Consider the following 57671-nt stretch of genomic DNA (forward strand, 5'->3'; position numbering starts at 1 on the left):
GGGGCACTTTGTCAGCGCCTTTAAGACAGAAAATATGGTCTTAAGAATCCTCGTCGCTTTAGCGCGAGGAGTGTCAACAGTTGTGAACCACGCTGCTAGATTGCACCTACCGACTGAGCGGGCAGGTGGCTTTTGTGTCTGCGGGCGCTAACGAAAGCAACTCAACAGCGCAGTCAGCAAAATAACGCTAAAGTTACTATCTACCTGATTCCGCTGCAAGGCTACCCTTGCGGACTCAGGGAAAAAACACCCAAAAAACCCGCGCTAGCGCAGCTATCCGGTAGGGAATTGCCTGCAATGTCTGTAGTTGCAGGGCGGCGATCGCCCAAAGAATCACTGCTTTTTCACAGCAGGGTATTCTAGGAGACATCTCCGAGGCGATGCGAGCGACATAATTTAAAATTGGCAAACAGGGTTTCAGTCCTCAGTGCAGGCAGCATCGACGTAAATTTTTATCTAAATCAGCTTGCTATGTGCTGTTTCAAGATTTACTAAGATCCCACCACTCGGCAGCATTCTCTCTCCGAGCTATAAAAACAAATCAACCACACAATCACCGAAATAACTTTCAATCAACATGGGTAATACGATCGATCCAAACAGCAACGTGCATCAGACTCAACGAGGAACTCCCTATGCCGGCCAAAGCTGGTTAGTGGAAGAAAGAGATGCCTGCGGTGTAGGCTTTATTGCCAACCAAAACGGTAAAGCTACTCACTCGCTGATTCAAAAAGCTCTGCCAGCCTTAACTTGTCTGGAACACCGCGGCGGTTGCAGCGCCGACCAAGATTCCGGCGACGGTGCGGGTTTGATGACCGCGATTCCTTGGGAATTGCTGGATGCTTGGTTTGCCGAACAGGGAATTGTGCCCCCAGCACGGGAAAACTGCGGCGTGGGAATGCTGTTTTTGTCTCAAGATAAATTTCAAGCGACTATAGCGCGGCAGGTGGTTGAGCAAGTTCTGACCGATCGCGGGCTGATACTTTTGGGATGGCGCAAAGTTCCCATTGTACCCTCGGTTTTGGGCCCGCAAGCGCTAGAAAATCAGCCTCAAATCGAACAAGTAATTGTCAGTTCACCGGACTTAACCGGAGACGAACTCGACAGACAGCTATTTCTGGCCCGCCGCACGATCGGACACGCCCTATCAAATCGCCCCAACTTCACCCGCCGAGAATTTTATACTTGCTCTTTTTCCTGCCGCACGATCGTCTATAAAGGCATGGTGCGATCGGCCGTACTAGCAGAATTTTACCCAGATCTGAAAAATCCCGCTTATAAAAGCTCCTTCGCCGTCTATCACCGCCGCTTCAGCACCAACACCATGCCCCGCTGGCACTTAGCCCAGCCGATGCGCTTGCTGGGACACAACGGCGAAATTAACACGCTGTTGGGCAATATTACCTGGATGAAGGCGCGACAAGCCAATTTGTCTCACCCGAATTGGAGTCAAGCCGACATCGACACGTTCAACCCAATCGTCAATCCCGAAAGCAGCGATTCGGCCAACTTGGACAACGTGATGGAATTGTTGGTGCACTCCGGCCGCACTCCCCTAGAATCCCTGACAATTCTGGTGCCGGAAGCTTACAAAAATCAGCCGGATTTGGCCACCTATCCCGAAATTGTAGATTTTTACGAATATTACAGCGGCATTCAAGAACCTTGGGACGGCCCGGCCTTGCTGGTGTTCAGCGACGGCAAACAAGTAGGTGCTACGCTCGATCGCAACGGTTTGCGTCCGGCCCGCTACTGCATTACTAAAGACGGTTTGGTAATTGTCGCCTCCGAAGCCGGAGTTGTCGATATTCCCGAAGCAGATATTGTCGAAAAAGGCCGTTTGGGGCCAGGACAAATGATTGCAGTTGACCTGCAAACCCACGAAATTCTCAAAAATTGGCAGCTAAAACAGCGAATTGCTAAGCGCCACCCCTACGGCGAATGGCTGAAACAAAACCGCGAAACCTTGGAACCGCAGCCTTTTGCGGAAACGGCAACCCTGGAACCGCAAACACTCTTAGCAACCCAAACTGCTTTTGGCTACACCGCCGAAGATTTGGATATGGTGATTGTGGAGATGGCGAGTTCTGGGAAGGAACCGACTTTCTGCATGGGCGATGACGCTCCTTTGGCCGTACTCTCAGAAAAGCCTCAGTTGCTGTACAACTATTTCAAACAGCGGTTCGCTCAAGTGACAAATCCGCCGATCGACCCCCTGCGCGAAGGGATGGTGATGTCACTCACAATGAATGTAGGCTTGCGGGGCAATTTATTGCAAACAATCCCGGAAAATGCCAAGCTGCTAAAAATTGATTCCCCGGTACTCAACGACGCTGAACTGTGTTTCTTGAAAGACCAAAAGTCTTTCCCCGCCACCGAATTGTCCACTCTTTACAAAATCGCTGCAGGGCCCGGAGGTTTGAAAACCGCAGTCGAGCAACTTTGTCAAGAGGCGGCTGAAGCGGTGCGCGAGGGTTCGAGAATTCTGATTTTGAGCGATCGACTTTTGAAGAAAGAAGGCAATGTATCTTCGGGTGGATTGAGTGCTGAATGTACTTACATTCCTCCGTTGCTGGCAGTTGGTGCGATTCACCACCACTTAATTAGCGTTGGGCTGCGGATGCAAACTTCGCTAGTTGTCGATACCGCCCAATGTTGGAGCACTCACCACTTCGCTTGTTTGATGGGTTACGGTGCGGTGGCTATTTGCCCTTACTTGGCATTGGAAAGCGTGCGCGGCTGGTGGTTTGACACCAAAACTCAAAATTTGATGCAGCACGGCAAAGTTCCCAAAATTACCGTCACTGAAGCTCAAGCTAAATACCGCACAGCGGTGGAAAATGGCTTGCTGAAGATTTTGTCGAAAATGGGGATTTCGCTGCTGTCTAGCTATCAGGGGGCGCAAATCTTTGAGGCGATCGGCATTGGCGGTGATTTGCTCGATTTGGGCTTCAAAGGCACTGTTTCTCGCATCGGCGGTTTGAGTGTGGCGGAACTGGCTAACGAGGTAATGTCTTTCCACAGTCAGGCTTTCCCAGAATTGATTCTGAAAAAGCTGGAAAACTTCGGCTTCGTGCAGTACCGCCGGGGCGGTGAATATCACATGAACAGCCCGGAAATGGCTAAGGCTTTGCACAGGGCTGTGACTACTTTTAAGGCTCAAACTAACAGTAATGGCAATGGGGCCGAACCAAAAATGACACCAAGTGGTGACAAAAATGGTGCAAGTGCCTACGACCATTACGAGGTTTACAAGCAACAGCTAGAAAACAGGCCGGTAACGGCTTTGCGAGATTTGCTGGATTTTGCGAGCGATCGCCCTGCCATCCCCATCGAAGAAGTCGAATCTGTAGCAGATGTTGTCAAGCGCTTCGCCACCGGCGGAATGTCCCTCGGCGCTTTGTCCCCGGAAGCCCACGAAACTCTCGCCATTGCGATGAACCGCATCGGTGGCAAATCCAACTCCGGCGAAGGCGGGGAAGATCCGGTGCGCTACAAAATGCTAAACGATGTCAGCGAGGCTGGTTTCTCACAAACTCTACCTCACTTGAAAGGTTTGCAAAACGGCGATACAGCTTCTTCATCGATCAAACAAGTAGCTTCCGGGCGTTTCGGGGTAACTCCTGAGTACCTGATGAACGCCAAACAAATCGAAATCAAAATCGCACAAGGTGCGAAACCGGGTGAAGGCGGTCAATTGCCGGGGCCGAAAGTGAGCGAGTATATTGCTTATTTGCGCCGATCGAAACCGGGTGTCACTTTGATTTCGCCTCCTCCTCACCACGACATTTATTCGATCGAGGATTTGGCGCAGTTGATTTTTGACTTGCACCAAATCAATCCGAAAGCAGGAGTTTCGGTGAAGTTGGTGTCGGAAGTCGGCATCGGGACTGTAGCCGCCGGTGTGGCCAAGGCAAATGCTGATGTGATTCAAATTTCCGGTCACGATGGCGGCACCGGTGCTTCGCCATTGAGTTCGATTAAGCACGCAGGTTCTCCGTGGGAACTCGGATTGACAGAAGTTCACCGGGTGCTGATGGAAAATAAATTGCGCGATCGAGTTTTGCTCCGCGTTGACGGTGGCTTCAAAAGCGGCTGGGACGTGATTGTAGGCGCTTTGATGGGCGGCGAAGAGTACGGTTTTGGCACGGTGGCAATGATTGCTGAAGGCTGTATTATGGCTCGCGTTTGTCACATGAATAGTTGTCCGGTGGGCGTAACAACTCAACAGGAACACTTGCGGAAACGGTTCCCCGGAACGCCGGAGCACGTTGTTAATTTCTTCTATTTCGTAGCAGAAGAAGTGCGGAGTTTGTTGGCGAAATTGGGTTATAAGTCGATCGCAGATATCATCGGCCGCGCGGATTTGCTGACAATGCGCGAAGGGGTGCAACTAACTAAAACTCAAGCGATTAATTTGGATTGTTTGACTAAGTTGCCGGATACTAAGGGCGATCGATCTTTCTTGATTCACGGCGATATTCACACCAACGGGCCAGTGTTGGATGATGATTTGTTGGCGGATGCTGAAATTAAAAGTGCGATCGCCAATCAAACCAGTGTTAGCAAGAGTGTAAAATTGCTGAATACCGATCGCACTGTGGGCGCAAGAATCAGTGGTGCGATCGCCAAGCAATACGGTAACACCGGCTTTAGCGGTGAGATCGTCCTCAACTGCACGGGTAGCGCGGGCCAAAGCTTCGGCGCGTTCAATTTGCCGGGAATGACGCTGCGACTGTCAGGCCAAGCCAACGACTATGTTGGTAAGGGAATGCACGGTGGCGAAATTGCGATCGCACCGCCGGCTGGTGCGACGTATGATGCTTCCGAAAATGCGATCGTCGGTAACACTTGTTTGTATGGTGCGACGGGAGGAACTCTGTTGGCTGCGGGTAAAGCTGGCGAACGGTTTGCGGTGCGAAACTCGATGGCGAAAGCTGTGATCGAGGGTGCGGGCGATCACTGCTGCGAGTACATGACTGGCGGCGCGATCGTCGTGTTAGGAAAAGTCGGCCGCAACGTCGGCGCTGGAATGACTGGCGGCTTGGCTTATTTCCTCGATGAAGATGGGACTTTCCCAGCTCACGTCAACGGGGAGATTGTGAAGATGCAGCGCGTTTGTACGGCGGCTGGGGAGGCGCAATTGAAGGAGTTGATTGAGGCTCAGCGCGATCGAACTGGCAGCAAGAAAGCTGAAAAGATTTTGGCAAATTGGGCTGAATATTTGCCTAAGTTCTGGCAAGTTGTGCCGCCAAGTGAAGCGAATTCGCCGGAGGCTTCGGAACAAAAGATTGCTGTGGAAGTTTAATTTTCCAGTTGATTAAATAGATGAGGGGCGACGCGAGTTGCCCCTTTTTTGCATCTACCGGACTTACACGGATAGTTCACAAAACCTCAAAAAACCCTCTTGCTCCTCCTTAGCAACGGGGTAAAAAAAGTCAAGCAACAACGAAAAACCCTCTTGCTCCTCCTTAGCAACGGGGGTAAAAAAGCCAAGCAACAACGAAAAACCCTCTTGCTCCCCCCCTTAGCAAGGGGGGGCTGGGGGGGGGTAAAAAAAGCCAAGCAACCTCAAAAAACCCTCTTGCTCCCCCTTAGCAAGGGGGGCTGGGGGGGTAAGAAAAGCCAAGCAAGCAACGAAAAAACCCAAATAAAAAATGACAAAACTTTACAACAAAACCTCAGAAAAACTCAAGCGACAGCGGCTTCGCAGAGAAATGACAAAAGCTGAAAAACGTCTCTGGGAGAAAATCAAAAACAGACAGCTTGAGAATTGTAAATTTCGCAGACAGTACAGCGTAGCAGAATTTGTGATCGATTTCTACTCGCCGGAAATCAAGTTAGCACTAGAAGTTGACGGTGATAGTCATTTTCAAGAAGATGCTGTAGAATATGATGCGGAAAGGCAAGAATTTATTGAATCAGCAAGAATTAATTTTTTGAGGTTTACAAATGATAATGTTTATCATAATTTGGATGGGGTTCTAGATGTGATTGTAGATGGGATTAAATCGCTGAGAACATTAGGTGTTTTACCCCCCCCCAGCCCCCCCTTGCTAAGGGGGGGAGCAAGATGGGATAACAGGGGATTAAATCGCTGAGAGCATTAGGTGTTTTACCCCCCTTAGCAAGGGGGGAGCAAGACAACAGGAGATTAAAAATTACCTCAAAGGTCAAGAATTAACCTTTAAATCCCGCACAAATTGCATAATTGGTCGGCAAAAATTGTTATCCCAACATTCCAGACGAAGACAAACACCGATCTAATATTATATCAAATCTGTCTGGCGATCGGCATTCGCGGAGGTGCTGTTTTCCACATCAAATCTATTTCTTCCGGTGTCAATCCGTAAGCTTGATTCACTAAGTCAGATAAACGGTGTTCGAGTCTCAACGCCTCAGCTTTGCGAGATTGAATGGCCGGTGCATATTCATTATAAGTTTCGCGGACTGCTTTTAGTCCAGCAACACCGAGAGGATCGGAGGATTTAGTTTTTGGCATTCGCTTTCTGATTTCTGATACGAATTCTGCAAAGGAAAGGGCAGAAAAGTCTTCGAGTTTTTGTCCGAGTTTATCAATTAAATAAGTGATTTCCAGCCATTGCAAGACATCTCGGTGAGTCTCTTGATTAGTTTTGGCAATTTCAATTAAACGGCTGACAATTAATTCGACTTCGGCACGAATTTGGTCAGTTGGTGGTGCGATCGGAAGCTTTTCCATCAATTCGCCGACGGGACTCAGTGCGTCATCTTTCATGTGCGGCAAATACCGCCAATTGTGCCACCAGATGAGTGCTGAATTAAGCACTCCCAAGATATACAATTCAGAAGTCGGAATAATGAAAGCTTTATTATTTGTTAAATAACCCCTATTATCATAGCTATATGCTGGATGAAATTGAATTTCTTGATAGCTCAGTTTAGGCTGTTGAAATAGGTTGCAAAAAGATGGTGAGGCTTGCCACTGCCACCATAATTGTTTGCCTGCTCTTGCTTCTAACTTAGTTCTATATTTTTCCAGATGAGATTTTATCGTAGGATAGTTTTCTATCTCAATCTCTCTATGAGCAAAGATTATCCAAACTTCATCCCATTGAGGACACCAGCGTTTTATATCCTGACCTCGCAATAATGGCTTGATAATTTCAGCGGACTTAGGGTCAGCTTTAACTAGACTATTTTTAGTAGCTTCATCAATTAAAAAAGCTTCATTAAATCCTGTTTTTATGCCATATAAAGGCTTAACCCCTGCAAAATCTTTGAGCGGAACTCCAACTTGTTTTATTTTCTGCATCAACTCATCAACAGCCGGAGGTTCCAGACTCCAAGCAGTCGCAGTGAAACGATCTCGCGAAATTTGATAACCGTGTTCTTGAACGTATTGTGTAAGATTGATATTAGCAAGTTCCTCGCGCGGCACAGGACAAACCATCGCCGACGAATTAGGTTCAGATTTACCTCGATCAATCTCGGTTTCAGTTTCAGAGATAGATGGAGATGGGTGAGGTTTCCTGACTGCGACAATACAGGGAAAAGTATCAGCATCCTCAAAAATGGGCGCGTGTCCGAAATCAATAATTTGCTCTAGTAAACCTTGACTGGCAAAGAACTTGCGTAGAGGTTCGCCGTATCCAGACCTCAGCCATTTATTCGTGACAATATACGAAAGCACTCCCCCCGGTTTCAGAATCTTTAATCCGAGTTCATAAAAGTAAGTATAGAGGTCTGCTACGCCGTGATATGATTCATAATTTGCTTGCAAATATGGTTTAATTGGAGACAGCAACTCCTGCCGCACGTAAGGCGGATTGCCAATGACAACATCAAAACCGCCATCAGCAAAAATCTGGGGAAATTCAGCTTGCCAATCAAACGCTGTATCTGCTACATTACTGTCAGCGACGATCGAGTTTCCCGCTTTAATATTATCATCCAAATAAGTCAGCGTTTTCCCCGCTTGGGCTGTCTTCAACCAGAGAGAAAGTTTGGTAATTTCCGCCGATTCCGGCAGCAAATCTACGCCGTACAGGTTGTTGCTTAAAATGCTTCTGTCAAATTCCAGCGAGTTGCCGTCTTTTGGCTTACATCCCAAAGCATTCAATTCGCGATCGACTCTTTCGTACTGCTGCATCAAATAATCGAAAGCCGCAATCAAAAAAGCACCCGAACCGCACGCCGGATCGATAACTCGCGTTTTTTGCAGCACCTCATCTCGATAGGCTTTCCAAAACTTAATGGCAGTTTTCTTTGGGGGCTGAACCGACTCTTCAGCAACTTCGCCCATTAGGAAGAAATCGCGCAACTCTTGCTCTCGCCGATGCAAATAGCCGCCCAGAGAAACCTCGACAATATATTGAGTAATATAAGCTGGCGTGTAAAACACACCTTGAGTTTTCCGCTTGCCTTTTTTCGGATTGTATTCCTGTCCGGTAGTTTCAGCATTTAACTCTTCCAAATCCGTAACAGACTGCTCGAAAATATGCCCCAAAATATCAACAGAAACTTCGGTATCAAAATCAAATCTGGTCAGCTTATTAAGCAGACTGCATAAGGGATTTGGCACAGTCAATTGTACGTCTAAAACCGGATCGAATTTAAATAAACCGCCGTTGTATCCCGGTACGGGAGGGTCGTCATTTCCCACATCAACCCAGCGGAATACAGATTGATAATTTTCCCAAATTAATCGAGGATTGTATTGGTCTTTGTGGTCGTGAGCGTTCTTGAGGGTGTTGCGCGGCAGCAATCCTTTATCTTCACAAAAAGCAATGAATAAAACGCGGTCTAAAGTTTTTTGAGCTTTTTCGATCAGTATTCGATCGCGATTGGGAATGTCCTGCGGCCCGGTAAAGCGAAAATGCTTGACGAGAGCGAGTCGAATTGCTTTGTATTCTTGATATAATTTATTGGTAATTTCCTCTTGAGCTTCGTCAGAGTCTTTTAACAGTCTGTCGATCGCAGAAACTGTTTGAGCTTGATTTGAAGAAGGCAAAAAATTGCGCCTGCATAGCAGAAAGTAAAACCGCTTAAAAGCTTCAAAATCCGCCAAGTCAGTCAGAAAAAATTGTTCATAATAAGCGGGAGTTTTATTGGTATGATAAAGTCGCAATTCTCGATAATTCGAGACGATAATCCAGCGACAATCGGGTGTATAATTAGCGTAGCGCCAACCTTGGTCAACGGCTGACTCGGCTCGCCCGGATGCGGGACGGTCTAAATCATTTTTTGCTCCCTTGAGTTCTATCGGAGCCACCACTTTACCTTGCAGGGAAACGGCTTTGCCTTGAGGATTGTCAGCAGCAGTAAAAAAGCCGATCGCCCCATCAGCAGAACCGCCGCCATCAGATATCGTTTGTTCCGCGTTAATTTCCCAAGCTTTCCCCGCACCTTGAATTACCGATCTATATCCCAAAACATCCTGAAAAATATCATTAATAAAACTGCCGTGCAGGGAAATTTCTTTGATTTCGTCTAAGGTACCCGTTTTCAGTGCAGCAATCCACTTTTCCAATTTTTGGCGGCGCACTTCCATATCTTGCGGAAAGCTAAAAGCGCGCAAAGCGGTGTTGAGTGTTTTGCCGTGAAAAAGGGCGCGAGTAGAGCGATTTGTCATCGTTTAAAAGCAGATTAATCAAGTTAATTTTACCGCATCTAAGTGCAACAACGGCTGAGATTTTGCCATTCTCCCATCCAGCTACACTCAAAACGGGCGATCGCTCTTCGTTGATGAGCCTCCCGCAGGCGCCGGCTTCCCTAACGCACCTACCCTCAAAAAAGGCGATCGCGCCCGCCACGATCGCGCCCGCCGCCCCTCAATAGCTCAGCCCGATCTCATTTACTTTGCATATCGTAATTATTAGGTAGAGCTATCATTTTTTCTCAGTGCCTTTCCGCTGCTCCCTGCGGGTTTTACAGCAATAATTAAATGCGCGTAAGCTAATCTGCACTGAGCCAAAAGTTTTGTTACAATAGGTACGCTGTTACAAATCGTAACTTATGCTGATTTCTATTTTAATAATTGACGTAGCCCTAGTAGCCTGGTCTTTGCACCTAATGCAAGAGGCGATCGCACAACGCGAATTTTCACTAATGCTAGCCGGGATCCTAGTTGCGGCCTCAGCCGCAGCCCTGGTAGTCGTCTACTTCCTCATGGGCTCTTGCTTGAGCCATTTAACCGCAATATCCCAACACACTTATTAAATAATAGTAGGGATTCGTTCATTGAAAAGCAGCCAGGAGATTTAAAAAAAAGTCCAAAGCCTTGCCAGTTCAAGGCTCCAAACTATTTTTTCAAAAAGGCTTGACAAACATTACTCCATTAAGGCATGATTGAGAGCGCGAAAAGAAAGGGGAATTAGCTCAGTTGGTAGAGCACTACAATGGCATTGTAGGGGTCAGCGGTTCGAGCCCGCTATTCTCCATAAACAAGATTAGATCAACAAAATTAGATCGGACGGCGGTTGAAAGTGCCAGCGTCTTCTTAAATTCGATCGCACTTTCCCGTAAAATTAAAACAATCTACCCGCAAAAAAAGCAATTATCCCGTGGCAAAGTCAACTGAACCCAAAAATCCAGAGAGGCCGAGCCAGCTTGCGCGATCGCCTCTGTACGACCTATCATTACAGCTCAAAGGTCGGATGGTACCATTTTCCGGGTGGGAGATGGCAGTGCAGTACGCAGGCATCAGCAGCGAACACCAAGCAGTACGCCAACAAGCTGGAATGTTCGACATTTCCCACATGGGAAAATTCTGCTTGAGAGGGAAACAACTAATCGAAAAATTTCAGCCCCTAGTACCCTCAGACTTAAGCCGCTTGCAACCAGGTCAAGCTCAATATACAGTCTTATTAAATAACCAAGGCTGCATCATAGACGACATTATTTTCTACTGCCAAGAACCAGACGCTATCACTGGCGAAGAACGTGCAGCAATCATTGTCAACGCCGCCACTCGCATCACAGACAAAGCCTGGATAGAAGCCCACTTAGCCTCTAGCGAAATTAGTTTTACCGACATCTCCAAAAACCAAGTTTTAATCGCGATTCAAGGCCCGGAAGCTGTCAACTATCTCCAGCCTTTTGTGGAAGAAAACCTAGCACAAATTAAGGCATTCGGACACTTAGAAACAAACCTGTTGGGACAGCCGAGTTTTATCGCCAGAACAGGTTACACCGGCGAAGATGGATTTGAAATCATGGTGGATATAGAAACAGGCAAAAAACTCTGGCAAAAATTCCTCAATGCTGGCGTTGTTCCCTGCGGATTGGGGGCCAGAGATACCTTGCGTTTAGAAGCAGGAATGGCACTTTACGGCCAAGATATCGACGACAGTACCACACTTTTAGAAGCTGGATTGGGTTGGGTAGTTCACCTCGACAGCAAAGGCGATTTTATTGGGCGCGAGGTTTTGGAACAGCAGAAAGCCAATGGAGTATCGAAGCGGTTGGTAGGGTTAGAAATGGAAGGGCGGCACATTGCGCGCCACGGCTATCCGGTAATATTTGAAAGCGAAACAGTAGGAGAAGTTACTAGCGGTACATTGTCGCCTACCTTGAATCGGGCAGTAGCCCTCGCGATGCTTCCGGTAAAATTAGCGAAAATCGGCCAGCGGTTAGAAGTCGAGATTCGCGGGAAAAATTACCCGGCGACGGTGGTTAAAAAACCATTTTATCGCTCTCCCAACCGCCCAAATTAAATGTAGGGTGCGTCAGCTCAAATTATCTGCGCTGCAAATCGAAAAAATCGCGGGCTGACGCACCCTAGGAGTTGCTATTGCGAAAGCATTTTAGCAAAATCCCGCAAAGTTGTAGCATAGCGATCGCCCGCCACGTCCATCAAATCATTGTGTCCGGCGCGATCGACCCAAAAATTGAATTTAGGCTGCTTAGCGGCCGCAAAAAGCTGCTCTCCATGCCAAAAATGTACCACCTCATCAGCCTTACCATGAATCACCAAAACAGGCGATCGAACTTTGCCAATCTTATCAATATTCACAAACTTGTCAAAGGGTAAAATCGGAATCCGCGTCAACACCCGAAAAACCGAAACAAAGGAACTTTCAACGACCAAACCACCAACTTTTTGCCGCGATGCCAAATCAATTGCCGGCCCACCGCCCACAGAACGCCCATAAAGAATAATGTGCTTTGCAGATACTCCCAACTGTTGGGTTAAATAATTATAAACAGCATCAATGTCACGATAAGTATTATCCTCAGAAGGATTTCCCTGACTCGTGCCGTAACCTTGATAATCATAGGCAAACACCGCAAACCCGCTATCTCGAATTTCTCCGACTAGCCACAAAATGTCGCCCAAGTCTTCCGCATTCCCGTGACTGTAAAGTATAGTATATTTAGCTTGCGGGTTAGGAAAATGAACAGCAGAAATTTTCATACCATTAGCTGAGCTAACTTTGATAAATTCCCTGCTATCACTCTGGCTAGATGGCGGAGGTTGAAAAATTAGCCGTTCTGAAAAAAAGAAACCATAAAAACATAGAAATGCGTAAATAAAAATTATAGATCGCATCAGTCTTTTGACAGAAAATTCTCCAAAAAGCAAGCGTTTAATATTTTTTTTGTTCCACTTATTCATCAATCAATGCCCATAGTTCACTAAGATTTACTGAATACTTTGTTTATTGCGAGAAAAGACATGGCACTAACATACCCCGATGACCTGAAATACCTAGACACCCACGAATACATCCGACTCGAAGGCGAAATTGCCACGATAGGCATCAGTGCCTTTGCAGTTGACCAACTCGGCGATATCGTGTTTCTAGACTTGCCAGAAGTCGGTGCAGGCTTGGAAAAGGGCGAAGCTTTCGGTACAGTCGAGTCTGTGAAAGCAGTTGAAGATTTGAAAGCGCCTGTTACGGGTACAGTCGTAGAACGCAACGATGACATTATAGAGTCTCCCGAAAACTTGGCTGAAGACCCCTATGGGGCTGGCTGGCTGCTGAAAGTGCGCGTTGACAGTCTCAGCGACACCAGTGATGCTTTGTCTGTCGAAGAGTACCGCAAAATGGTTGAAGGGGAATAGGGGAGAGGGGGAGAGTGGGAGAGTGGGAGAGTGGGAGAGGGGGAGAGGGAGAGTGGGAGAGGGGGAGAGTGGGAGAGTGGGAGAGGGGGAGAGTGGGAGAGGGGGAGAGGGGGAAATCGTTTCTCTTCCATCTTCCCTCTTCCCTCTTCCTTCTTCCATCTTCCCTCTTCCATCTTCCCTCTTCCATCTTCCCTCTTCCATCTTCCCTCTTCCTTCTTCCTTCTTTTGTGACTAAATGTTACAAACAAAGAAGCAAAAGTTAACTCAGGAGAATCCGCCTTGGTACTCTACAGCCCGAAAGTTGAACCCAGCCAGCAGCAAAACCTTTCCCCCATCGGTGGTTTTGCGGGGCGGCACATTGGTCCGACACCCAGCGAAATCCAGCAAATGCTGGATGTTTTGGGTATTTCCAGCCTTGATGAGTTGATTGACAAAACTGTTCCAGCGGCGATTCGCATGAATCAACCCCTGCAACTTCCCGCAGCGCAAAGCGAGTACGCTGCTTTGGCAGAATTGAAAGAAATTGCTGCAAAAAATCAGATATTTCGATCGTACATTGGGACGGGATATCACGACTGCATCACACCGCCGGTCATCCAGCGGAATATCCTGGAAAATCCCGGCTGGTATACAGCTTACACTCCCTACCAAGCCGAAATTGCCCAAGGACGATTGGAAGCTTTGCTGAACTTCCAAACGATGATAATCGAGCTCACGGGTTTGGAAATTGCTAACGCTTCTTTGCTGGATGAGGGGACTGCGGCGGCGGAAGCGATGGCGGTAAGTTACGGCGCTAGCAAAAAGGGGGCAAAAGCGTTTTTTGTTTCCCGAGATTGCCACCCTCAAACTATTGAAGTGGTGCAAACTCGCGCTAAACCGCTGGGAATTGAAGTTATTGTGGGCGACCATCAAAGCTTTGAGTTCGATCGTACAATCTTCGGCGCGCTCCTGCAATACCCAGCAACAGACGGCACAATTTACGACTATAGGGATTTTATTCGATCGGCACACGAAGTCGGCGCATTAGTCACAGTAGCCGCCGACATTTTAAGCCTTTGCTTGCTTACGCCCCCCGGCGAATTCGGCGCTGACATAGCCGTAGGAAGCACCCAGCGCTTCGGAGTGCCGATGGGATTCGGAGGGCCCCACGCAGCCTATTTCGCCACAAAAGAAGAGTTTAAACGGCAAGTTCCGGGGCGAATTGTCGGCGTTTCCAAAGATGCCAACGGCAAGTCTGCGTTACGCTTGGCTTTGCAAACTCGCGAACAGCACATCCGCCGCGAAAAAGCAACTAGCAATATTTGTACTGCTCAAGTTTTGCTGGCAGTGATGGCGAGTATGTATGCTGTTTATCACGGCCCGTCTGGACTCAGAGACATTGCAGAAAAAGTATGGAGTTTAACTGCACTTTTGGCATCCGGTTTAAGAAGCTTCGGATACAAAATTGGTTCTCAACCTTTCTTCGACACTCTGCGAGTAGAATTGGGAGACAAACCGCTGTCAGAACTTCTAGCAACTGCCCAACTTCGCAACATTAATCTTCGAGTTTTTGATGAGGCGACAGTCGGAATAACTTTAGATGAAACTGTTACTGTTGAAGACGTGCAAGATTTATGGGAAATTTTCGGACAGCATAAGGATTATATCAGGGTCGAGGGGCAGAACGCTCTCAACATTCCGCTGGATGCAGACGCATTAAATTCCTATTTGACTTTACCAGATTTTTGCGATCGCACAACCAGCTATCTCACCCATCCAGTTTTCAACAGCTACCATTCCGAAACCGAACTGTTGCGGTACTTGCACCGTTTAGAAACCAAGGATTTATCGCTGAATACATCGATGATTCCCTTGGGTTCCTGCACGATGAAATTGAACGCAACAGCCGAGATGCTGCCGGTAACTTGGGCCGAATTTGGGAATATACATCCCTTTGCACCCCGCAATCAAACTCGCGGCTATCAAATGATGTTCGTGCAACTCGAACAGTGGCTGGCAGAAATCACCGGTTTTGCGGGAATTTCTTTGCAGCCAAACGCCGGTTCCCAGGGAGAATACGCGGGATTGTTAGTCCTTCGCCAATACCACGAACACCGAGGCGAATCTCACCGCAATATCTGTTTAATTCCCCAGTCAGCCCACGGGACAAATCCGGCTAGCGCAGTCATGGCGGGGATGAAAGTAGTTGCTGTCGAGTGCGATAGTCAGGGTAATATTGATGTCGCCGATTTACAGAAAAAAGCCGAGAAACACAAAAATGAACTCGCTGCTTTGATGGTGACATATCCATCTACCCACGGCGTGTTTGAGTCAGAAATTAAAGAAATTTGCGAGATTGTTCACAACTGCGGCGGACAAGTTTATATGGACGGCGCAAATATGAATGCTCAAGTTGGTTTGTGCCGCCCCGGTGATTTTGGTGCTGATGTTTGTCACTTAAATTTGCACAAAACTTTCTGCATTCCTCACGGCGGCGGCGGGCCTGGCATGGGGCCGATTGGAGTTATGCCTCATTTGGTGGAATTTTTGCCCAGTCATTCTATTCTTAACAGCGAACAGTCAACAGTTAACAGTCAACAAACATCTGTTGGCGCTGTTTCTGCCGCACCTTGGGGAAGTGCCAGCATTTTGACTATTTCTTGGATGTACATTCGGATGATGGGAGGAGTGGGTTTAACTGAGGCGACAAAAGTTGCAATTCTTAATGCTAATTACATGGCGCATCGGTTAGAATCTTATTATCCGGTTTTGTATAAAGGCAAATCGGGTTTAGTGGCGCACGAGTGTATTCTGGATTTGCGCCTTCTCAAAAAATCTGCTGCTATTGAAGTTGATGATATCGCCAAACGCTTGATGGATTACGGCTATCACGCGCCGACTGTTTCTTGGCCTGTCGCGGGTACGGTAATGGTGGAACCGACGGAAAGCGAATCGAAGCAGGAATTAGATTGTTTCTGCGATGCGATGATTGCGATTCGAGGCGAAATTGCGGAGATTGAAAAAGGCAATGTTGACGCGCAAAATAATCTGTTGAAAAATGCGCCGCACACCGCAGAATCTCTGATGGTTGATGAGTGGAACCGTCCTTATACTCGCGCGCAAGCGGCTTATCCGACTGCTGGAACTCGCGAATATAAGTTTTGGCCTGCGGTGGGCCGGATAGATAATGCTTTTGGCGATCGGAATTTTGTCTGTTCTTGTTTGCCAATGGAGGCTTACAGTCAAGGTTAAATAAGTCTCTCCGGGTGGGCCAGGGCACCTTACACACATACTATTGTGGGAGTAGGGGTTGGGCTTCTAGCCCGCCCAAAAAGTTATATCTAAATGTATAAGCTGTCGGACATTTAAATTGTATGTTCAGGGCGGGCGAGACGCCCCACAAGACGGGGAATTGTTTCTTGACATATAATTTATATGCAAAACAGCTTAACAGCTTATTAACCTAGATAAACGCGCCGAAAACGATTTAATAAAAGAATCCAAAAATCCCTAAGTAAAATAAAAAATGAATGCACGATTTTTGTGGCTGTCTCCCGAAAATAAACCTCGTTGGCTGGTTCTATTTTTATTGGGTTTAATCGCCGCTTTCGCAATCGCTGTAACCGCAGCTTACTTCAAAAGCGCGATCGCCCAAACAGCAAATCTCACCTTATCTGTAGACGTTACAGCCGATCGACATCCCATATCGCCAGACATCTACGGTATGAACGATTATGCCCTAGATCCGGCCCTGGCGCAAGAGTTGCGAATTCCGGTGGAACGCTGGGGCGCAAATCACACCAGCCGCTACAACTGGTTAGTCGATTCCTCCAACAGCGGCGATGACTTCTTTTTCATGGGCGGCGGCGACAACAAAAACCCGATTCCCGGCGATTCGATCGACAAAATTGTCAAAACCAACCGCAATAACGGTAGCAAAAGCATCGTTACCATCCCGATGATTGGCTATGTAAATAAATTGAGCATCTGGAACTGCGGCTTTCGAGTATCGAAATACGGCCCGCAAGAAAAAACAAATCCCTACATTTTTCCAGAAGGCGATAAGTGTGGCAACGGTAAGCGTCCCGACGGCACTTTGATAACTGATAATAACCGCCTCGATGTTAGTATTGTTAGCAATCCAGCTTTCCAGAAACCTTGGGTTGAACACTTAGTTAAAACCCACGGTACTGCTGCTAACGGCGGCGTACAAATTTATCAAATGGACAACGAACCAAGCGGTTGGGGAAACACTCACCGCGACGTTCATCCAGAACCGACAAGTTATGACGAATTGCGCGATCGCACTTACCAATATGCGTCAATGGTAAAAGCCACAGATCCCACCGCTAAGGTACTCGGCCCCTCGGATTTTGGCTGGCCTGTTTATGTGGATTCGGGAGTAAAGGGCGATCGCCAGAAACACGGTGGCGTCTGGTTTGCGCGGTGGTACTTGCAGCAAATGCGCGCTTATGAAAAGCAAAAAGGTGTTCGGATTCTCGACTATTTCGACGAACACTACTACCCTATCGTCGATGACCTCTGTGTGGCGAATTGTCCCGCCGGCGATGCTAAGACGCAAGCAGCCAGGTTGCGATCGACTCGTTCTCTGTGGGACAGCACTTATACTGATGAAAGTTGGATCGGTAAATCTAACCCGCCACTAACAATTATTCCCCGGTTTCGAGACTGGATAAAGCAGGATTATCCAGGTACAAAAGTCGCGATTACTGAATACAATTGGGGCGGTTTAGAGTCGATTAACGGCGCGTTGACTCAAGCCGACATCCTGGGGATTTTTGGGCGGGAACAACTCGATTTGGCGACGCTGTGGGGGCCTCCGAAGTCTTCTGAACCGGGTTCCTATGCCTTCCGAATGTACATGAATTATGACGGGAAGAGCAGCAAGTATGGGGATACTTGGGTGCGATCGCACAGCACAGATCAGGGACTTTTGTCAATCTACGGATCGCAACGCAGCAGCGACGGTGCTTTGACGCTGGTAATTATTAACAAAACCAGCCAAAAGTTGACCGGCAACTTGAGTTTGAAAGGATTTAAGCCGATCGCCAAAGCTCAAGTTTACACTTACAGCGAGGCGAATTTGCGGGCGATCGTCCGTCAGAGCGATGTAGGTGTCAGTGATACTGGATTCCAGGCAACTTACCCCGCTAATTCTATCACTTTGGTTGCCATTCCAAAAGCGTAATACAAAATCCCTCTTATTCTTAGTCCGCGCACCATCCGGACTTTGTATGTGTAGTAGCGGTTTCAACCGCCGAGTATAAAAGGGGTTTAAAACTACTAAGCATCAAGCATCCAAGCAACACACTTTTTCATTTGATTGCTCATTGTGTCTCGATCGGCATTATACCTGCGGCCGTGTCCCGGCAACACCCATTCAAACGAGTAATTAGCCAAATTCTGCATAGATTTGATTTGTTCCGGCCAAGAATACCAACAGACTTCGTGAAAGCCAACTAGCTGCTGCAAACTTTCCGACCAAGCAAGATGATCGCCGCTGAACAAAAACTTGTTATTGTAAAGCAAAACTGTGTGAGCTTTCGTGTGACCTGGAACAGGTATAATCAACAAATCATCGGCTAATTGATGCAGTTCGCTGCCTGATAATTGAATTTCTACACTGCGAGTATCCGCGTTAATTTCATCAGCATGGAGAATGCGATCGCACCCAAAATGATCGTGGTATTGTTGATGATCTGCCACATCATCGCGGTGAGTCAAGTACAGATAGCGAATGCCGCCCATAGCTTCTATGTTTTTGACTAGCGGCGGCACAAAACGGGGAGAATCAACTAAAATGTTTCCTTCGGGGCGGACAATTAAATAACTAGCTGCGCCGTAAGATTTCTCTGAGTGGTAGCCGCAGTGGTAGACATTTTGTGTTACGAGTGCGGGCAAATGTTGCTGAACTTCTTTGATCCTTTTGGGTTTTTCAACAGTGCCGATCGAACTTGTGGGACAAGACAAAAGAGCCGCGAGCGATCGCATTTCTTCAGTTTCATTAGTTGGCTGCTGGTAAACCGCAGACTGTTCTCCCGCTTGACCAAATACTTCAGGTGCCATCCACCGACAAGTATCACAGTCAATGCAGGTACTGTCTACATAAAAGTTACCATTAATATTTTCAGTACGCCTCCGATTAATGTTAGCCATTTTTCTACCTCTTAATAACCCATATAAATTATGGTAACTTACTCTAACGACTACCCCCGACATCCTGCCGGAGGTTTAAACGCCCGTCTCACAGACCAAGCCGATTAAAACTCACCTCTTGCACCATTCTCAAGAACGGGCAAGATGCCCGTTCCACAAGAGATTAATATTCTTGTGGAACAGGCATCTTGCGTTCATAAAAGGATTATTGACAATGGTGCAAGATCTAAGTTTCAATCAACAATTCTACCGCTGCTCCGCTGGAAAAGCACCCGCTTTCACCGCCACAGTAACAGGTTGTCCGCCGCGACTCAATTCAAGCTGCAGATCGCTGCCCACTGTACTTTTCTCGACAATTTCTTGTACGCTGCCAGCATCGCTGACTTCTGCACCATTTATTCTCTTGATCACATCGGCAACGCGAACTCCAGCTTGTGCCGCCGGAGAATTTTTGGCAATTCCCAGAACTAACACGCCTTTATCTTCAGTCAGCCTCAATTTGGCGTTGGGATTTTTATTGAATTCTGCCTTGACTTCGGGAGTAATGCTCAACATCCGAACGCCGAGATAAGGATGTTCGGCTTTTCCGGTTGTTACTAATTGGTTGGCAATTTGTTGTGCTCGATCGATCGGAATAGCAAAACCCAATCCTTGAGCGCCTTGAATAATCGCCGTATTCATGCCGATAACTTGACCGCGCTGGTTCAGCAGCGGGCCACCGGAATTGCCGGGATTGATCGCAGCATCGGTTTGAATAAAGTTGACGCGCTTGTCGGGAACACCGACATCGGCGCTAGAACGGCCTGTAGCGCTAATAATGCCCACAGTCACAGTATTGTCCAAACCGAGGGGATTACCGATCGCGATCGCCCATTCTCCCGGCTGTAACTCTTCAGATTTACCCAAACTCACCACAGGCAAATTGTTAGCTTCAATTTTAACAACAGCCACATCAGTAACTGTATCTACGCCTAAAACTTTGCCGACAAATTCGCGACCATCCTTCAGTTTTACCGTCACCGTATCCGCGCCATCAACAACGTGAGCGTTAGTCAAAATGCGGCCGTCGGAACCAAAAACAAAACCCGAACCTGAACCTTTTTCTACCCGATTTCCCCGCGCAATCGGAGATTCTGAACCGAAGAAGCGGCGGAATTGCTCGGGAATCTCATCTGGAACTTGGTTCGTTACCGTGCGAGACGAATTGATCCGCACCACTGCAGGGCCGACTTCCTGTACAACTTTAGTGACAAAATTAGAGTCTTGAGAGGGCAGTATATTCGCAGGCAATGCTGAGATTGGCGCTGTAGTTGAAGGTTCAGCTTGAATGGCGTTAGAACTTCCAGGAACTTGAGAAGTTAGGGCGTTGCACCCAACAGTTGCGGTGGAGCCGAGCAAAATTAGGGATAAAAAAGCCAGTTTTTTCGGCAAATAAAAACGGCGAGAACGCACAGTTGTAGCAGGCATATTTTTGGTTGACATAGTATTGAGTTGGTGGGAGTTAGAGCGAGAGTTATAATTAGTATTTTGCATTTTTAGCACCTATTGTAATTAAGTTAGAACTAAAGGCTCTTTAATTTTAATTCAAGCATTGATGAACTCTGCTTGACTGGTGGGGTTTACCCTACAGGCTGGGGTAGAAACCGGACAATCGCAGGCAAATTGTTTGTGGATTCCAGCTTTTGAGTGCGATCGAACTGGGTCTGCACTGGCGAATTACTGCCTGAGTGCGATAATACAAACTACGCTAGCCAGCTCGCATATTCCGTATTTCCCGCAAACTTTTCACAGGATTGATATCCGAAGTCAACAACAATCCTGCACTCAAAAAAACCAGGATTCTAGGCAAAATCTTCGTTGTGAGCGATCGACGTTAACCTAGAAACGGGGTTTTTGACCCCGCCTGCATCGAGGAAGCATAGCAGCTAAAGCACCGGAAAGCCTCACCCTAAAGCAGGAATTCAGTTGACAGTTGACAGTTGACAGTTGACAGCGACTGCTACCTGGAAGGAAGAGGATTGGAGTAATGAATAGTCTTCTTTTAATTTCTCCCTACAAGGGTTCCGGCTTTAAACCAATTCTTTCTGGTAAAAAACTTCTAAAGCCTCAAGCTAAAGTACAAACTAAACTAAGTCAAAATAGCCTGCAAAAATTTTATTCAAATCTCAAATTTGAACAGATGGAGGAATTTTATTGCTCCATATTTTCAATGGAACTAACCGAATCGATTTCCCTCGACTTGTTCCTCGAACTCTCCAAAATATCAACAGTATTCTTAATAAAACCAGCCATCGGCACAGCCACTAACAAACCTGCTACTCCTGCCACCTTAACCCCCACCAGCAGCGCCACTAAAATCCACACAGGATTGAGACCGATAAAACCGCCTAATAACCGAGGAGCAACCCCGCTTTCAATTATTTGCTCAATTACTGTAGCGACAGCTAAAACTGTGACGCCGAGCCAAAAGTTGTTTAATGTGATCAGCAAACTGACAATGCAAATACTGAAAGGTGCCCCGAAGGGAATCATAGTCATTGCACCCACACCCAAGCCGAACAGAAGTCCGAAGGGAACTCGCATAATTAAAAAAGCAACAGTGATAGACAGTCCCATCAAACCCGCCAAAGTTGCTTGCCCGACGAAGTAGTTGTGGAAGCTTCGCGCCAGCAACTCTCGCAATTGAAGGCTCAGTTTGGAAGGAAACCATTTAAACAATCCTTCCCATACGCGATCGCCGTGCAAGAGCAAGTAGAATGTCACGACTATTGTGAGGAGGAAATTCAACAGACTGTCTGCAGCACCCAAGCCAAATTTGAGAATTTCGCCAGTGAGAGACTGCAATTGAGATGAAAGTCGATCGCTCAATTGGGTAGTCAAACCGCTGACATCAATGCGGAGATTGCGATTTTCCGCCCAATTGTGGAATGCTTCAATCTGTTCTGTGCCAGAAACTATCCAAGTCGGCAGTCGGGTAGCGAGTTCAGTGATTTGGTTTAGCAGAATGGGAGCCAGAGTGATACCTAAAACCACCAATACCAGTAAAGTCAAAAACAATACCGACAAAACGGCTCGATCGCGCTTCAAGCCGTATCTGTGCAGAAAGCGCACAGGATAATCTAGCAAAAAAGACAGCACTGTAGCCACTACCAAAACTGTAATCAGGGCGCGAAAATATTCAAAGACTAGGAGGGCTAACCAGCAGTTGAGTACCGCTAGGGGAAATACCAGTCCGTAAGTCCACCACTGCGAAAGTTGAGTGAAACCTCTCATCTAAGTTAACCGAGTTAAAATTTGAGATGCAAGATGTGAGATTGACGCTGCTATTCGCCGTTCTCCCTTAAACATTTTATGTTGCATTTAATTTATACCAGCCTGCTAAAAATTCCCTGTTGCTCGACCAGCAGCAGAAATAGGGTTGCGGGCAGGCACTGCCTGCCACAACCATGTTATATCGTTTCCGCTGGCATGGATATATTATCGGCAAAATAATTTATTTTTTGCTCTTGGCACGAAAGCAGTTTGCCGCTCGCAATTCAACCTTTTTCCCCGTGCCGTTCGAGAGCTAATTGAATTAAACGGTCTACTAATTCCGGGAAAGAAATGCCGTCCGCTGCCCACATTTGCGGATACATACTGGTAGCTGTAAAGCCGGGAAAAGTGTTAATTTCATTAATCAAAACTTCTCCGGTGGATTCAATGTAGAAAAAGTCTACTCGCGCTAAACCTGCCGCGTCTATAGCCAAAAATGCTTGCACTGCCATTTCTTGGATTTGGGAGACGATCGCACCGCTGACTTTTGCCGGGATTGAGCAGTCGGCTTGTCCCTGGGTATATTTAGTTTCGTAGTCGTAGAAATCGCTTTGAAAAGTAATTTCTCCCACCGTTGAAGCTTTGGGGTTGTCGTTGCCTAAAACTGCACATTCTAATTCTCTAGCAACCACACCCGCTTCGACAATTATCCGCCTGTCGTAGCTGGCGGCGCTATCGAGAGCTGCTTCTAACTCAGCGCGCGATCGAGCTTTAGAAATTCCCACAGACGAACCCAAATTCGCCGGTTTAACAAAGCAAGGATAGCCCAATTCTGCTTCTATTTTATCACATAGTTTGGGGAAAACGCAAGGATTAGACCAGATTTCGGAACGGTTGACAGCGATGTATTTTACCTGTGGCAAACCAGCGTGAGCAAAAGCCATTTTCATCGCAATTTTATCCATTCCCAGCGCCGAACCTAAAACCCCCGAACCGACAAAAGGAAGTTGCATTAATTTCAGCAACCCTTGCACCGTACCGTCTTCGCCATTTGGCCCGTGCAAAACAGGGAACCAAACATCTACGGCATTAAAATTAGGAAACTGTCCAGCGGGAGAGTCGTCTTGTCCTGTTTGTTCCTCTATTTCCAGAGGTTTTCCGGTGGCTAAGACTTGTTGAGGTAATGTTCCCGACAGCCAGCGGCCGTTTTTTTGAATGTAAAAGGGCAGAACTTCGTACTTAGAGGCATTTTCGTCATCCGCGAGGGCACGGGCGATCGCCCGCGCCGAACTAATCGAGACTTCATGTTCGCCCGATCGCCCGCCGAAGAGTAACCCAATCCGCATCTTCGTCATTTTTCCATACTCCCGGTACTTTTTGACAAATATACACGCACAGAGCGCAACTAAGGCACATACGAACCGCTTTAAGACTACTTATCTCCACCCTTCCACCCTTCCTCTGTGTCCTCTGCGCTCTCTGCGGTAAAAAAATCACATCTTCTTAGAAAAGTTCACCAGTAAGCCGTCCCCTCTCTCATTCCGGTGCTATTCAAAGGATTTCCCCTGTCAAACTAAAAGCGCGAATATCTGTAATTTTAACCCGCACAATTTTACCAGCCAATTCAGCGATATCGCCCTTAAAAAATGTGAGGCGATTGCCGCGAGTGCGCCCCATCACCTGAGTTAAATCTTTGAGATTTTGAACTTCCACCAAAACCTCTTCAGTGCGTCCGAAATAGCGCTGCGATCGCTCCATCGCCGTTGTTGTGACTACATGATTGATTCGTTGCAGGCGATCGGCCTTCACATCCTCACTCAACTGATTTTCCCACAAAGCTGCCGGTGTTCCCGGACGCGGCGAATAAGCAGCAGTATTCACCAAATCGAAACCAACGTCTTCGATTAACTTCAAAGTCTTCTCAAACTGCGCTTCCGTCTCCCCAGGAAAACCGACAATCGCATCCGCAGTAATCGAAGCATCCGGCATATAACGGCGAATTGTATCAATAATCCGGCGGTATTTTTCCTGAGTATAACCCCGCGACATCGCCTTCAAAATATCATTATCTCCCGACTGAAAAGGAATGTGAAAATGTTCACAAACCTGCGGCAATTCCGCACAAGCCTTAATCAATCTTTCCGTAAAATAGCGCGGGTGGCTAGTAGCAAATCTGAGGCGATCGACCCCAGGAACATCCTGCACAAAATAAAGCAAATCCGTCAAAGTATGCTGGTTGCTGCCGTCCGGTTTCGTCCCAGGCAAATCGCGCCCGTAAGCATCAATATTCTGCCCCAACAAAGTTACTTCCTTGTAACCTTGACGACCCAACTCCTCCATTTCTGCCCGAATAGCCTCCGGCATTCGTGACTGTTCAACCCCGCGAACATTCGGCACAACACAATAAGTGCAGCGTTCATTGCAGCCATAAATTACATTCACCCAAGCAGTCACCTTACTATCACGGCGAGGCTTAGTAATATCCTCCATAATCTCCACAGCTTCAGTCGCCACAACTTGATTTCCCTGAAAAACTTCTTCCAGCAAATCTTCAAGTCGGTTAGCGTGTTGCGGCCCCATTACTAAGTCCAATTCCGGCACTCTGCGAAGCAGTGCTTCACCTTCCTGCTGCGCCACGCATCCAGCCACAACTAAAGTCAAACCAGGTTCTTTGCGCTTGCGATGAGCTTGCCTTCCCAGGTTAGAATAAACTCTTTGTTCGGCATTGTCGCGAATCGTGCAAGTATTGTAGAGAATCAAGCTAGCTTCGTTCGGGTCTTCCGAGAACTCAAAGCCCATATTTTCCAGAATGCCGGCCATCCGTTCCGAGTCGGCTTTATTCATCTGGCATCCGAAAGTCGTGATGTGATAGCGGCGGGGTTTAACAGTCATGGCGAATTGCAGGCAAATAAAAAATATAGGTTTTCAACCTTAACACTTTATTATAACACTTCTGTGTTAAACGACATACGTCTGGTAATTGGGAATTTTAGTAATTATAGGGTGTGCAATGCGCCCCTTATCGCTACAAATATTTTTAGATACCGACAAAATCTGCGAAGTCGGGTATCTGGCTATTCGTTTTTTTTAGTTAGATAAAAACTGTAAAATTGTTTTGGCAATACCTTGTGCAGCCAAATAAGGAACCCCATTGCCAACAGTTTTAAACATATTAGTCAACGTCATCTTAGCCGGCAGTGCAAAATCTTTTGGCAGTGACTGAATAGCCAGTGTTTCTGCAACTGAAAGCCTGCGAAGTTTGTAAGGGTGCAAGTGAACTTCGTTATTGCCGTAACAAGCTGTTGGCGAATAACGCCACCGATGCAATCGCTTGAAAGATTTTTTGGAATCATCTCCTTCATCAACGGAAGCAAACCGCTTAATGCCTGCTTTGGGTTGGAAATAGTGTTTGGCATTGGGATGGTTGAGAACGTCATTTTTTTGGAACCAAAATTCTACCGTTAAATCTTGGAAAATGCCATCAGGACAAGGCAAGAAACCATCCTCTGCAAAGGCCGTTCTATCCGGCCAAGGATGAGAAAAGATTTCTGATTTGGGATATAATATCTGACTTTCCCAACTAAATAAACTTTCGGATAACATTTGGCTTTTTTCATCGAGGGAAATGCCCAGATTTTTGACAAGGTTTTTTCTAAGTCCAATCAAAATAATTCTATCTCTATCTTGCGGCACACCGTATTCTATCGCATTAATTAAACGTTCGGCAAAAACGTATCCCGAATTGGCCAACTGATGTTTTAGTTCGTCGTAAAAAGATTTATGTTTTTTGGTTCTCCACAGACCTTTGACATTTTCAAATAAAAAGAAATCTGGCTGCTGCTGACAAATCAATTCAATGTATGAAGCTGAAAGTTGACCTTTGTCTCCTTCCCCGCCTCGGTTTTTGCCACCAATAGAAAAATCAGGACAAGGTGGCCCCGCGATAAATCCTACAATATCGTGATGCTTGCGGGCATCCTGCATCAATTCCCGCAGGCGAAAAGCTGGTTCTCCCCCTACAAGTCGAGTTACATCTGCTTCCTCTCCTTCGCAATATCCGTATTCTGGTAGCGGCAAATTCAGGCACTGCCGAGAATAGCGGTATGCTTGCATGAATGGTGGGAAAATTTCATTGACATACGCTACATTAAAGCCGCTTAATTCAAAACCCAAATCGAGGAAGCCTGAACCTGAAAAAAATGAGAAAATACAGGGAATTGGGAATTGGGAATTGGGCATGGGGAATTGGGAATTGGGAATTGGTAATTGGTAATTGACCGGGGCGGGGCGGGTTTATGAGATTATTAATTTGAGGCGATTATTATTTGTAAAACCCGCCCCTACAGGCATCACAAAAATCACACAATATTGTTACAACCATTGGCCGCCTCGGAAACGCCAGTAGGGAAACAAAATTCGCATCAGTGTTTGCGATCCCACATAAATAGCTAGCCACACTAAACTATAATGCAAGGCAAAAGCTCCCAAGTCAAAATCTTCCGGCGGTATCCCCGGCAAACCGATAATTTTGATTAAAAATAACACAAAAAGTGCTTCCCACATCCCAGCGAGCAATTGAAATGCGCCTGGCCAATCTCGATCCCAGCGGAACTGTTGGATGTAGATATATAACGCATCCCAGCCGATGCCAAAAATCGCTACATACCCTAAAATCCAGAAAAAGATTGAGCCTGATTGGGAGGTAATTAAACCTAGAAAAAAAGGCAGCGTTACTAAAATGCCTACGGTTGCAAATAGCAAGAACCGAGTTTGCCAGCGGCCGAATAAGGTGGGAGTCATGCGAGTTTAGATTTTAGATTTTAGATTGAATGGGAAGGTTGTGTGGCTAGCGAAGGCTTGAATTTTCGATTGTAGATTGAAGGCTAAGTTCGTTTAAATCAGTTAAATCTGACATTTTTTATCATTTTCAAGAACAGGCAAGATGCCTGTTCCACAAAGAGTGAGTTTTCTTGTGGGGAGTAGGGGTTGGGCATCCTGCCCGCCCGTAAAAAACCTATTGAAATAGTGCAATATCTCACTTAAATTCATTAAATCTTGTACATTGCTTGTTGCCGAACTTCGTCCTTCAAATTAGCCGGGAGATTTATTGAAAATCCACTTCAACCACTGCACGAACGATCGCCAAACGCTCAATTTCCGCACACCCGGAACTCGGTTGGCGGCCAGAATTTCAACGGAACGCAAGGCGGCGTATTGCAAGCCCAAAAAGCTGTCTACGGGCGCGTAAGGCCCTCCCAAAGTAATCGCGCCGGCTGCGTATACTCGGCCTTCTGTGTTGCTAGCAGAAGAATTCCGCAATTCGGGCACTTCAAAATCGTTGTTAACACTCAGCCGGCCCAAACCGTTAAGGGGAAGATTATATTGAGCTACCAAATCGTTTAACAGGGGACTGGTTTTTACCTTAGCGTCCAAACCCGTAGCGTCAATAATAAAATCAGCCTCTAACTTAATTTGCCCCTTGAGTTCCTTCTCCCGAATGTACGTCACCGTGCGGTTTTGACTGTCGCGCTCGACTCGCTCGACTTCCCCGAAGGTAATTTGATACCATCCGTGACTTAAACCTTCTTTGACAATCCGCCGCCAGTCGCTGCGCTGGGCTGTGGTAGTGCCGCCCCAGTCGGTGAGCAACTGCGGCCGAAATTCGGGGGCGGCTTTTTCCAAAAGTAGGCGGAGTTCCCCGCCCCAGCAAGCTTTCGGCCAGTTGAAAGGTTGAAATTCGTAGTGATTTTCGACGTTACGCTGAGCGAGGTTAAATTTGTTGCCTTGGGGTTTGGGCGATCGCATCAAATGCAATACTTGAATATTACTGTTCCGCTGTCGCGCTTCGTAAATTCGCTGCACCACCCGCGAAGCCACAATTCCCCGGCCTCTAATTAACACGCTGCCGCCGCTGGCCTCCAATTTTTCGTAAACGCCGTCGTGGCTTTCGTAAGCGTTGACAACCGACTCAAAATCCTGGGTTTTTTCGCGGTAAGCTTGCAAGTCGGGCAGAAATTGAATGGCGGGATAGCCGGTGGCTAAGTGTACGTATTTGGCGATTAAAAAAGCGTGGTCGCGACGATCGGCATTCGATCGAGAATAAGCGATCGCGTACCTGCCGTCATCTGTTTTGCGAATTCCCCGCACTCTACCGTAGCGAAACATTTGATTCCACCCAATTCTCTCGACTTCCCTGTCAATAGAATCAAACACATTCCCCGCGCGAGGCGTATAAGTTTCGGCAAAAGTCGGTTCAGCAAACACCTGCCACATCAACTTCAACGACATCCCCAAACGCCCTTTGAGCAATTCCTGCCAAGCTTCCCGCAAAGCATAGGGAGGCCACCCCCAAATATTGTCTGGACAAGAGTCAGAATTTGATCGTAGGCGTTCCCGCAGCGGAATTTGAGAATTCAGGCATAGACGCAGATAGCGGGCGTAAGGCTGGTTTTCCATGCCCAAAACCGCAATTCGATCAATTTTCACGCCGCAAATTCTCAGCAAATCCACCCAAATAAAGCTGCCCAAACCACCGCCAACGGCAGCCCAATCAACTTCTGTCACAGGGAGTCCCATAGATTCGAGCGATCGCATTGACACTTGAGAAGCTTGCAAAAATGCGAGCGGCGGAAATTCTGCCCTACTACTTGTCTGAGGAACCTGCAACATTATTTGGTGTCCCAATGCCGGGTCTGGCCCATTGGTCTGCGGGTTAAAGAAAATGTGAGAATTGACCGACGGCGTTTCTGGGGAATTAACAGCAAAAGAAATGCCGATCACGTAGGGCCCAACTTGCAGCATATCCCCGTTTGCCAGCACGCAACGGGTTTGGCGAACGCCGTTGACAAAAGTACCGTTGCGGCTGCCCGTGTCAGTGAGTACAATACTGTTGCCTTCGGTGCCAATCACTGCATGGAACCGAGAAACTTGACTGCTGCTGAGGGCAATTCGAGAAACTCGTTCCCCGTTGATTGTCGCCGGCATAGCTTCAAAAATTCGTCCCAAAGCGATGGGTAAATCGAGTATGGGGGATCGACAATCCCCCGTAGCTGTATCTGTCCAAGTCAGTCGCAGGCGCAAGGGTTGAGAATTCATGATTATTTTTTAAACATCAGCCGTCGGCTTTGAGCTTTCTGCAAAAAAAGATTTTTGAAGTTGAGAGTGTTTAGCGGATAGCCAGATTTTCCGTTTTTCTTAAATCTTGCACCATTGTCAAGAACGGGCAAGATGCCCATTCCACAATAGATGAATTTTCTTGTGGAACAGGCATCTTGCCTGTTCCTAAACGGGCAAGATGCCCATTCCACAATAGATGAATTTTCTTGTGGAACAGGCATCTTGCCTGTTCCTAAACAAGTAATTGAGAATGGTGCAACATCTCAGTTTTTGAAACTTTCACGGAGAAAGCATCACACTCGCCGCCGCAGCCAAAGAAGTACCGCACCACGGACACCCCGCATTCGACTGTGCGTAAGGCGAAATTCGGCTGCACTTGGGACACTGCAAACCGTAGCTTGAAGGCCCCGTCGGCGGGGAAGAACTTTGAACCGGAGGCCCGGACAGCAAAACAGTCAGCGGCCCGGCTACCTCTACCTCCGTCACCTTCAGCACCTCAATTTCCACTTGACCTAAATGGAGGTGGCTGTCGGATCTCAATGTTGCTTCGCCTTGGGTGAGAATTTTTCCGTCTACCAGGGGCGGATTGCTTTCGCGCAAATTCCGCACTGCATACTCCTGCAATTCCTGATTAAAAAATATTTCAACGTGCAGCCCCGATACGCTGGGATGCGAAAATACTATATCGCACTTCGCCGGATCGCGTCCGAGCCTCACGGTTCCCGGATTTTTGCTCGGCTGTCCGTTTTCAATTGTTCGAGTTTGACGCACCCCAGCTTCTGTCCATGCTAAAGTGAGCTGGTTTGTCATGATTGTATCGGTTGGCTCAAAAATATAAAAAAATATTAACTGATTTATTTTGAGGACGGAGTTCCTCACCAAAAAACTTAATTATAATTATTGACGCCGACTCGATCGCACTTCTAAAAATATTATGTGCAGCTAAACAAAAAAGCCCCGAAGTCGGGGATTTTAGTGCTCGTATTGGCTTTTTTTGAGAGACTGACTCGCGCTTGCCAGCTTTTCTTTCCCGCAAAATTATTGACCGCAGTGCAGCTTGGTTAAAAAATTGCCGTTCAAGATTTGCCAGCGATTGCTAAAAACTAATTCCTGTGGGGTTTTCAGATTTGCGAGGCTTTGGTGCGCTAGTGACGATTTTTGGAGGTTGGGCGATCGAACTACCTCGGTAACTTCGATCGCCCCACCTCCTCAAACGTTCACTGTCTAGCGTGCTATCTCTCACGCTGCAACTGTGCAATCTTTCGTTGCAGCCAAAGCCTTGAGAGACTTAAGCTTCGCTCTTGCGGCTTTTCCGACCGCCTTCGCGACCAATTTGAGCCATGTGTTCGCGATTTCTGCTGACAGCTTCGCCACCTTTTTGACCAGCTTGTCTGGCTTCTTCAGAGGTGAATTCGTGTGCAGTTCCTTTCTCGTGTGCAGCTTTTCCGCCTTTGCTAGCAATTGCGCGCTGTTTTTCTGCATCCATAGAAGCGAATCCGCGTTTGCTTTTCTCAGCCATGACTGTCTCCTTGTTTGTTTCTGATTTTTTAGCTTGATCGCGCCTTCGCCTCCCACTGTCGTGGTTACTCCCAGTCAGTGGTGAGATATCCGACGGTAAATTATGAAACCTGATCAGACGAATCTAAGCTTTTGGTTTAACTCGCAGGATGACTCTTTCATAATTTACAAATGTGAACTAAAAATAGTTCACGCCCGGGCACTATAGTTAGAGCCGCCAATGTTTTAAGCTGGTTACTGTCTTTCAATCATTCTATAAACCCCCCAACTTTTATACCTCTTTCTCAGGTATAGTCATTCTTTAGTTCGCTGGAAGGATGGAACCGAAAGCTGATTGGCGGTAGACTCAGAGGATTTTTTGACTTAACCGCGCCACCTCAAAAATTAAAAGTCCAAAGACGGATGCTTTTTTGGTCTTTTTACTTTTTTTTTGATGCCTTCCGCGCTTGCCAGTTATCCCGATGTTAGTTGGTCTGCCGATCGAGTTGTTTCTGGTAAGCGATATTTTGGGGCGCAGCGCAGGACGTACTCGATCGCACTTATTAAGTTTACCTTATGACCGATCGAAACATACATCGGTTTTACCCCTGTTTGCGTCCTTAGCGCTGCGCCGATCGTTGATCCCTCCAGTAGCAAGGGTTGCCAACTGCCCCGGTCGAGTCCGACTTCGGAATGTTCTCCAATAAATCGATTTTTGGCAACTCCGATCGTGGCAATTCCTGTCAAAACCCCCAAATGGCAGGCAAGACCGAACCTGCGGGGATGGGCTAGTCCTTGACCGTCGCACAATATCAAGTCTGGTCTCAAACTGATATTTTCCAAAGCCTCAAGGACTGCCGGCACTTCTCGAAAAGACAGGAAACCCGGAATATAAGGAAAAGTTGTAGGACTGCGAACCACAGCTTGCTGCTGCAACTGCAAGTCGGGAAAGCTCAGAACTGTTACAGCGGCCCGCGATACATCGTCTGCACTGTCGTAGCCGACATCTACGCCTGCGACGTACCCAACTGTCTCCAGTTGATTTTCGGTAATTACCTCTGACCGAAGCTGTTCTTGAATGGCGATCGCCTCTTCAATTGTCTGCGGCCAAGGGTGTCGCTGCAACATTTTGATTTCTCTTCAACCGTTCTCATCTAAGCTTAACTTATTTTCGGGCATTTTTAAACTCAAATTTTTATCGTTTGTAGCTATAAATTCCTAACTTGCCCAAGGAGTTTTTTTTCTACTCAGGAGGGTTGAGCAAGGCGGGCCGATGCCAATTCTACCAATAGAGTCTGTAGGTCGGAGAGTGAAATTCTATCTTTCGCTTATGCTTGAACCAACCCCCAAAGGTTTTATCGGCACGCACCTCCAATTTTATACTCAAAATTCACAAAAAATACCTGTTTGATGCTGATTTTTTAGCTTTCTAGAAAGCTTTCTCTTTCCGATCGCCCTTTTATCGCTTGTCACAGAGCGATCGAACTATCTATTTACTTCTTCTTCTTCTTCTTCTTCTTCTTCTTCTTCTTCTTCTTCTTCTTCTTCTTCTTCTTCTTCTTCTTCTTCTTCTTTATCTAAAATCCTCCTCATTGTCAAGATGATCGAAACATTTATTCATCAATAATCTCACCCAGCTACAAGTGCCATTGTTCATCCCCGCTCATCGAGCTAAGAGGTTCCCAGCCCTCGCACCTATATGACTTTTATGATAAAAAATAAATAAATTCATGAGTTGTCGCACCATTAACATGAAGTTATAATCTTAGATAATAGCGAATAGAAAACTAACATCTAGTAACACCACATAGCTGAAGTAACCTATGAAAATCATGCAAAGAGTTCAGTACAACCTAGCTCTCTACGTCCTCGGTGGCATCGTCTTCATCATCGCCGCCTTAATTTTCAAACCTTTTGCCATCGTCGGCGCAGGGGAACGCGGCGTCATGATGCGCTTCGGCAAGGTTCAAGACGCGATTTTAGATGAAGGCATCCACCCGATTTTACCGATCGTCACTTCTGTAAAAACTCTCAGCGTGCGGGTACAAAAAACAGACTTGAAAGCAGATGCAGCCTCCAAAGATTTGCAAAGTATTACTACAGATTTGGCAGTCAACTGGAATGTTGACCCCGCCAAAGTAAATCAAGTTTTCCAACAAGTCGGAGACGAAGAACAAATTGTTGCCAGCATTCTGAGTCCGGCAATTTCGGAAGTTCTCAAAGCAGCAACTTCTAAAAAAACCGCCGAAGAAATTATCACTAAGCGCACCGAACTCAAAACAGAAATCGACAACAGCCTCAAAAAGCGCTTGGAACCTTACGGCGTCATTGTCAGAGATGTTTCGTTAATAGATTTTGGCTTTTCTCCAGAATTTAGCAAAGCCATCGAATCCAAACAAATAGCAGAACAAGAAGCTAAACAAGCAGAATTTACAGTTAAAAAAGCCACCCAAGATGCTCAAGCTGAAATTAACCGCGCTAAAGGTAAAGCTGAAGCTCAACGCTTGCAGCGACAAACTTTAACAGCCGAAATTTTGCAGCAGCAAGCGATTGAAAAATGGAATGGCCAGTTTCCGACAGTAATGGGAGGAGGGGGAACTTTGCCATTGATTAATATTGCGCCGCCGAGTTCTCAAGCTGCAACTCCTGCTAAATAATATCATTTCCGGTTACACCGGAATGATGTTGACTGTTGACGGTTGACTGTTGACAGTGAACAGTGAACTCGAATTTACTATTCCGATGCTAACGGATTTGATATAAGCTGCTGCGGATCGTGATTGCTAGGGCGGGGGGAGAAGGGGAGAGGGGGAGAGAGTCTGAGGGGGAGAAGAATTGAGGGTTTGTCACTGCGGAGAAAGTGATGTGCTTTTTTAAATGCCCAACAGCAAGCGTAGAAAATACAACGAACAACTAAGGTTAAATCTCACATCTTGCACCATTGTCAATTACTTGTTTAGGAACAGGCAAGATGCCTGTTCCACAAGAAAACTCATTCTTTGTGGAACGGGCCGGAGAGCCCGTTCTTCACAATGGTGCAACAACTAACGTGAAATCCCGCTTACTTAAATGCCGAGATACAATTTACGTTGCGCGAATCCTGAAAAACGCTAAAGTAAGAAGCAACTCGGAAATTGTAAAGGTTTGCTTGAAACTTCGGCTGATGGGAGATCGCGAGAACCAGTCAATTTCTAATTTAGGTGAAGTGGGGGATGCCGATCGCCATTCTGCATCAGAAGCACTGTGGCTAAGTGATCGAGCCTTGGCAGCTACTAGCAGTGGCATTGTCATTGCTGACGCCAATGCACCCGATTGTCCGATAATTTATTGCAATCCGGCCTTTGAACGGCTGACAGGTTACTGTGCCAGTGAAATCTTGGGGCGCAATTGCCGATTTTTGCAAGGCCCGGATACCGATCGAACTACAGTAGCTAAGATCCGCGACGCCTTGCGCCAAGGTCAAGAAATCCAGACAACAATCAAAAATTACCGCAAAGACGGCAGTCCTTTTTGGAGCAAATTGTCGCTATCTCCCGTGCGAGACGACAGCGCTAATTTGACTCACTTTGTAGGAGTTCAGTCTGACTTGTCGGAACCAATATGTGAAGTGCAGCAAGCATTGCAGCAAGCTAACGACCAACTGCAAACGATTTTGGAAGCAGTTCCGGGAACAGTATCTTGGATTAGCTCGGATTTGCGCTATTTGGGGGTTAACCAGCACTTAGCCAAACTGCATGGTTTGCCACCGTCGGCTTTTGTCGGTCAAGATATTGGTTTTCTGGGCGCTAGCTCGGAGTTTAACTCTTTTGTGGTGGAGTTTTTTGCCGGGGACGCTATGGAAGCGGTTAAAGAACTCAGCGCTAAGGTACAAACCGACGGGGGAGGGTCGGAGGGATACTATTTGATTGTGGCTCAAAAGTACGATCGGGGCAATGCAGCTTGTCTGGTAGGAATTGATATTACCGAGCGCAAGCTGGCAGAAGAAGCTCTGGTGCTGACTCGCAAGGCGGTGGAAAGTTCGAGTGACGCGATCGGCATCAGCGATGCGAACGGCACTCACATTTATCAAAATCAAGCGTTTTCTCAGCTATTTGAATGGGACACCGCAGAGGAATTTAAGCTAGCCGGAGGTATATCGGCAGTTTTTGCTGACCCCGCAGTCGCCAGGGAGGTACTCGATACGATCGCCCAAGGTTATTCTTGGTTTGGTGAAATTACCAACCGCACTAAAAGCGGCGAAACTTTGCAAGTGCTGCTGCGGGCCGATGCTATTAAAGACCCCACAGGGAAAATTGTCGGTCTGATTTACATGAATACCGATATTACCGATCGCAAGCGCACGGAACAAGAACTGCGGCAAAGCGAGAAGCGCTTTCGATCGTTGATTGAAAATGCTAGAGACATTATTGTGATTCTCGACGAGAAAGGCTTTTGCCGCTATGTCTCTCCTTCCCTAGAGCGGATTTTGGGATACCCGACGGCGGAAGTCCTCGGCCGGTCTATCTTTGACTTGATTCACCCTGACGAATTGCTGATAGTCGATCAAGTGTTTAAAGGTGCCATGCAAATGCCGAGAGTTAGCCTGGGAATGGCGGAATACCGAGTGCAACACAAGGACGGTTCCTGGTGCGTGTTGGAAGCGGTGGCGACGAATTTGCTCAACGAACCTTCGGTGCGGGGAATTGTGGTCAACTGTCACGATGTGACTGAGCGCAAGGCGGCTGAAGACCAATTGTCGCACGATGCTTTACACGACGCGCTGACAGAGTTGCCGAACCGTGCTTTGTTGACTGACAGGTTGGGGCAAGCTTTTGCCCGCGCCCAACGGCATCCGAGCTATCAGTTTGCGGTGCTGTTTCTGGATTTGGACAGGTTTAAGGTGATTAATGACAGTCAGGGACACCGCACGGGCGATCAGCTGTTGGTGGCTGTGGGTCGCCGTCTCTTGACTTGTTTGCGCCCTGGCGATACGGTGGCTCGTCTGGGGGGAGATGAGTTTGTGATTTTGCTGGAAGAAATTCACGGTGTTGATGAGGCGATCGCCCAAGCAAAGGAAATTCTCAAAACGATCGAACGACCGCTTTATTTAGAAGGTCATAAAGTTTTAATTACTGCTAGCATCGGCATTGCCTTGAGTACGGACAAATATCAGTTACCGGGAGATATTTTGCGGGATGCTGATATTGCGATGTACCGCGCAAAAGCTCTGGGTAAAGCTCGCTACGAAGTGTTTACCAGTGCGATGCACACTCGGGCTGTGGCTTTGATGCACTTGGAACACGATTTGCGGGAGTCGGTTGAAGAACTAAATTTGAAATATTCGATACTGGATTTTGGATGTGTGGCGGTGGAGGAAAACTCACCGATGAGTGAAATAGATCGGAAGTTGGAGCGTCCGAAATCGCCATTGGCTCCTTATAAATTGGAATGTCCTTTTACTGTTTATTATCAGCCGATCGTTTGTTTAAAAACTGGTTCAGTTATCGGATTTGAGGCGCTGGTGCGCTGGCTGCACCCGGAAAGGGGTTTGGTTTCCCCGATGGAATTTATTGCGATGGCGGAGGAAACAGGGTTAATTACGCCTTTGGGTTTGTGGGTTTTGAACGAAAGCTGCCGCCAAATTATTAAGTGGCAGAGTTTGAATTTACCTGTGGGAAATTCGCGACTGACTGTAGCAGTAAATCTTTCCGGGAGGCAGTTTTCGGAACCGGATTCGATCGAACAAATTAAGCAAGTTTTGCAGGAAACGGGTGTTGATGCTCGCTGTTTGAAGTTGGAGATTACTGAGACTGTGGTGATGGAAGATGGGGAAGCGGCGGCGGCGATGCTTTCGCAGTTGAGAGAGTTGGGAATCGGGCTGTGTATTGATGATTTCGGCACTGGTTATTCGTCTCTGAGTTATTTGCACAAGTTCCCGATTAATATTTTGAAGGTCGATCGCTCTTTTGTCAGCCGCGTCGGAGAAACAGGCGAAAATTTGGAAATCGTGCGGGCGATCGTCATGCTGGCCCGCAGTTTGGGGATGGAGGTAGTAGCAGAAGGGGTCGAAACCGCCGTCCAATTGGCTCAAATGCGGGCGATCGGCTGCGAGTACGGTCAGGGGTACTTTTTCTCTAAACCTCTCGACAGTGAGGCAGCTACAGCGTTGTTGAGGCGATCGCCCAAATGGTAATCCGATCTACAATAGGAACTGTATCATACCAATTTTTTATGAGGCTGCATAGAATCCGATCCCCCCTAGCCCCCCTTAATAAGGGGGGAACAAGATTCCGATCAAAGTCCCCCTTCGATCGGGGGATTTAGGGGGATCGAGATATGTGCAACTTCACATTAAATTGGTATCAAGATAAACTCATACCAAAACCTATGTCTCAATCGATCGCCCCAGTTTTAGCAGACAAGCAAATTGATACTTCTCCGACTTTAACCTTTGAAGAATACCGAGTTTATCAAGGAGAAATAGATGTACAATACGAGCTGTACAAAGGCAAATTAATCCCGATGCCAACAGCAACAGTTTTACACATCAAAATTTGCGAATATTTAGTTTACCAGTTGCAGCGTTACCTAGCTGAACACAATCTCGACTTAGTAGTAAAAACGGGTCTGGGAGTGAGAACAGATGAAGATAAATCTCGGATTCCCGATGTAGTTGTCTGCACTCAAAGTCTTTTGGAACAAGCTGCTGCTCGACCCGGTGCAGGTATCCTCGAATTTGATGAAAAGCCGCTGTTAGTGGTAGAAGTAGTCAGCGAAAATCGCCGCGAAGATTACGTGATTAAACGCGGAGAGTACGAATTAGCGAATGTGCCAGAATATTGCATTGTTGACCCTAAAACGGGCAAGCAAAGAATCAGGCTTTTTGCATTGATTGAAGGTGAAGATGGTTACACGTATACAGATTTCTTGCCTGGTGAGGAAATTGTGTCTGTAGTATTTCCCGATCTGGTTTTATCGGTGGATGAAATACTAAACCCGCCATTGGTAGAAGGGTTAATTAAGGCAGAACAAGCTCAATTGCAGCAACTACAAACAGTCGAACAGCGTGCTGAAAGATTGGCGGCGAGGTTGCGGGAGTTGGGCGTAGATCCTGATGCTGTGTAGGAAATGGATGAAGTACGTGAAGCGAAGCTATCCCGAAGGGAATCGCCCTTGAGGTATCTCAATCATCTAGTGGCAAGTCGCGCAGGAAATAAAAGCGATCGCGCCCTAAATCTTCGCCTTTAATTCGCCCTAAGAAACCCGTCAGCGGAGAAGAAAGTTCTACTAACATTTCGTGCAACTCTTCGCGGGACAACTTCTTGGGTGGGTTAGACATTGAATACGCACCGCTAAGAGCATCCACACTTGCTCGTTCATGACCACTATTTTCGTGATACTTTTTCAGAATAGAAAGAACGTGCGATCGCACTTTAATTTCTTGTTCAACTTGCTCAATATATTTAGCAACTTCATCATCAGATTGTCCCGGTTTTAAGTATTCTTTCAGTTTAAACAAGTCCACTGAGTTAGGATAGTTGCTTTGAAGTTTAACCAGTTTCTCAAGCGTTTCAGGGTTCATAATTGCCATACCGTGTACTTTGGCTGCCTCCATAAGTTGAGTAGTTGGAACGCCAGGGCCAATAATCAACTTAGTTGCTTTTGCGAGTGTTTCTTTATCTTTCAGCCGTAGCGTTCCTAAATTCAGCAATTGAACTGCTGTATCGTTAGGGATTTTTTTACCGGATTTGCACTCGCCAACTAAGGGGTAAGGTTTGGAGCATAATAAATCTAAGCCGCCAGCACCACCTTTGTGAGCATAATCTATGGTAAATCCCAAAAACTCAAGGCTATCGCGCACTACAATTTCAAAGTCGGTTCCTGCTTGATAGTTGCTTTTGTCTTTATCTAGTTCTTTGGTGCGATTTCCCAAAGCTGCTATAGTCTTTATCCAAGATAAATCCGGTTTGATTGGTTTTACAGGCTTATCGCTACTCCAACCTAGAAACATTTTGATTTCTGCGTCTAGTTGTTGGGCTTTTGGGTTAGTGGTGGATAAATGCACTAATGCACTTTGCAACTCTTCCAATTCTGGATGTTCAGGAGGCTCTAGTTTTTCCAGCTTTTGACGGCGTTTGGCAAAGATAGACTCGCTCACCACAGGCGTTGAATCAGTAACAGTTAGGGATTTTGGCAAAGATACAAAGTTGCCACTGGGATGCACAGACATTTCCAGCGGCTGAGGTAGCAAATAAACGCGAAGATGAGCTAGAAAAATATAACGTCGTTGCTGGAGAATTTGCTGTAATCCCTCTGTTGTCCAGACTGTTAACCGCGACAAAGCCTCTAATGATTCTGGATCGTTTAGTATTTGGCACAATTCGCATTTAGCCCAAGCTTTTATCAAAATCGTCTCAGAAGTTAACTGAGAAAATGAGGTTTTAGCAATTGGTAAAAAACTCGATCGGTAATATTGCTCATGGGGTAGCAAATTAATCGAAATATTGGCTGGATATAGGGCAAATGACCTACCCGGCTCGATGAAAATTCGAGGAATGGCTGCAATAACTCGCCCTTCGATTAAGGCTTCCACATCTGGCGCAGGTAACTGCAAAGCCGTATCAACAAAAACAGAATAACTCATCCACTTATTTGACCTAATAATTTATCCAGTGCTTCGTTGAGGTTGTTAATTTCAGTTGGATTAGGTTGCGACGGAATTTGAGGTTTATTGTCAGGAACCAAACCATCAGGAATCTGACCTGACGGATCGCTAAGAATTTCACAAATTAGATAATTTTCAGTTGCGAGCTTTTTCTGAACAATAAACTGCTGTATTTGGTCTTCGGTTAGCTCGTAATCTGTGTGAGCCTTGTTGACCAAATAAATGGCTAATAGAGGCTTGATATCTTCACTTGCAAGCTTGACAAATTCTCCACCTAGTTCTTGAGAAAGAAGTTTGTCTAAACACTGTTTCCCTACAGTATTCGGTTTAACATCTTTAGAACGAACTAAACAACCGCGAGTCATATCAAACTTTTGATAATCAATTAATCGCTTTAATGCGGCACTTACAAATCTTGCCCCAGATTCTTGAACAACTGCTACTACTATCTTAACAGATTTTCCATTTTCTTTGCCTCGAATTCTAAAGTGGAGATAACCTCTGTCTGCTGCTTTAGTTTGTACCTTTTCAATCTCCTCAACTTGCACTTTTTCCACACTCTTGCCTTTTAGTGCCAGCAAGCCAAAATATAGAGCTTCCGCTAAAATACTGCTATCCTCAAAATATTTCTCGATTGTTTCCTCAAGTGCATTCAGTTCATTGTTAAAAGCAAGTTCAACTTGATGGAGTGGATCTGGTGCGGTTTGCGGTGGAGGAGCACCAGGCACTTTCCAATTCTTAGCACACTCCTCTAAAACCTTTCTGACAATTAACTTTTCTTTTCCCAGTTCTCTCAGTTCACCTTCATCAAAAGGATAAACAGGATCAGGTGGAATTAAATCTTTACTGTCATAAAATTGTTCGAGCCATTGAGAAACTAGAGTCACTACATCATCAGCATTGAGATACTTTAAATCAAAAATCTTTTCACCCATTCTCGCTGTGACTGACTCTGCCTGCGGTAATGATCTAATGTTAAACCAAGTTTCATCAAACATAGCTGTCATTAAGACACCTCGTTTAATTTTACTGTACAAGTCTTTTACTAAGAGTGCGACGACCTGCGCCCTGTTGAAACCAGCTTCATTCCGATCTACACTCTCTAACTCATCAAAGCCAATTACTAGAGTTCTATAATCACCGATTAAGTCTAAAATTTGGCAAACAGTCTGCAATGCTTCGCCTTCTTTATCCTCTTCTGTAGAATTTGGCAAACCCATTGCATCAGCTTGTGCCTGTGCCAAGGCTCTTCCAGATAGCCAGTTGGTTGCAAAACTCACTTTATCTAAAGAAAGTGTCCACAGAATAGCCTGGATCAAATATGGATTTTCGATGTTTGGCTTAAGTCGAAGCACTTTGGCAGTTAAGGCATCAACTAATTTAGGCTTTTCAGCTAATTCCCCAGAAAATTGCTTGACTAGCTGCTGAGGTATGTAAGTTTCCCCTAATGCCTCATTGATCAAAGCAGTTGCTAATTCTTGCCACTGCATTACGCCTTCGTTACCCATCTGTTTCAGGCTTGAGGACAAAGTATTTAGAAAGTTAGCGTTGACTCGGTTTAAATTCCCATAATCTACGTCGCTCATATAAACAAAGAAAGAGCCACCTTCATCTAAAAGGCGGCGGCGAATCCGACTGATTAGGTGGCTTTTTCCTAGACCTTTTTCAGCTCTGATCGTGATGCCACTAACTGTGCGATACCCGGCACGAATTTGCTCGATTGCTTGAAAAATACCATCAGAGGCATGAGCATTGATAGAAGAAACGTCAGGAAAATTTGGCTTCCAAATATCATTGCTCCTGACTATTAACGATCTGTCAAAAGGGTTTTGACTTGCAATAGCTTTACTGAGATATGCGATTGAGGAGTGAAAGTCATTCATCGTTTTGTGTGAGTGTGAAGATAAAGGAGCGAATGCACTACTAACTCAAGTTAATTAGGTTAAACGCTTGACATAGCAGCGCAAACCGTTGACTTTTGTGGTGATAGAATCTTCGATTTTGTCGGGGGCGCTGTCTTCTACACTGCCACCTATAAGCTGAAAAATGTCATTAGCCTGCATTTCCAACAGCCACTCATTGAACTCCGATCGCCCAATCCTTTCTCCGATCGCCCGACGCATCCGATAAATCGGGACTAAATCGTCTAAGTTATAATCCCGGTTCAAGCTGTCATACACATCCAGCGCCACAGCCTTAAAATCCTCATAGGATGCGATCGTCCCTACATCCCCCTTCCCTTTCTCAACCGCAACACTCGCCGCACCATCCTGATGCCGAATCCACTTCAACAAAGAATTCCCCAGCCGAGTACCGATTTGAGAACCGTCAAACTCAAACAGAGAATCCTTACTTTTCAAGCCTTCCGCTAAAACTTCTTTCCCCTTCGCGGTCAATTCCACCAGCGTCACCCGATTTACCAGCGAATACTCGATCGCCCCAGTCGCCTGCAACTCACCCAGCACTCCCAGATATCTCTGACTCGTCTCATTAGTCCGCACAATCCGCTTAGTCAAATCCCCCTTTTTCACCTTCATCTTCCCGCCGCTCAAATCCCACAAATTCAGCAGCACCCGAACTTTCGCCTTCGCATCCCACACCGCTTGCTCTTCCGGTGTCAAAGTTATAGGCACCGCAATTTCACTTTTCTCAGACATATCCATACCTTTAAATACTTGTTTTTACTCTTAAATTTTACCAGAAACCTTGCTGGCCAACATTTAAACTTTTTCGCAAAAATCCGCGCGAGGCTACGCACAACTTATGCAAGTTTTATTTAAAAACAATTGGTATTGACTAAAATACGATTTTTTGATAAAATAGCGGATAAAACGAGCGATCGCAGTTCAAATTCTCCGCAGTAAATGCGATCGAAACAATTTTAAGCACAGCCCGCTACCTCCTAGCAAACTCAACAAATATAGCGCTCTCAACCGCAGCTAATAACCAGCAAACCAGCGTAACTGCGACTTTAGTTCAATGCTCGATTCTGCCTTTAGAAAGACGAATTCAACTTAGGCATCTTGTTACATTGCAATGGCAATCAAAACACTCAACAACAGTTTACCCATGAAAACTATTCCCGACCAAATTTCCAACATCAAAGAAAAACTTCCCGACTTGACTCCCACCCCTCCTGGTTTAAAAGCTCAAGCATCTAGCCACGACCTCAAAGCCCGTTTAGATTGGGGCGAACCCGGACTCACAATCATCGACGCCCGTGACTTTGAAACCTTCGCCAAAAGCCACATTACCGGTGCCGTACCGATGCCAATAGACGAATTAGTCGATCGAGCACAATCCAGTTTAGAACCCATCCGCGACATCTACATCTACGGCGAAAACGACGAACAAACCGCCGAAGCTGCCAATCTTCTCCGCGCAGCAGGCTTTAGAAAAGTAGCCGAACTAAAAGGCGGAATTCCTGGTTGGAAAGCCATAGACGGCCCCATAGACGGCGCTCTCGAACACGATAATCCTGGCCCCGACGCCTACAACGTTTTCTCTCGCTTGCAACACCACGCCCAAGCCCAGAAAACCAACAAATAATCCCACACAATACCTAGATACCCGACTTTTTCAAGAAGTGGGGTATCTAACAAAACAATTTGTTTGTAGTAAGGACTGGAGCCCTCTCTTAAAGCTGGTGGCCACTAAGCACTAACGTCCTTACTACAAACTTAATTGCGATCGTATAGCAATCCTAAATCAGTTGTAAAAATATGTAGGGGTAGTGCCCCCGTGCCTACCCCAGCCAAGGCGGGGCAACCACGGGGGGTTTGCCCCTACAAGAATTACACAAATCATTTAGGATTGCTATATAACCACACTAAATATTAACAGTCGTGGACGCCAAAAGTGCTTTAACACGCTACTTATACTGTAAGGTTCGCATTCCGCAGCCTACATAAACAAGTGTGCGTCCAAGACTGATTAACACTCATTCCTCGCGTCCAAAAATGCTTTAACTTCCCTTAAAACTTGCTGATTCCCATCAAAAGTAATCAGCTTAACTGCATCCTCAAAGGAAGTCCAGGCCGAATTTTGAACTTCCTCTACTTGCAACTGAACTTCCATTGAATTTACAAAAGCCAAAAAGTAAGTAACAGTCTTTTCAATTGATTCTCCTTCCTTCGCAGAGGAATAATGTTGCACAGAACTAGGCTTCCCTTCCTTAACAAAGGAATAACGTTCCACAAAACTAGGCTCCTCAAGCACTTCACAATCGCGGATGCCAGTTTCCTCCTCAAACTCCCGCTTCGCCGTTTCTAGCGCCGATTCCCCCGGATTCGCGTGACCTTTTGGAAACGCCCAATGTCCGGCTTGATGTTGAATCAACAAAAATAAACTATCAGTTTCAGTCGCAAAAACTGGCACAATCCCAAAAGCTTCATCTTTCATCTTTCTTCTTTTTCCTATTAACTATCGTGTTCTTAGAGTCCGCGAAGGCGGACTTGGTTTCTGTAGAAGCCAATTCCATTCGCGCGTAACTACAATTCCCACCCCAACCGAGTCGGCTGTTCATAAACCCGCTTCAAAGTATTAACATCCCTCGCTGAAATAGGCGGGGGATTTCTCACCTGAGAAAAATAAAGCACATCAGTTTCCATCAAACTGTGGCCCCAAATTCCCAAAGCGTGACCCAACTCATGCCGCGCCGTCGCCGGAACATACTTACCCACTTGATTCGGATTCAAATAAACCGAAAACCGATGAGATAAAACTGTTTTATCTCGCTCCCGACGGGCGTATAATTCATAGGTAGCCTCTCCAGAGCGCGATCGCAAAACCCCTTGACGCAAAGGCGGAGCCCGACGTAAAATCCTAATATCAGCCACCTCCGAACTATCCACCACTTCCAAAGGCAAATAAACCCCCCATTCCCGCACAACATCCAACACAGCAGCCACCCATGCTTCAGACTTATTAGCATCAACAGGACGCTCAACATAAACCTGAATCGGAAACTTCGACCACAACAAATGACCGAAATTCGGTGGCTTAACCTGGTCAAAATAATCACCGCTATCGGTGGAATCTTGCCAATTGGCCAGCGTTGGCGGCAAAGGGTGAACCTGTGATATCAATTCCGGTTGCACCGGAATGATTGTTGACTGTTGACTGTTGACTGTTGACTGTTGACTAGGGGTTGAAAAACTCAATGGTTGAGTGTTAACTGTTGACTCGATTTTATTATTCCGATGCAATCGGAAACGATATGAAGGCGGCCAACTATTCGGGAGAGGAGAAAGACTTGCAGCCGGAGTATTAACCTGACTCACAATTATCAGGCTAAAACAACATAAAGCCAATCCCAAACCAGCCAGCAATCGAGGTTTTACTGTAACTTTCCACAACCGCATTTTTGCAACCGCAGATAGACACAAATAGACGAAAATAAACGCAGATGAACTTGATATTATCTGCGTCTATCTGCGTTCATCTGCGGTTACAAATCCAAATCTTATAACTTAGGCGTTAACCAACCAGCACTCAAAATCACAGTCAAACCCATAAAAACAATAGACAGACCCCAAGTAATCCGGTTCAGACTCGTTTCTGCACTTTTGGCGCTGGTAAACAATTGAGCTTGTCCGCCAATCCCTCCAATACCATCGCCTTTAGGACTGTGTAGCAATACAAAAACCACAAGTCCTAAAGCAGACAAAGACCAGATCACTTGTAACACAGAAACAATATTCATAATCTGAGGTAATTGGTAATTAGTAATCGGTAATCAATCATCATATCAAATTCGGTCGATCGCACACAAACTCCTCCGGGACACGGCACTGCCCAAGGCGTGTCAACTTAAGCTCAAACGTAGTCAGAGACTGCTGTTTGACTATTAAATCTAGATCCCCCCTAGCCCCCCTTAAGAAGGGGGGGACAGGAGTCTTTTCAAAGTCCCCCTTCTTAAGGGGGATTTAGGGGGATCGAGACTCAGGTAAAAACGAGATTTATCAAGGGCTTCAGGCTTAAGTTGGCACGAATAAGGGCACAGTGCCGTGACCCTAGCTGTAACTAGATTTGACCCAGACTTTCTACAATCGAACTCGCACCGGAGTGCGATTGGCACGAACTTCAAAATTAGCGGGTTCAATCATAGAGCGCCCCGTCATCTCCGGGGGCTGAGGCAACCTCAACAGCTCCAGAATCGTCGGCGCAATATCCGCCAAACAACCGTCCGCCCTCAGAGGAACCTCCGTTCCGTGACCCGGAATCTTCCGACCTTCGCCTTCTACCAGAATAAACGGCACCGGGTTAGTAGTGTGAGCCGTCCAAGGATTCCCGTCCTCGTCAAACATCTGCTCAGCATTTCCGTGGTCAGCAATAATAATTGCCGTACCTCCAGCTTTACTAATGGCGCTCAACAGCCGCCCCAAACATTTATCCACAGTTTCGATCGCAATTATCGTCGCATCCATCATCCCCGTATGACCAACCATATCCGGGTTAGCGTAGTTAATCACCATAAACGAATAGATGCCTTTTTCCAAAGCCGTCACCACGCCATCCGTCACCAGGTCTGCCGACATCTGGGGCGCCTCATCGTAAGTCGCCACCATCGGGCTCTGCACCAACTCCCGGTGTTCCCCGATAAAAGGCTCTTCCAGACCCCCATTAAAAAAATAAGTTACGTGAGCGTACTTTTCAGTTTCCGCCGTCCGCAACTGCTGCAAACCGTTCTTAGAAATCACCTCGCCTAGAATATTGTTCAAATTCTGCGGTTCAAAAGCCACCATTACCGACGACAGTTTCGGGTCGTACTGAGTAAAACTCCCAAACGTCAGCGGCTCAATTAACTGCCGTTCAAACCCCTTAAAATCTGGAGATACAAAAGCCTGAGTCAATTCTCTAGCCCTGTCCGGGCGAAAATTAAAGAAAATCATCCCATCGCCGGATGCCACGGCCCCCGGAGAAATCCGAGTCGGAACAGCAAACTCGTCGGTCACTCCTTCAGTATATGAGGCCTGCAACACATTCACAGCCGATCGACCGTCAGGAGCACCCTCAGTCGTCATCACCTCGTAAGCGCGCTGCACCCGATCCCAGCGCTTGTCCCTATCCATAGCGTAGTAGCGGCCGCTGATGGTCGCAATCCGACCGACCCCTACCTCTGCGATATAACTTTCTATCTTGCCTAGAGCTTCGACACCCTCTTTCGGAGTAGTATCACGACCGTCAGTAATCGCGTGAATGCAAACATCAGAAATTCCCTGTGCTTTTGCTAATTGCAGCAAACCCTTAATATGACTGAGATGGGAATGAACCCCACCTTCAGAACAAAGACCAGTCAGGTGCAACTTGCCGCCAGTGGCGCGGACTTTCTCGCAAAGTCCAACCAGCGCCCGGTTGTTGAGCAAAGAACCATCTTCCACTGCATCCGAGATCCGCACCAACTCTTGAGGAACGACGCGCCCCGCGCCCAGATTCAAGTGACCAACCTCTGAGTTACCCATTTGCCCGTCTGGCAGTCCTACCGCCCGGCCCGATGTTTTAATCAGAGTTCTGGGATAAGCGGCCCAGAGACTGTCCATCACGGGTGTTTTCGCAGCGGCGATCGCATTTCCGTCTTTTTCTTCACGATAACCCCAGCCGTCTAGAATAATCAGCACTACAGGAGATACAGACGCTTGTGCCATGCGAATACCTTATTTACAATAATTAATTTCTCGATGGTCATGTATTTCCGATCTTGCGGAACATCTGCCGCTAATCAGTTTACATATTTTCTAGGCTCCGGCTGAACCATGCCTACCAAAATTCCCTCAGCCACAGCATTTTGGGAACTAATCTCGACCTGCTTTGGGAATTGTTTAATTGATTGCCTTGCCCTGTACTGTAGATGCACAGTCGGAGGCTGTTACCTATCTCACCAACAGCGACCCTGCTTTTGCCGCCGCATTTTCACGAATAGTTCAACGGTAGGTTGCTATTGAAACACTAAGAAGACTACCACAGATTGCCGACTTTTTCTACTGCCTTAAGGAATAGATTAAACAGCTTTGACTGGGCTGGGAATAACTTTAAACCAGTTGAGCACAAATCCGTTTTCGAATCGGCTCACTTTTAGCGGACATAAAATTCTACAACATCTTTTTTAATTTTGACATCGTAATTGCCAAAGAAATCGTGACCAAGCAGACCTATTGGCATTTGTTTGGCGATCGCCACTTCGACATTTTGGATCACAGCACCCCCAACCCGAATTGATCGCACTACGCCGATCGGGAACTCGACAACGCTACCGTCAGCGATCCCCGCTCTCACGGTACGCACCGGCCTTACTCCCAGTGCAGTAGCCATCCGTTGAGAAATCAAAGTGCCGCTTGCCCCGGTATCGAGAATCATCTCAAAAGTCTTGTTGCCGTTAAAAACCACATCAATCACCGGCGTCCCGCCAGCGCGACGCTTGATTTTAGCTTGAAATACCTGTGGATTCCCGCGTGGCTTAGCCGGTTGATTGGCTGGGGGTTTGGCACCAGGATTGGATGGGTTCCAAAACTGAGAGTACAATTTGCCAGTTGTGAATGCCGATCCCGTTATAGTGCGATCGAGCGGCTGGGAACTAACATCGGGCACCAATGTCATCACCTGAGTTTCTGGCTGATGTGAATAAGAATGCACCTCGCCCCCCACCGATCCCATACCAACCAAAACGCTCGCACAAACCAAGCCCGATCGCCAAATCCGCTTGAGAATCACTTTTGCCAATAATCTAAATACCTTAATTAATTCAATATGTCGAACAACGACCGCCATTGATATCCTAACTTGCTCCAGAAAACCCAGCGCCCGAAGAGCCTGATCAGATCATGAGGAATACTTGGCAATTTTTAAGCGATCGCATAACATCGAAACACAGATAAACTTATAAACGGCAACAGGCTGTAATTGCAGAGCCTTGTTGGAAATCTTGAAATTAAGGATTTAGGGGCGATCGGCAATGCACAAACTTTTATATTTTGCGACTATAGGACTACTAGCTTTCTCGATCGCAGGCTGCGGTGGCGAGGGCAGCAACACAGCCAGCCCCAGCCCCAGCCCTAGTGCAGCCTCTCCGTCTCCGGCAGCCTCTGCCAGCCCCACCCCAGGAACTCAGACTTTCCAGTCTCCAATAGTAGCCGCCCAGCCTCCCGGGTTAATTCGATCGACCAACCCAGACGAACGAGCGAGACAGGCTCAAACCAGTATCGGCAACAAAAAGGACAGGAATCCAACGCTTCCGCTTCAGCCGGTGCCCCAAGGCCCTGTGACAGCGAATCCTTCTCAGTTAGACCCATTTGGGCCGCTGCCGCCGATCACAGTTCAAAACCCTCCCGGAGTTGGCGATGTCCCGGGCGGAGTCCCAGCAGGACCGATGACAGTCAATCCGTTGCCCAAACTGCCGCAGCGACAGGTGGCCATGATACCTAAACTGCCAGAACTATCCCGCCCAGTCCAAATTGGAGGAGTTAAGCTCAAAGGCCCGGCAGCTCCCCAAATCAATCTCAGCCCGACAGCAAGAGGCGTTGTCAGCGAATTCAGGACGCTTCAGGCTCTGCTGGATGACACCACACAAAACTCTGAGTACGGTACTGATGTGCGTAAATTAGTCGAGACTATTTACGGAGTACCAGGAACAAGGAATTTTGGTGTAACCAGACGAGAGTTACTACTAACTAACCGACCATTATTCAGAAGAATAGAAAAGGCCCTAGGTGAATATGTGACAGCCTCAAACTTGTGGGACCTTTACGGAGAAAGATCACCTGCTGATGCTCTCCGGTGTTCCATCGTGCCGGAAATTGCCGAGGCAATTGAGGTATATCGACCGCCGACAGTAAGAAGGGGGGAACTTTCCTGTGTGACGCGAGGAAATTTGCTGCAAGCAGTTTGGCGACAGGGTAAGAATAGACTTGATGCAGCCCTCCGCGATCAAGACTATGAGGCGCGAACAATCGCAAAAGCGCCTCTTCTGCCAGTTCTATCAGCAAGCCCGACAAATCGTCAGCCAGCAGGCGAGACGGCCCTGGGTCGGGAATTAGCCCGGTTGCCAGAAGTGCCTGGGCTAAGCCCCCCGCCATTAGGGCGTCGCCCAGCGGGATCTCCGTTAATAGCAGCGGGCCCCGGAGATCCTTCTCTGCCGGGAGGCGAAGGCGCGCAAGTTGGCTCGCCGCGCCAAGTTCCGGGGCTGAATGCGCCTCAATTGGGCAGTCGCCCTGGACAGCCTGGTTTTCCAGGAGGCGAAGGCGCGCAAATTGGCTCGCCGCGCCAAGTTCCTGGACTCGATACCCCTCCATTGGGTCGTGGCCCCGGAGATCCTTATCTGCCGGGAGGCGATGGATCGCAAATTGGCTCGCCGCGCCAAGTTCCGGGGCTGAATACGCCTCAAGTGGGCGGTCGCCCAATTTCAACACCAACTACCGGTAGGAATCCGCGCCGTCCAGCACCCCCGCGCCCGCCCCAGCCAATTGCAGCTAGACCCATAGGAGTGCCGGATCTGCCGGAACTGCCAGTGGACAAGCGCCCGGCCCAGTGGAGAGACCCCAATCCCCCACCTCCTCCCCAGATCCCAGTAGTTGCGCCACCACCGCCACCGCCTTCTACTGACCTCGCTACAGGCACTGAAGTCAGCGGGGTGGTAAAAGTTGGTAACGAGACGCAAGTGATTGTCAAAGTACCGAATGAACCAACCAGCCGATATGTCAAAGTCGGGCAGCGGTTGTCAAACGGGCAAGTGTTGGTGAAGCGGGTGGATATCAAGCCCGGAGCAGATCCAGTCGTGATTCTGGAGGAAAACGGCGTTGAGGTAGCCAAAGGTGTTGGCGAAAAACCTGCAAGTCGCCAACAACCCGCCAATGCAGTTATTAGCCGTCTGTCAAATCCGAATAACTCAACGCGACGCTGAAAATAGACAGCAAAGTATGAAAAATGCTAAGGGCAAAAATTAGAGTTTTTGCCTTTTTGTATTTATGGCTGATATCGAATCTGAAGGTAAAATTAGTAGAGGGATTAAAAAATAGACGACTTTTCAGCGAGTCTTAGCTTCTATAAAATCCCTATTAGTAATAGAAGTCAAAGGAGATTTCTCATGCTCGGTTCAATTCAAAAATTAGGGATGGTGATATTAGTTGCTTCTTGTATCGGCAGCGCCACTAATCTCTTGAATCCCCAGCCATCAATGGCTCAACCAACACCAGAGCCAACACCAGAGCCAAAACCAGAAGAAGGAAAACGCTCTCCCTTCTGCCAAGGAAACCCTCCTACGGGAAGAGTGAAATGCAATTACGAGGGAGGCGATAACTACGAGGGAAACTTCGTTAACGGCCTCCCCGATGGCAGCGGAGTTTACGTGTATGCTAATGGCGATCGCTACGAAGGACAATTTCGCAATGGAGTGCCAAATGGTAGAGGGACATTCATTTTTAAAGATGATGGCCGCTACATAGGCGTGTTCCAAGACGGCACGATGAGGTCTGGGACGGTGATTTTCCCCAACGGCGAGCGCTACGTGGGAGAGTTCGCAGTCGTCAGAAACGTTCAGACTGATGCTATTAGCAGCCAACCTGCAGGGCGGGGTCAATTTTTTTACGACAATGGCGATCGCTATGAAGGACAATTCTTTGCAGGTTCCCCCTTTGGCCCAGGGGTATTAGTACGCAAAGACGGCACTCGCTGTTCCGGCAGGTTTTTTAATCAAGAACTAGACGCTAGTGTCTCCTGCACTTTCCCCAACGGTACGCGCTATGAAGGAGAATTGCGAAAGGGAGTGCCTCACGGTGTCGGGACGATGATCGATGCTAGCGGTAGGCGCTTTCCGGGGGTATATCGCAACGGCAAACGCGGAGTTTCGTAAAGCATAAATTGAGGTTTTCAGGCCACTTTTGACCAGAAATCGGACAAAAGACAAATGACGAACGAAAATAATATCCAGAAGCGCATAGGAGAGACTTAGTTAATGATTTCCCGTTTTAAAACCAGTGGAATTGCTGTATTAGTTGCATCAGTGTTGGGAATTGCTAGTTACGCGACTTATCCCTTGCCATCAATGGCGCAAGGAACAGGAGCTAAAACCGGTCGCTGCGTGCCAGCTATCGCTACAGGTAGGGTGAGGTGCGATTACGACGATGGCGATAGCTACATCGGACAGTTCGTTAACGGTTTGCCCAGTGGCACTGGGGTATACATATACTCCAGCGGCGATCGCTATGAGGGGCAGTTCCGTCAGGGCCAGCCAAACGGTCGAGGACAATTTATATTTAAGGACGACGCCCGCGTCGAGGGCATATTCCGAGATGGCAAAGTTAGTTCCGGGACAGCTATTTTTACTAATGGCGATCGCTATATAGGGCCGTTTTCTCTGGAGTGGAAAGTGGGTACGCCGACTGGACAGGGGCAATTCATTTTTGCTAACGGCGATCGCTTTGTCGGTCAATTTTTAGGGGGCAAGCCTTTAGGTACGGGAGTGTTCACCCGCGCTGACGGTACCCGGTGTTCGGGACAGTTCTTTAATCAAGAACTTGATGCTAGGGGTAGCTGCGCGTTTTCCAACGGTATCCGCTATCAGGGAGAGTTTCGTAAGGGATTGCCTCACGGCAAAGGGACAATTATCGATACCAGTGGCCGGCGGTTTCCGGGAGTGTTCCGCGACGGCCAGCGGCTCGAACGATAAACTGGGAATAAGTGCGATCTTTTAGTAAGGGCAGGTTGAGTGCTAATAATTTTTGCACAAAACCTGCCATTGCTAGGTTTTAAAGTCACAACTATTGATAATTTATGACCAAAGCACAGGGGATTTAAGCCCCCACCTTTAGGTGGATTGTTTTTAGGCAGGGGCTTAAATCCCCTGCCTAAAAACTTCGCACTCCGAAGTCAACTGTCAACTGTCAACTGTCAACTGTTAACGGCTTTTTCTCAACCGAATTGCTAATGTTAAATATCCACTTAATGGAGTTAATGGAGGCGTTTTAATATGACAACTACTGCTTCTGCTTCCGGCCGCACCGACCAGTTTCCCTTCGACTTTGCCCCGCAGCGGACTCAAGATGCTGACTTGTTGCGACAACTCGATTTTGTGCCCGGCTTGAAGGAAATATTGGCTTTGCGACAAGTTCATGCTTTGGAACACGCTACTGTTTGGGTACTAAGCCAATCGGTTGGTGCGGCCACAGCAAGAACCGATAATGAGTTATTGGGCGGGATGTCCACAGACCAAGGGTTCTATCTTTATGGCCACGTTAACATTGCACAGTTGCGTCAGGCAGTGCGCGAGGCTTTGCAGCGGATTGCCAGCGGAGAGTGGGATTTAGCTGTACATCCGCGCTGTGGCACGAATTTGTCGGTGGCAATGCTGCTAACGGCTGGACTTGCTGTTGGCATTAATTTAGCCTTACCGCGAGGGCCAATTTTACAACTTTTGGGTTTGGGTGCTGCAGCAGCGGCGGCGGCTCAGTTAGCTCCTGATTTGGGAGCTCTGGCTCAGCGGTACGTCACAACTGCTATTCCGTTTAATTTGAGTGTTGTTGATATTTCTGTAAGTCACGACTTCTGGGGGCGCGAAGCTCATTTTGTGCGGGTGCGTTGGGTTGAATAGCTGCACAGTATCAAGCCCGATCGATCGCAGTCATGGACGCAAAAAAGTGTCAACAATCACGGACTGTGCAACCGGAATATATCTAACTCATCTGCGTTAATCTGTGTTAATCTGCGGTCAAAAAAAGAGAATTTGTGAACCGCAGATGACAAGGGATTGACGCAGATTCACGCAGATGCAGATCGGAGATATCTGAATAATTCCGATGCAGCGCGGATTTGATAGAAGTAATAACAATTAACTCATGACTTCTGGGTCATCGAAGCTCCTAAATGCGATCGGGATCTACTCCTAATTCTCGCAACCTCACCGCTAATCTTTCAGCCCGTTGTTCAAGTTCATGGAACCGAGCTTGTTCTGCTTTAATCAACCCTTCAACTAATGGCGGAGACAGTATTTCATTCACTGATAATGTCAGATTGGGAAATACTACAGATACCATTTGTTGCCCCGCCATAAAATCAGTCTGGGTATAGATGTCTTCCCCTTCAGGAAAGGCTAAAATTCGCACGAGTTCCTTGTTAGGTGTAGGGTCAACAATTACATATTCAGGTACGTTAGCTAGTTCGTACTCAGCTCGTTTAATCACATAATCGGCGCGCCGATTTTGACTCACTACCTCTATGACTAACAGGAGCTTTTCCTCAAAATCGAGGATACCAGAACCTGGTCTAGCAGCAGCTTGTTCTAAAAGACTTTGAGTGCAAACAACTACATCAGGAATCCGAGAGGTATCTTCTTCTGTTCTGACTCCCAGGCCTGTTTTTGCTACTAAGTCAAGATTGTGTTCAGCTAAATAACGCTGCAATTTGTAAACTAAATATTCGCAAATTTTGATATGTAAAACTGTTGCGGTTGGCATCGCAATTAATTTGCCTTTGTACAGTTCATATTGTAGGTCGGAATCAGTTTGATAAAATCGGTATTCTTCAAAGGTCAAAGTGGGTGAAGTATCAATTTGCTTTGATTCAACAACTGGCACTACAGATTGAGACATATCTTTTCACGGATGTCGATATAATTATCTTATATTCAATCTGCTTCGATCTGCGTGCATTTGCGGTTAAAAATTCCCAATTATTGATCGCACTTGCCACCCGAATTGTCAGAGAATAGTTGAATAGTGTAAAATCAACTTTGCGATCGCCCCGATAACTCGATTTCACCCTTCAATACACCATCTGACTCCCTATGTCAATCAAAAAAAATCTTTCCATAGCCCTGTTAGTTTTCATCCCCATTTCCATCGCCGCTGAGTATTTGCACTGGGGTTCCCTCACGGTTTTCATCACGTCCGCTTTAGGCATTATACCTCTGGCGATTTGGTTGAGTACAGCAACAGAAGAAGTGGCGATCGTCACAGGGCCATCCATCGGTGGCTTATTAAATGCAGTCTTCGGCAATGCTACGGAATTAATTATTGCCATAGTTGCCCTAAGAGCTGGCTTAATTGACATTGTAAAAGCCAGCATCACGGGCACAATTATCAGCAACTTACTCTTAGTTATGGGATTTTCCATGCTGCTAGGAGGAATCCGTTACAAAGAACAAGAATTCAAGCCAATTATCGCGCGGGTGAACGGTTCCACCATGACTCTCGCAGTGATTGCGATTCTGCTGCCGACAATGGTAATTTACACATCCAATGGAGTCGAACCCGCAGCCATTCAGAATCTTTCGTTGATAACTGCGATCGTCCTAATTGCAGTTTACGCGCTAACACTGCTATTTTCCTTAAAAACTCACAGCTATCTTTACGAAGTCAGCTTGCTAGAACTAGAGTCAGAAAATCCTCAAAATACCGATGAATCCACCGCGCACAAACCGAATTTGTGGCTGTGGATAGGGGTGCTAGTTGCTTCAACTGTTGCCGTTGCTTTTGAATCAGAAATTTTCGTAGGCGTTGTCGAAGAAACTACCAAAGGATTGGGATTGACACCGCTGTTTACAGGCGTAATTTTGTTACCAATTGTGGGTGGCGCGGCGGAATACGTAACGGCGGTGGGAGTTGCGATGAAAAACAATATGGATTTGTCAGTTTCTGTAGCAATGGGTTCGAGTTTGCTAGTTGCTTTGCTGGTAGCGCCGGTGTTGGTAATTATCGGTATAGTGATTCATCAGCCGATGGATTTAAACTTTAATCCGTTTGAAGTGGTTGCAGTTGCCATCGCGGTGACAATCGCTAATCTAATTAGTCTCGACGGACGTTCTAATTGGCTGGAAGGAGTGCTGCTTTTAGCGACATATATCGTGTTAGCTGCGGCATTTTACTTTCACCCAGTTACTTGAAGTAATAGACAAGATTGTAGAAGTTATTTGCATCAAATTTTGGGACAGGCTAGAAGCCCATCCCACAAGAAAAAAAAATTGTGGGATGGGCATCTTGCCCGTCCTAAAAAATTTTCCCCTAATGTAAAAAAATTGTGGGATGGGCATCTTGCCCGTCCTAGGTATTTTTGCAATCTTTTCTAGTGTTTAAAATGCGACTAAATCGCGCCACTTGTCTACTGTTTTGTTTCCGACTCCTGGCAAGTTTTCCACATCCTCCCAAGACTGAAAAGGCTGTTTTTCCCGCGCTGCAATAATTTTCTGGGCTAGCTTCGGGCCTACTCCTGGCAAAGTTTCTAATTCTTCCTGAGTTGCGCTATTCAAATTAACTAACTTTTTGCCAGAAATTTGAGGTTTAGCATCGGAAAATTTTGATGCTGCTTGCACTGATTCGCACTCTTTTTTCTTAGCGTCAATTCTCTGTTTAATTCGGGCGGGAATTCCCAAGATTGCACCTTTGTAAAGCCGATCGAACTCCCGGTCAAAATGGGCCCCAATTACCGGGCTGTCGATCGCCAATAGCGTCTCATCATTCCCGTGATTGGCAGCCTCACTCCAGTTGTGAGAGCCTGTAAGCACCGTATTTCCGTCGATCACACCGAATTTGTGGTGCAGGCGATCGCCCATTGGCAACAGCGGCACCCCCACCGTAGTCAGCGGCTTTCTCCACGGGCGATTGTCCGCTTCTAACGCGCCGCAATCTGGCATCAAAGTCGCCCCCATCATGTCTAAACCTTCGCTGTAAGGGCGATAAATGAAATTTGAGTCAATCAAAGCTCGCACCGCCACACCGCGCCTAGATTCAAGTTCTAGAGTATTTGACAACCGTTGGGCGGAAAATACAAACAGTGCCAAATTAACCGACTTTTTCGCACTGCCCAAGTTTTTGTTAATCAAACTGTTAACGCTTTTTTCCCAAGGCAAAATCGCACTCGTAGGTGAAAATTGCACTGCAACTGTCGAATTCCCTACTCTTACTTTTTGGACTGGGCGAAACGGCTTTTTGATGCCAAATTTGCTATCCGGTTTCCCTCCGGGCCCGTCACCCCACATAATGTTAAATTCTTGAGTAAATAGTTGCGCTAATTTAGGGCTGGCAATTTTTAGTAAATTGTTGGCATTGCCGCGACTGGCTGCTGTTTTGAAATCGCCGTGGATATCGCTAGTTGTAAAATTAGCAGAAGTTACTATAACTATTTTACCGTCAATTACTACAAATTTGTGGTGCATCAAACCGCTGCCTTTACTTCCATCAGCAGTATCATCAATTACAGGAATTCCGGCATCTTTGAGAATTACAAAAGCATCATTTTGCTTGATTTCTTCCGGGCTTAATTTGCCGTCTTTATTGGTATCGGCGAGTTGCAAAAATTCGCTGTAGCGATCGCGCTCTCGATCGGGTAACTTCGCTAACTCCTGGGCTGTATAATCGCTCCAAGGACGATTGTACAGATGTTCGACAATTAATCTGACTTTAATTCCCGATCGCGCGCGATCGGCCATTTGTCGCGCAATACCGGGCAAGCGAAACTCCTGAACCGCCACATCTACGGTCGATCCAGCACTTGCTACGGCCTCGGCGACCAACTTTTCTAAATCATCCCCAGGTCTAGTTTGCGCGCGATAAGGCTCTGTATAATTAGAAGTGAGGGACTGATTGAAGTATACTTGCAACAAGGCGTCTTGAGGCAGCGGAGGCAGACTCGGAGGCAAATTCTGCACCTCCTGCTTGGCTTGTCCGCAGGCCGCCAGAGCGATCGCCAGCAGTCCAGCACAACACAAACCGAGTAAATTATCATCAAATACAGTCACAAAATTTAAAAAATTATTGAGGTTATAGGCTTACCCACAATTCAAACATACTCGATAAAGTAAACTTAGAACCTATAAAATTTATGAAAGGGAATAGATTTTACGTCTTGTAGAACTGCCTCGATGCCGGAAGCATCACTGGTAGGGTAGCAGCATTCAGGGGCGTGGGTCAAACCCGATACTGCTGCTTTATGGCTAAAAGAAAAACAATTTTTAATTGCGGTCACAAAGGATATGGT

The 57671-nt window shown here is 46.9% G+C and carries 42 protein-coding genes and 1 tRNA gene (1 of these 43 running past the window's edge); 19 read left to right on the forward strand and 24 right to left on the reverse strand.

Annotated elements, in window-relative coordinates; all coding sequences use genetic code 11:
- Nucleotides 1-235 precede the first annotated feature (235 nt).
- Nucleotides 236-409 (reverse strand): hypothetical protein, encoded by a 174-nt coding sequence (locus QUA58_RS17430; protein WP_333253439.1) that lies wholly within the window; start codon nucleotides 407-409, stop codon nucleotides 236-238.
- 168 nt (nucleotides 410-577) lie between these two features.
- Here QUA58_RS17430 and QUA58_RS17435 point away from each other — a divergent pair, with 168 nt between their 5' ends.
- Both QUA58_RS17435 and QUA58_RS17440 read left to right on the forward strand, forming a co-directional pair.
- Entirely contained in the window at nucleotides 578-5308 is a 4731-nt protein-coding gene (locus QUA58_RS17435; RefSeq protein ID WP_333395032.1) for a glutamate synthase-related protein, read from the forward strand.
- 349 nt (nucleotides 5309-5657) lie between these two features.
- Complete coding sequence (locus QUA58_RS17440; protein ID WP_333395033.1) at nucleotides 5658-6101, forward strand: endonuclease domain-containing protein; 444 nt, start codon at nucleotides 5658-5660, stop codon at nucleotides 6099-6101.
- A gap of 173 nt (nucleotides 6102-6274) precedes the next feature.
- Here QUA58_RS17440 and QUA58_RS17445 read toward each other — a convergent pair whose 3' ends face one another.
- Nucleotides 6275-9613 (reverse strand): Eco57I restriction-modification methylase domain-containing protein, encoded by a 3339-nt coding sequence (locus QUA58_RS17445; protein ID WP_333395034.1) that lies wholly within the window; start codon nucleotides 9611-9613, stop codon nucleotides 6275-6277.
- On the opposite strand from QUA58_RS17445, the gene QUA58_RS17450 reads away from it, so the two are divergent.
- The 4 genes from QUA58_RS17450 to gcvT all read left to right on the forward strand — a co-directional run bounded on the left by QUA58_RS17450 (nucleotide 9607) and on the right by gcvT (nucleotide 11696).
- Nucleotides 9607-9819 carry a hypothetical protein gene (locus QUA58_RS17450; protein ID WP_333253448.1) on the forward strand — a complete coding sequence of 71 codons (213 nt, stop codon included), beginning with the start codon at nucleotides 9607-9609 and terminating at the stop codon, nucleotides 9817-9819. The two genes, QUA58_RS17445 and QUA58_RS17450, sit on opposite strands and share 7 nt — an antisense overlap.
- 177 nt (nucleotides 9820-9996) lie before the next feature.
- Complete coding sequence (locus tag QUA58_RS17455) at nucleotides 9997-10200, forward strand: hypothetical protein (protein ID WP_333253451.1); 204 nt, start codon at nucleotides 9997-9999, stop codon at nucleotides 10198-10200.
- 148 nt (nucleotides 10201-10348) lie between these two features.
- Nucleotides 10349-10421: transfer RNA gene (locus tag QUA58_RS17460), tRNA-Ala, on the forward strand.
- A gap of 123 nt (nucleotides 10422-10544) precedes the next feature.
- Entirely contained in the window at nucleotides 10545-11696 is a 1152-nt protein-coding gene (gene gcvT / locus QUA58_RS17465; protein WP_333395035.1) for a glycine cleavage system aminomethyltransferase GcvT, read from the forward strand.
- Nucleotides 11697-11770: 74 nt separating this feature from the next.
- Here gcvT and QUA58_RS17470 read toward each other — a convergent pair whose 3' ends face one another.
- Complete coding sequence (locus QUA58_RS17470; RefSeq protein ID WP_333395037.1) at nucleotides 11771-12598, reverse strand: alpha/beta hydrolase; 828 nt, start codon at nucleotides 12596-12598, stop codon at nucleotides 11771-11773.
- A gap of 60 nt (nucleotides 12599-12658) precedes the next feature.
- On the opposite strand from QUA58_RS17470, the gene gcvH reads away from it, so the two are divergent.
- The 3 genes from gcvH (at nucleotide 12659) to QUA58_RS17485 (ending at nucleotide 18236) form a co-directional block, all read left to right on the forward strand.
- Entirely contained in the window at nucleotides 12659-13048 is a 390-nt protein-coding gene (gcvH, locus tag QUA58_RS17475; protein WP_333395039.1) for a glycine cleavage system protein GcvH, read from the forward strand.
- Between the two features lie 279 nt (nucleotides 13049-13327).
- Complete coding sequence (gene gcvP, locus QUA58_RS17480; protein ID WP_333395040.1) at nucleotides 13328-16279, forward strand: aminomethyl-transferring glycine dehydrogenase; 2952 nt, start codon at nucleotides 13328-13330, stop codon at nucleotides 16277-16279.
- A 274-nt stretch (nucleotides 16280-16553) separates the two neighbouring features.
- Nucleotides 16554-18236: a glycoside hydrolase family 44 protein gene (locus tag QUA58_RS17485; protein WP_333395042.1), complete on the forward strand. Its 1683-nt coding sequence runs from the start codon at nucleotides 16554-16556 to the stop codon at nucleotides 18234-18236.
- 95 nt (nucleotides 18237-18331) lie between these two features.
- Here the strand turns inward: QUA58_RS17485 and QUA58_RS17490 are convergent, their stop codons facing one another.
- From QUA58_RS17490 to nfi, 11 genes are all read right to left on the reverse strand, one after another.
- Nucleotides 18332-19204: an MBL fold metallo-hydrolase gene (locus QUA58_RS17490; RefSeq protein ID WP_333395044.1), complete on the reverse strand. Its 873-nt coding sequence runs from the start codon at nucleotides 19202-19204 to the stop codon at nucleotides 18332-18334.
- Between the two features lie 246 nt (nucleotides 19205-19450).
- The gene (locus QUA58_RS17495; RefSeq protein ID WP_333395045.1) at nucleotides 19451-20737 is read right to left on the reverse strand and encodes an HhoA/HhoB/HtrA family serine endopeptidase; all 1287 of its coding nucleotides are present in this window, start codon (nucleotides 20735-20737) and stop codon (nucleotides 19451-19453) included.
- A 657-nt stretch (nucleotides 20738-21394) separates the two neighbouring features.
- Nucleotides 21395-22477 (reverse strand): AI-2E family transporter, encoded by a 1083-nt coding sequence (locus QUA58_RS17500; protein ID WP_333253463.1) that lies wholly within the window; start codon nucleotides 22475-22477, stop codon nucleotides 21395-21397.
- A gap of 263 nt (nucleotides 22478-22740) precedes the next feature.
- A complete protein-coding gene (locus tag QUA58_RS17505; RefSeq protein WP_333253465.1) occupies nucleotides 22741-23811 on the reverse strand; it encodes a D-alanine--D-alanine ligase family protein in 1071 nt (356 codons plus the stop codon).
- Between the two features lie 196 nt (nucleotides 23812-24007).
- Nucleotides 24008-25348, reverse strand: coding sequence for a tRNA (N6-isopentenyl adenosine(37)-C2)-methylthiotransferase MiaB (gene miaB / locus QUA58_RS17510; RefSeq protein ID WP_333253467.1), 1341 nt, complete (start codon nucleotides 25346-25348; stop codon nucleotides 24008-24010).
- A 195-nt stretch (nucleotides 25349-25543) separates the two neighbouring features.
- The gene (locus QUA58_RS17515; RefSeq protein WP_333253469.1) at nucleotides 25544-26695 is read right to left on the reverse strand and encodes a DNA cytosine methyltransferase; all 1152 of its coding nucleotides are present in this window, start codon (nucleotides 26693-26695) and stop codon (nucleotides 25544-25546) included.
- Between the two features lie 132 nt (nucleotides 26696-26827).
- Nucleotides 26828-27256 carry a hypothetical protein gene (locus QUA58_RS17520; RefSeq protein ID WP_333253471.1) on the reverse strand — a complete coding sequence of 143 codons (429 nt, stop codon included), beginning with the start codon at nucleotides 27254-27256 and terminating at the stop codon, nucleotides 26828-26830.
- A gap of 291 nt (nucleotides 27257-27547) precedes the next feature.
- A complete protein-coding gene (locus tag QUA58_RS17525) occupies nucleotides 27548-29551 on the reverse strand; it encodes an FHA domain-containing protein (protein WP_333395047.1) in 2004 nt (667 codons plus the stop codon).
- 300 nt (nucleotides 29552-29851) lie between these two features.
- Nucleotides 29852-30382, reverse strand: a complete 531-nt coding sequence (locus QUA58_RS17530) for an FHA domain-containing protein (protein ID WP_333253478.1) — start codon at nucleotides 30380-30382, stop codon at nucleotides 29852-29854.
- Between the two features lie 478 nt (nucleotides 30383-30860).
- Nucleotides 30861-31091 carry a KGG domain-containing protein gene (locus QUA58_RS17535; RefSeq protein ID WP_333083789.1) on the reverse strand — a complete coding sequence of 77 codons (231 nt, stop codon included), beginning with the start codon at nucleotides 31089-31091 and terminating at the stop codon, nucleotides 30861-30863.
- Nucleotides 31092-31543: 452 nt separating this feature from the next.
- A complete protein-coding gene (gene nfi / locus QUA58_RS17540) occupies nucleotides 31544-32197 on the reverse strand; it encodes a deoxyribonuclease V (protein WP_333395049.1) in 654 nt (217 codons plus the stop codon).
- A gap of 695 nt (nucleotides 32198-32892) precedes the next feature.
- Here nfi and QUA58_RS17545 point away from each other — a divergent pair.
- The 3 genes from QUA58_RS17545 (at nucleotide 32893) to QUA58_RS17555 (ending at nucleotide 38173) form a co-directional block, all read left to right on the forward strand.
- Nucleotides 32893-33726 (forward strand): prohibitin family protein, encoded by an 834-nt coding sequence (locus QUA58_RS17545; RefSeq protein WP_333395050.1) that lies wholly within the window; start codon nucleotides 32893-32895, stop codon nucleotides 33724-33726.
- Nucleotides 33727-34232: 506 nt separating this feature from the next.
- Nucleotides 34233-37241, forward strand: coding sequence for an EAL domain-containing protein (locus QUA58_RS17550; RefSeq protein ID WP_333395087.1), 3009 nt, complete (start codon nucleotides 34233-34235; stop codon nucleotides 37239-37241).
- A gap of 143 nt (nucleotides 37242-37384) precedes the next feature.
- Nucleotides 37385-38173, forward strand: coding sequence for a Uma2 family endonuclease (locus QUA58_RS17555; protein WP_333395051.1), 789 nt, complete (start codon nucleotides 37385-37387; stop codon nucleotides 38171-38173).
- Nucleotides 38174-38231: 58 nt separating this feature from the next.
- Here the strand turns inward: QUA58_RS17555 and QUA58_RS17560 are convergent, their stop codons facing one another.
- From QUA58_RS17560 to QUA58_RS17570, 3 genes are read right to left on the reverse strand one after another with little or no spacing between them, the layout of a single operon-like run.
- Nucleotides 38232-39692, reverse strand: a complete 1461-nt coding sequence (locus QUA58_RS17560; RefSeq protein ID WP_333395053.1) for a DUF1802 family protein — start codon at nucleotides 39690-39692, stop codon at nucleotides 38232-38234.
- Complete coding sequence (locus tag QUA58_RS17565; protein ID WP_333395054.1) at nucleotides 39689-41596, reverse strand: hypothetical protein; 1908 nt, start codon at nucleotides 41594-41596, stop codon at nucleotides 39689-39691. Before QUA58_RS17565 ends, QUA58_RS17560 begins: the two co-directional genes overlap by 4 nt.
- Nucleotides 41597-41650: 54 nt before the next feature.
- Nucleotides 41651-42370 (reverse strand): hypothetical protein, encoded by a 720-nt coding sequence (locus QUA58_RS17570; protein ID WP_333395055.1) that lies wholly within the window; start codon nucleotides 42368-42370, stop codon nucleotides 41651-41653.
- Nucleotides 42371-42749: 379 nt separating this feature from the next.
- Between QUA58_RS17570 and QUA58_RS17575 the strand changes: the two genes are divergently transcribed.
- Nucleotides 42750-43262, forward strand: coding sequence for a rhodanese-like domain-containing protein (locus tag QUA58_RS17575; protein ID WP_333395057.1), 513 nt, complete (start codon nucleotides 42750-42752; stop codon nucleotides 43260-43262).
- Nucleotides 43263-43646: 384 nt separating this feature from the next.
- Here QUA58_RS17575 and QUA58_RS17580 read toward each other — a convergent pair whose 3' ends face one another.
- From QUA58_RS17580 to QUA58_RS17600, 5 genes are all read right to left on the reverse strand, one after another.
- On the reverse strand, nucleotides 43647-44114 hold the full coding sequence (locus tag QUA58_RS17580) for an NUDIX domain-containing protein (protein ID WP_333253498.1): 468 nt from the start codon (nucleotides 44112-44114) through the stop codon (nucleotides 43647-43649).
- An 89-nt stretch (nucleotides 44115-44203) separates the two neighbouring features.
- On the reverse strand, nucleotides 44204-45076 hold the full coding sequence (locus QUA58_RS17585; protein ID WP_333395059.1) for a peptidase: 873 nt from the start codon (nucleotides 45074-45076) through the stop codon (nucleotides 44204-44206).
- 101 nt (nucleotides 45077-45177) lie between these two features.
- A complete protein-coding gene (gene secG / locus QUA58_RS17590) occupies nucleotides 45178-45417 on the reverse strand; it encodes a preprotein translocase subunit SecG (protein ID WP_332957461.1) in 240 nt (79 codons plus the stop codon).
- A 340-nt stretch (nucleotides 45418-45757) separates the two neighbouring features.
- A complete protein-coding gene (gene gpmI, locus QUA58_RS17595; protein ID WP_333395060.1) occupies nucleotides 45758-47359 on the reverse strand; it encodes a 2,3-bisphosphoglycerate-independent phosphoglycerate mutase in 1602 nt (533 codons plus the stop codon).
- Nucleotides 47360-47786: 427 nt separating this feature from the next.
- Complete coding sequence (locus QUA58_RS17600; RefSeq protein WP_333395062.1) at nucleotides 47787-48479, reverse strand: retropepsin-like aspartic protease; 693 nt, start codon at nucleotides 48477-48479, stop codon at nucleotides 47787-47789.
- Nucleotides 48480-48663: 184 nt separating this feature from the next.
- Between QUA58_RS17600 and QUA58_RS17605 the strand changes: the two genes are divergently transcribed.
- The 4 genes from QUA58_RS17605 (at nucleotide 48664) to QUA58_RS17620 (ending at nucleotide 53292) form a co-directional block, all read left to right on the forward strand.
- Nucleotides 48664-50607, forward strand: a complete 1944-nt coding sequence (locus QUA58_RS17605; protein ID WP_333395063.1) for a hypothetical protein — start codon at nucleotides 48664-48666, stop codon at nucleotides 50605-50607.
- A 183-nt stretch (nucleotides 50608-50790) separates the two neighbouring features.
- Nucleotides 50791-51555 carry an MORN motif-containing protein gene (locus tag QUA58_RS17610; RefSeq protein ID WP_333395064.1) on the forward strand — a complete coding sequence of 255 codons (765 nt, stop codon included), beginning with the start codon at nucleotides 50791-50793 and terminating at the stop codon, nucleotides 51553-51555.
- Between the two features lie 102 nt (nucleotides 51556-51657).
- Complete coding sequence (locus tag QUA58_RS17615) at nucleotides 51658-52371, forward strand: MORN motif-containing protein (protein ID WP_333395066.1); 714 nt, start codon at nucleotides 51658-51660, stop codon at nucleotides 52369-52371.
- Nucleotides 52372-52671: 300 nt separating this feature from the next.
- Nucleotides 52672-53292 (forward strand): DUF6391 domain-containing protein, encoded by a 621-nt coding sequence (locus QUA58_RS17620; RefSeq protein ID WP_333395067.1) that lies wholly within the window; start codon nucleotides 52672-52674, stop codon nucleotides 53290-53292.
- 268 nt (nucleotides 53293-53560) lie between these two features.
- On the opposite strand, the gene QUA58_RS17625 is transcribed toward QUA58_RS17620, so the two are convergent.
- Complete coding sequence (locus tag QUA58_RS17625) at nucleotides 53561-54289, reverse strand: Uma2 family endonuclease (protein ID WP_333253511.1); 729 nt, start codon at nucleotides 54287-54289, stop codon at nucleotides 53561-53563.
- 194 nt (nucleotides 54290-54483) lie between these two features.
- Here QUA58_RS17625 and cax point away from each other — a divergent pair, with 194 nt between their 5' ends.
- The gene (gene cax / locus QUA58_RS17630) at nucleotides 54484-55581 is read left to right on the forward strand and encodes a calcium/proton exchanger (RefSeq protein ID WP_333395069.1); all 1098 of its coding nucleotides are present in this window, start codon (nucleotides 54484-54486) and stop codon (nucleotides 55579-55581) included.
- Nucleotides 55582-55767: 186 nt separating this feature from the next.
- On the opposite strand, the gene QUA58_RS17635 is transcribed toward cax, so the two are convergent.
- Nucleotides 55768-57432 (reverse strand): DUF655 domain-containing protein, encoded by a 1665-nt coding sequence (locus QUA58_RS17635; RefSeq protein WP_333395071.1) that lies wholly within the window; start codon nucleotides 57430-57432, stop codon nucleotides 55768-55770.
- Between the two features lie 191 nt (nucleotides 57433-57623).
- Here QUA58_RS17635 and QUA58_RS17640 point away from each other — a divergent pair, with 191 nt between their 5' ends.
- On the forward strand, nucleotides 57624-57671 hold the beginning of the coding sequence (locus tag QUA58_RS17640) for a DUF7682 family zinc-binding protein (protein ID WP_333253518.1). Its footprint extends 357 nt past the window's final position; 48 of the gene's 405 nt are visible here — the first part of the coding sequence; the start codon lies at nucleotides 57624-57626; the stop codon falls past the right edge of the window.

This window comes from Microcoleus sp. N9_A1 (assembly GCF_036701795.1).
Classification (GTDB): domain Bacteria; phylum Cyanobacteriota; class Cyanobacteriia; order Cyanobacteriales; family Microcoleaceae; genus Microcoleus.

Excerpts from the sequence above, each read along its gene's own strand:
- QUA58_RS17435 (WP_333395032.1), top strand. The coding sequence starts at position 578 with ATGGGTAATACGATCGATCCAAACAGCAACGTGCATCAGACTCAACGA.
- QUA58_RS17440 (WP_333395033.1), top strand. The coding sequence starts at position 5,658 with ATGACAAAACTTTACAACAAAACCTCAGAAAAACTCAAGCGACAGCGG.
- QUA58_RS17445 (WP_333395034.1), bottom strand. The coding sequence starts at position 9,613 with ATGACAAATCGCTCTACTCGCGCCCTTTTTCACGGCAAAACACTCAAC.
- QUA58_RS17455 (WP_333253451.1), top strand. The coding sequence starts at position 9,997 with ATGCTGATTTCTATTTTAATAATTGACGTAGCCCTAGTAGCCTGGTCT.
- QUA58_RS17470 (WP_333395037.1), bottom strand. The coding sequence starts at position 12,598 with ATGAATAAGTGGAACAAAAAAAATATTAAACGCTTGCTTTTTGGAGAA.
- gcvH (WP_333395039.1), top strand. The coding sequence starts at position 12,659 with ATGGCACTAACATACCCCGATGACCTGAAATACCTAGACACCCACGAA.
- QUA58_RS17485 (WP_333395042.1), top strand. The coding sequence starts at position 16,554 with ATGAATGCACGATTTTTGTGGCTGTCTCCCGAAAATAAACCTCGTTGG.
- QUA58_RS17490 (WP_333395044.1), bottom strand. The coding sequence starts at position 19,204 with ATGGCTAACATTAATCGGAGGCGTACTGAAAATATTAATGGTAACTTT.
- QUA58_RS17495 (WP_333395045.1), bottom strand. The coding sequence starts at position 20,737 with ATGCAAAATACTAATTATAACTCTCGCTCTAACTCCCACCAACTCAAT.
- QUA58_RS17500 (WP_333253463.1), bottom strand. The coding sequence starts at position 22,477 with ATGAGAGGTTTCACTCAACTTTCGCAGTGGTGGACTTACGGACTGGTA.
- QUA58_RS17505 (WP_333253465.1), bottom strand. The coding sequence starts at position 23,811 with ATGACGAAGATGCGGATTGGGTTACTCTTCGGCGGGCGATCGGGCGAA.
- miaB (WP_333253467.1), bottom strand. The coding sequence starts at position 25,348 with ATGACTGTTAAACCCCGCCGCTATCACATCACGACTTTCGGATGCCAG.
- QUA58_RS17515 (WP_333253469.1), bottom strand. The coding sequence starts at position 26,695 with ATGCCCAATTCCCAATTCCCAATTCCCTGTATTTTCTCATTTTTTTCA.
- QUA58_RS17520 (WP_333253471.1), bottom strand. The coding sequence starts at position 27,256 with ATGACTCCCACCTTATTCGGCCGCTGGCAAACTCGGTTCTTGCTATTT.
- QUA58_RS17525 (WP_333395047.1), bottom strand. The coding sequence starts at position 29,551 with ATGAATTCTCAACCCTTGCGCCTGCGACTGACTTGGACAGATACAGCT.
- QUA58_RS17530 (WP_333253478.1), bottom strand. The coding sequence starts at position 30,382 with ATGACAAACCAGCTCACTTTAGCATGGACAGAAGCTGGGGTGCGTCAA.
- QUA58_RS17535 (WP_333083789.1), bottom strand. The coding sequence starts at position 31,091 with ATGGCTGAGAAAAGCAAACGCGGATTCGCTTCTATGGATGCAGAAAAA.
- nfi (WP_333395049.1), bottom strand. The coding sequence starts at position 32,197 with ATGTTGCAGCGACACCCTTGGCCGCAGACAATTGAAGAGGCGATCGCC.
- QUA58_RS17545 (WP_333395050.1), top strand. The coding sequence starts at position 32,893 with ATGAAAATCATGCAAAGAGTTCAGTACAACCTAGCTCTCTACGTCCTC.
- QUA58_RS17550 (WP_333395087.1), top strand. The coding sequence starts at position 34,233 with ATGGGAGATCGCGAGAACCAGTCAATTTCTAATTTAGGTGAAGTGGGG.
- QUA58_RS17555 (WP_333395051.1), top strand. The coding sequence starts at position 37,385 with ATGTGCAACTTCACATTAAATTGGTATCAAGATAAACTCATACCAAAA.
- QUA58_RS17560 (WP_333395053.1), bottom strand. The coding sequence starts at position 39,692 with ATGAGTTATTCTGTTTTTGTTGATACGGCTTTGCAGTTACCTGCGCCA.
- QUA58_RS17565 (WP_333395054.1), bottom strand. The coding sequence starts at position 41,596 with ATGAATGACTTTCACTCCTCAATCGCATATCTCAGTAAAGCTATTGCA.
- QUA58_RS17570 (WP_333395055.1), bottom strand. The coding sequence starts at position 42,370 with ATGTCTGAGAAAAGTGAAATTGCGGTGCCTATAACTTTGACACCGGAA.
- QUA58_RS17575 (WP_333395057.1), top strand. The coding sequence starts at position 42,750 with ATGGCAATCAAAACACTCAACAACAGTTTACCCATGAAAACTATTCCC.
- QUA58_RS17580 (WP_333253498.1), bottom strand. The coding sequence starts at position 44,114 with ATGAAAGATGAAGCTTTTGGGATTGTGCCAGTTTTTGCGACTGAAACT.
- QUA58_RS17585 (WP_333395059.1), bottom strand. The coding sequence starts at position 45,076 with ATGCGGTTGTGGAAAGTTACAGTAAAACCTCGATTGCTGGCTGGTTTG.
- secG (WP_332957461.1), bottom strand. The coding sequence starts at position 45,417 with ATGAATATTGTTTCTGTGTTACAAGTGATCTGGTCTTTGTCTGCTTTA.
- gpmI (WP_333395060.1), bottom strand. The coding sequence starts at position 47,359 with ATGGCACAAGCGTCTGTATCTCCTGTAGTGCTGATTATTCTAGACGGC.
- QUA58_RS17600 (WP_333395062.1), bottom strand. The coding sequence starts at position 48,479 with ATGGCGGTCGTTGTTCGACATATTGAATTAATTAAGGTATTTAGATTA.
- QUA58_RS17605 (WP_333395063.1), top strand. The coding sequence starts at position 48,664 with ATGCACAAACTTTTATATTTTGCGACTATAGGACTACTAGCTTTCTCG.
- QUA58_RS17610 (WP_333395064.1), top strand. The coding sequence starts at position 50,791 with ATGCTCGGTTCAATTCAAAAATTAGGGATGGTGATATTAGTTGCTTCT.
- QUA58_RS17615 (WP_333395066.1), top strand. The coding sequence starts at position 51,658 with ATGATTTCCCGTTTTAAAACCAGTGGAATTGCTGTATTAGTTGCATCA.
- QUA58_RS17620 (WP_333395067.1), top strand. The coding sequence starts at position 52,672 with ATGACAACTACTGCTTCTGCTTCCGGCCGCACCGACCAGTTTCCCTTC.
- QUA58_RS17625 (WP_333253511.1), bottom strand. The coding sequence starts at position 54,289 with ATGTCTCAATCTGTAGTGCCAGTTGTTGAATCAAAGCAAATTGATACT.
- cax (WP_333395069.1), top strand. The coding sequence starts at position 54,484 with ATGTCAATCAAAAAAAATCTTTCCATAGCCCTGTTAGTTTTCATCCCC.